Origin of the sequence: Cupriavidus laharis (assembly GCF_914271435.1) — a bacterium.
Taxonomy (GTDB): domain Bacteria; phylum Pseudomonadota; class Gammaproteobacteria; order Burkholderiales; family Burkholderiaceae; genus Cupriavidus; species Cupriavidus laharis.
This window is the reverse complement of record NZ_CAJZAI010000024.1, coordinates 1-52,678: the sequence shown is the minus strand read 5'-3', so window position 1 is coordinate 52,678 and position 52,678 is coordinate 1. Positions and strand designations below refer to the sequence as shown.

Below are 52,678 nucleotides of genomic sequence, written 5' to 3'. Positions count from 1 at the left end.
CCACTCGCCACCAGGCCGAAGCCCGTGCTGCCGTTCGACTTGCATGTGTAAGGCATGCCGCCAGCGTTCAATCTGAGCCAGGATCAAACTCTTCAGTTCAATACCTGTGTGGTGCCGAAGCACCTCGCTCTTTCGAGCGGTCGCTCACTCTCAGAAAACTGACTGACCAGATCCGAAAATCCAGTCACGTTTTGCTGTGCGAGCACTGATAACTTTTGAGCTAAAAGACCGAAGTCTTTCGCATCCGTTATCAAGCGCCCACACTTATCGGTTGTTTGGTTGTTAAAGAACTTGCCGCGGTTTGCTTTGCTTGCCGCGTCGCTGCGTCAGCAGCGGAGAAACGAGACTTTAAAGAACTTCCAGCGATTAATCAAGCGTTTCGAGAAATTTCTTTTTCCTGGCAGCTCTTATTACCGCCAGCTCATTCCTGCAAATGCCTTTTTCCCCCGCCGCTTTGCAGCGAAGGCTTCAGCAGAAGGGTGCGAATATTAATGCGTTACCTCCTGACTGGCAAGTCTTTTTCTAAAAATGGCAATAAGATGCCTTGGAAGCACAAATTGTGTCCCTCTGCCCTTCTGCCGGGATAGCGTGACTCAGATGCGAACGCCGTCAGGAATCGACGCCATCGCCAGCCAGGGCATCTGGCCCGCCCCCTTCAGGCAACGGCTCAACCACCGTGGTTTCAATGTGCTGGACCTTGCCCTCCTCTGACACGTCCTGGCGCATGACGATGGCTTCGGCCGGGCAATACCAGTCGGTGACGTGCATCCGCGTGGGCTTCGTCACGATCTGCTCGCCCGCAATGACCATTGGCCCCAGGGACGTCATTCGGACATACTTGATTGGCACGCATTCCGAGGGGCCCAGCGCGGTCCGGATGAACCGGCGCTTGCCGACACTGCGCGACGTCACCGAGACGGTCGCGTGCGGAGCGACGAGCTTGCCCACTTCTTCGCCGGAATCGCGGGAAAAGATGGTGAAGGACGCACTGGCATCCACGGTCTCACCGGGAAGCACGTCGCCCTCGCGCAGCGGCAGTCCGCGATACTGATAATCAAGCAACCCAATACCATCAATCGTGGTCGTGCCGTAAAGGCGCGCATAGCGCCCCCATGCATTCACGGTTGCGTGGCCCGAGATGCTGGCAGGCGACCCATTGGACGCGGGCCGCAGCAACACGCGTTGCTGCTGCTCTGTGATGACCGGCGGCCCCATCAACGCGGCCAGCGCGGTCTTGGAGTGAATCTCGATGTCGGCCTGGCAGCCTGCTTCCGTCGCCAATGGCGGCTTCAGTATGGTTCGGCGCGACAGCGGCATCGTACCGTCGGCTTCCATCTGTACGCGCGCTCCATGCGGAAACCATATGGCACGACAAGCGTTCGCGCTGCCTTCCGCGGCAGGCTCCTCCGCCCAGGCGGACTGAGCCGCTGCGGCAAGAACGCCTGTGAGCAGACAGGCCAGGCTGCGCCGAAGCCGAACCGAAGTATCCTGCGTCCGGCGATTCAGGAAGGATATGTGCACATTCCGCATGGCTACGATAGGTTACGCTGCCCTGTTGATAGCAGGCCTGAACACGTCAGGATTCAATCCGGTTGCGACCGCCCTTCTTCGCACGGTACAACGCCAGGTCACTGCGCGACAGAGGGGCCTCGGCATTCGTGTCGGCCGCGCTCATGAGCGCGACGCCGATACTGACGGTCATGTCGATCCGTTGCTCATGCTCCATCAGCGGGTACTCGGCAACGCGCTGCTGGATCCGCCGGGCCACGCCGATCGCGCCGCGCATGTCGGCGCCATCGAGCAAAATCCCGAATTCTTCGCCACCGAGGCGTCCGGCCATATCGCCGGGTCGCAAATGTGCACGCAGGATGTTGCCGAAGTGGCGCAGCGCGCTATCGCCGACGCCGTGCCCCCAGCGGTCATTGATGGACTTGAAATGGTCGAGATCGCACATCATGAGCGCCGTACCCGCGCTGCGGCCGCCCCGCAGGCTCGCCAGCCGCGCCTCGATCTGCGCCATGAAATGCCGCCGGTTCGGCAATCCGGTCAGGCTGTCGATCGTCGCGAGCTCCTGCAACTCGGCTTCGATACGCTTGCGCTCCGTCACATCCGTGATGAAGCCGTGCCACACGATGCTGCCATCCGGCAGGCGCTGCGGCCTGGCATCGCCCTGCCGCCAGCGCAGGCCCTGCATTGGCAATTGCACGCGGTACTCTAGATGCCAGGGCGAGAGCTCGGCCGCCGAAGCGCTAAACGAGGCTCGATAGGCGGCAAGATCGGCAGGATGAATCAGGGCTTCGATACACGACGCATCGGCTGCCACCTGGGCCGGAGTCAGCTCGTAGATCTCCCCGATGCCTGCGCTCGCGTAAGAGAAGAACGAACGCCCGCCGGGCAGCGCGCGATACTGGAACACCAGCCCGGGCACTTCGTTCGTCAGGTTCGTGATCAGGCTGACGGCCTCGCGCAGGCTCTCCGACATGGTGCGCAGCGACGTGATGTCCGTGGTCGTGCCGACCATGCGCAACGCCCGGCCCGAACTGTCCCGTTCCACGACCTTGCCCCGGCTGCAGATCCATTTGTAGCTGCCGTCCCGGCAACGGATCCGGTGTTCGACCTCGTAGGCGTCGCTCTTGCCGTCGAAGTGGGCTTGCATCGTCGCCTTGACGTACTCGAGATCGTCGGGATGAAGGCGCAGGTAGCTGTCCTCGATCCGGTTGGATACTTCCGAATCGGCATAGCCAAGCATGGCTTTCCAGCCGCTCGAATACTGGATTTCGCCTGTCGCGACGTTGCGGTCCCAGATGCCCGTGCCGCTGCCCGCAATCGCAAGCGCAAGCAGCCGCTCACGTTTGCGCAGCGTCTCGAGTTCGCCGCCGTCCAGCAGCCCGTCCGCGGCACGGCACGCCGCCGTGCCCACCATTGACCGCGATGCGGTCGGTACGTCTGCAGATGTCGGCGGTGCAAGCATACAGGCGTCAGGGATGGGGGCTGAGCGCCGAGTATACATGGGCCAATCGGGGGCCAATCCGCGACTTGCGTGGCGTTGCACGTTGGCGATGCGTCACGTGGCGAATCCATCGACTGTCTTACCGAGAATCCAGACCAGCGGTATACTGTGAGGTTGCCGCAGCGAGTCCCGAGGTATCGGGTGAGGCTGTATTCGGGGGCCGTCCGCGCTTCGGGGACCTGATTGGCGCCGCAATGACTGCCGGGCTCACCGCCCGTGTTGTTCATGCGGCCGGCGAATGGGGCGCAAACAGGTCGTGAACGATCGGGTTGCTGCCGGGCCACCGGGCTCGGCCCCGGGTGTCCACGCCCCGATATGCTGCGATGCAACAAATACTGTAGAATATGCGCCCCCTGCTCAACGGGCCAGATGGTCCGAATTCGGCTCATCGCCATACCCAATGCCAGTCCGATGCCTTGACAGCAGGCCAGAAAACGCACGCAATGAGCGCACGCTGCAATCAAAACGCGATTCACGAAGGAAACAGCAGTAGATGACGAGCGGTCCACAACGAACGGCTGCCAAAGGCCGCGAAGCAGGTACAGTCAAAGGCCTTGGCGGCTCGGCGGAATCCATGTCGCCGGACGAAGCCAACGCGCGCAGCCAGCAATTGCGTGCCCTGATCCAGCTGGGCAGGCAACGTGGGTATCTGACCCACGCGGATATCAGCGACCATCTGCAAGAGAACTTCACCGACACGGCGGCGATGGAAAGCATCGTCACCACGTTCGCCGAGATGGGCGTGAAGATCTTCGAACAGACGCCCGATGCCGAGACGCTTCTGCTCAGCGACAACGCAGTGGTGGCTTCCGACGACCAGGCCGATGAAGAAGCCGAGGTAGCGCTTGCGACCGTGGACTCCGAGTTCGGCCGGACCACCGATCCGGTGCGCATGTACATGCGCGAGATGAGCTCCGCCACGCTGCTCACGCGCAAGGAAGAAGTCGAGCTCGCCAAGCGGATCGAAGAAGGCCTGAACAATATGGTGCAGGCCATCTCGGCCTGCCCGTCCACGATTGCGACCATCCTCGAACTGTCCGGCCGCGTTGCCAGCAATGAGATGGGCATCGACGACCTGGTCGATGGCCTGACCGACGAAAGCGGCGCCGACGCCGCCGTGCCCGCAAGCGCTGACGACACCGCCGACGACAGCGCTGACACCGCGGATGAAGACGATGGCGACGCGGAAGACGACGATGCCGACGAAGGCTCGACGCAGCAGAGCGCCGAAGCCGACCTCGCCAAGCTGCGTGACGAATGCCTGAAGCGCTTTGCGCGCGTTGCCGAGCAGTTCGAGCGCATGCAGCAGGAGAATGCCGCCAACGGTGCCGGCTCGGAAGGATTCGCGACTGCCAGGGACACGGTGCGCGAGGAACTGCGCACGATCCGCTTCACCGCGAAAACCATCGAACGCCTGTGCGCCGACGTCCAGGCCATGGTCGACGATGTGCGCTCGGTCGAGCGCCAGGTGGTCCAGTTGCTGGTCGATCGTTGCGGGATGGAGCGCGAGGACGTCATCGCACGCTTCCCCGGCAATGAAACCAACCTGAACTGGGGCCGCGACCTTGCCGCCGAATCGCGCCCGTACAGCGCTGCCGTGTCGCGCGCACTGCCCGACCTGGAAGCCCATCAGCAGAAGCTGATCGACATCCAGGCCCGCGCAGTCCTGCCGCTGGCCGAGCTGAAGGCGGTGAACCGCAAGATGCTGGCCGCCGAGCGGCAGATGCGCCAGGCCAAGCACGAGATGACGCAGGCCAACCTGCGCCTGGTGATCTCGATCGCCAAGAAGTACACGAACCGCGGCCTGCAGTTCCTGGACCTGATCCAGGAAGGCAACATCGGCCTGATGAAGGCCGTGGACAAGTTCGAGTACCGCCGCGGGTGGAAATTCTCCACGTACGCCACCTGGTGGGTCCGCCAGGCCGTCACCCGTGCCATTGCCGACCAGGCCCGCACCATCCGCGTCCCGGTCCATATGATCGAGCAGATCAACAAGCTCAACCGCCTGTCGCGCGAGCTCATGCAGCAGACCGGCAAGGAACCCGATCCGGCCGTGCTTGCCGAGCGCATGGACATGCCTGAGGAAAAGATCCGCGCGATCATGAAGATCGCCCGGGAGCCGGTCTCGATGGAAACGCCGGTGGGCGAAGACGGCGACACCAGCCTCGGCGACATGATTGCCGATTCGGACACCGCGACGCCGGCCGACGCCGCGCTGCAGGCCAGCCTGCGCGAGGTCGTGCGTGAAATGCTCGACGAACTCACGCCGCGCGAGGCCAAGGTGCTGCGCATGCGCTTCGGCATCGATATGGCGACCGACTACACGCTGGAGGAAGTCGGCAAGCAGTTCGATGTGACGCGTGAGCGGATCCGCCAGATCGAAAGCAAGGCCATGCGCAAGCTGCGCCACCCGAGCCGGGCCGACCAGCTGATTACGTATCTGCGGGACGCGTGACCGGCACCCCGGCGGACGCCTTGCGGCCAGCGAGGTGCGCCCGCCCGGGATGACAAAGACTGCCGGCAGCCCTTGGGCTGCCGGTTTTCACATGTTCCGCCGCCATCGCTTGCACGCGCACGTGGCCAGTGCGCCGCGAAATGGCCTGCTGACATATTGGTTGGTGCAAAATTCCGGCTGGAATACCCGAAGAGCCATTCGTGGCGCATACGTCATATCGCAGAGCGACTTTCCGATGCACCGGTCTGCATGTCTCATCCGGTACTTGCCGCAGCCATAGGACAGCTCGTTCTTCAAACAGAGCACACAGGAGTTTTTCCCATGACTGACTCAAACATCTCTTTCCTCGGCAGGATCTCGCTTGCCGTGGGCACTTTCTTCGCCATCCTCGGTAACGGCGAACTCGCCGCCAACGTACGGCGCCTGCGCACTGGCGGATTCCCTGCCGCTGCCTCGGCGCCGGTGGCGACTCCCGTGCCGGCCCCGGCTCCGGCTGCGCCAGCACCGGCGTCCGCGCTGAAGGAAGCGAGTCCGGTGGCGGCGTTGCAGCTGCTGGGGCTGCTCCAGCGCGATGCGCGATTCATCGACTTCGTCGAGGAAGACATTGCCGGCTATACCGATACCGAGATCGGCGCAGCCGCGCGCCTGGTGCACGATGGCTGCCGTGCCGTCCTGCGTGAGCATTTCACGATCCGGCCGGTGCGCGACGAAGCCGAGGGCAGCCGCGTCACGCTGGCGGACGGCTTCGATGCCACTGCCGTTCGCCTGACGGGCAACGTGGTCGGCAGCGCACCGTTCCACGGCAGCCTCAGCCATCGCGGCTGGAAAGCCGAGGAAGTGCGGCTGCCGCGCCTGGCCGAACGCCATGACGCCACCGTCATCGCCCCTGCCGAGGTGGAGCTATGAGCGAAGCGCGCTATTCCATTGGCATCGACCTGGGCACCACGCACAGTGCCCTGTCCTACGTCGACCTGGCCGGCAGCGACGGCGAAAAGACCAGCCAGCGCGTCCTGGCCATCCCGCAGCTCACCGGCCCGGGCGCGACGGAAGCACGGGACCTCCTGCCCTCCTTCCTCTACCTGCCGCACGCGAGCGAACTGGCCCCGGGCGACCTGGCGCTGCCGTGGAACGCCACACGCGAATTCGCCGTGGGCGAACTGGCCCGCAGCCGCGGCGCCGGCACGCCGATCCGCCTGGTATCGAGCGCGAAAAGCTGGCTGTGCCACCCCGGCGTGGACCGCCGCGCCGCCATCCTGCCCAACGATGCGCCGCCCGAAGTGCCGCGCGTCTCTCCGCTCGAGGCTTCGGTGCGCTATCTCACGCACCTGCGCGAGGCGTGGGACCAGGCTCACCCCGACGCACCGTTCGCCGAACAGGATGTGACGGTGACCATTCCGGCTTCGTTCGACCCCGCCGCGCGCGAACTGACGGCAGAGGCCGCCGCCGCTGCGGGCTACGCGCGCATGACCCTGCTCGAAGAACCGCAGGCCGCACTTTATAGCTGGATCGAGAAGAGCGGCGGCCAGTGGCGCAAGCAGGTGAAGGTCGGCGACATCATCCTCGTCGTGGACGTTGGCGGCGGCACCACCGACCTGTCGCTGATCGCGGTGATCGAGCGCGACGGCAACCTGGAACTGCACCGCGTGGCCGTGGGCGAGCATATCCTGCTCGGCGGCGACAACATGGACCTGGCGCTGGCCCACGTGGTGGCGCGCAAGCTCGCGGCACAGGGTACACAGGCCGACCCGTGGCAACTGCGCGCACTGACCTATGCCTGCCGCGCGGCCAAGGAAACGCTGCTCACCGACCCGACGACCGATTCGGTGCCGCTGGTCGTGCCGAGCCGCGGTTCCAAGCTGATCGGCGGATCGATCCGCACGGACCTGACCCGCACCGAGCTGACCCAGATCATCCTGGAAGGCTTCTTCCCGCAGGTCGATGCGTCGGCCCGCCCGGTAAGCCGCGCGCGCGTCGGCCTGACGCAGCTCGGCCTGCCCTATGCGCAGGATGCCGCGGTCACGCGGCACCTGGCCGCCTTCCTGGGCCGCCAGGTCGGCGCGCTTGCCGATCTGGAAGGCCTCCAGGGTACGCAGCCTGAAGCCGCGACCTTCCTGCACCCGACCGCGGTTCTGTTCAATGGCGGCGTCTTCAAGTCCGGCCTGCTGGCGGACCGTATCCTGCAGACCCTGAACGGCTGGCTCGCCGCGGAAGGCGCGGCGCCGGCACGCCTGCTCGGCGGCGCCGAGCTCGACCTGGCGGTGGCCCGCGGCGCCGCATACTACGGCTATGTGCGGCGCGGCAAGGGCGTGCGCATCCGCGGCGGCACCGCGCGGTCGTATTACATCGCCGTGGAATCGTCGATGCCCGCCGTGCCGGGCTTCGAACCGCCGATCCAGGCGCTGTGCCTGGCGCCGTTCGGGATGGAAGAAGGCACCGAAACCGAACTGCCGCCGCAGGAACTCGGCCTGGTGGTCGGTGAGCCCGTGCATTTCCGCTTCTTCGGCTCGTCGGTGCGACGCCAGGACCAGGTCGGCACGCTGCTCGACTTCTGGGGCCCTGAGGAACTGCACGAACTCGAGGAAATCCAGGCCACCCTGCCGGCCGACGGACGCACGCCGGGCGAAGTCGTGCCGGTCAGGCTGCACGCACGCGTGACCGAAGCGGGCACGCTCGAACTCGAAGCCGTACCGCGTGGCAGCAACGAGCGATGGAAGGTCGAATTCGATGTGCGTGGCGGCGCGCAAGCCTGACCACCAGCCGCGAACAAGCAACGAAGCGATGAAGCGGTACACCGTCGGCATTGACCTCGGCACCAGCAATACAGTGGTCGCCTATGCGGAGACAGGATCGGACGACATCCGCGTCTTCGAAATCGACCAGCTCGTGGGCCTCGGCGAAGTCGCTGCGCGCCCCCTGCTGCCCTCGGTTCGCTACCACGCGGCGCCGGGCGAAATCAGCGGCGACGACCTGCAACTGCCGTGGCAATCGGCGGCAAGCGCCGCCGCGCGCCGCACCGTGTTCGGCCGCCTGGCGGCCACGCTCGGTGCGCAGGTGCCGGGCAGGCTCGTGGCCAGCGCCAAGAGCTGGCTGTCGCATACGGCAGTCGACCGCACTGCGCCCATCCTGCCCTGGGGCGCGGACGAGGAAGTCGGCAAGATCTCGCCGGTCGCCGCCAGCGCCAGCTACCTGGGCTACGTTGCCGCGGCGTGGAACCACCACTTTCCTGATGCAAGGCTCGAAGACCAAGACGTAGTGCTGACCGTGCCCGCGTCGTTCGACGAGGGCGCGCGCGCGTTGACGCTGGAGGCTGCGCGCATGGCCGGCCTGCCCGCGCTGCGCCTGCTCGAGGAACCGCAGGCCGCGCTCTACGACTGGCTGTTCCATCATCGCCAGACCCTGGACACGGACCTTGCGCAAACCCGGCTCGTGCTGATCTGCGACGTGGGCGGCGGCACCACCGACCTGACGCTGATCCGCGTGGACATGCAGGACGGGCAGCCGCAGCTGACGCGGATCGGCGTGGGCAACCACCTGATGCTCGGCGGCGACAACATGGATCTGGCCCTGGCGCACGTGGTCGAGGCGCGCCTTGGCCCCGCGCAGACGCGCTTGTCGGCATCGGGCCTGTCCCAGCTGGTCGCGCGCTGCCGTGCCGCCAAGGAACAGATGCTCGGCGCGCAGGCGCCGGACGCGGTCACGGTCACGTTGCTGGGCGCCGGCGCCCGGCTGATCGGCGGTGCGCGTTCGGTGGAAGTGACGCGGCAGGAAGTCGAACAGCTCGTCGTCGATGGCTTCTTCCCCAAGGTCTCATCAGACGAGCGTCCCGGACGCGCGCGGGGCGCCATCGTCGAATTCGGCCTGCCGTATGCGTCGGACCCGGCCGTCACCCGTCATGTCGCGGCCTTCCTGGGCCAGCACGCCGCACAGTCGCGCACGGCGCTGGACATTCCACAGGCACAGGACGATGCCTTGCCGATGCCCGACACGCTGCTGCTCAACGGCGGCGTGTTCCGGGCCGAGGCGCTGGCGGACCGCATCGCCGACACCCTGGGCACCTGGCGCGGATCGCCGCTGAACGTCCTGCACAACGCCGACCCCGATGTCGCCGTGGCGCGCGGAGCGGTGGCCTATGCGCGTGCGCGAACGGGACAGGCACCACGCATCGGCGGCGGTTCTGCGCGCAGCTACTTCCTCGTGCTCGATGACGCAGCGTCGGGGCAGCAAGGCATCTGCCTGCTGCCGCGCGGCACCGAGGAAGGGCAGGAAATCCACCTCAAGGACCGTACCTTCGCCTTGCGGCTGGGGCATCCGGTGCAGTTCCACCTAGTCTCGTCAGTGGCCGACACGGCCTACCAGCCCGGCGAGCTGGCCGATCTCGCGGGCGCGGACTTCGTTCGCCTGCCGCCGATCGCCACCGTCGTGCAGCCACGCGGTGCCAGCGGGCCCAAGGAAACGCCGGTACAGATCACGACGTCGCTGACCGAGGTCGGCACGCTGGAAGTGCACTGCCACGAGATTGCGGATGCCTCGCAACGCTGGCGGCTCGAATTCCAGCTCCGGGGCAATGAAGCGCCAGCCCCGGCGCCCACGACGGAAACGCTGCATCCGCGCCTGCCGCAAGCCATCGAGACGATCGACCGCACCTTCGGTGCGCGCGCGCAAGGCGTCGATCCCAAGGAGGTCAAGCGGCTGCGCGCGCAACTGGAACAATTGCTGGGGCCGCGCGAGCAGTGGGACAGCGCGCTGCTGCGCGAGCTGTTCGCTGCATTCTGGGAGCGTGCCAAGCGCCGCCGCCGCACGGCCGACCATGAACGCCTCTGGCTGAATCTGGCCGGCTACTGCGTGCGTCCGGGCTTCGGCTATCCGCTGGACGCATGGCGCGTCGAGCAGCTCTGGTCGCTGTATGACCAAGGCATCCAGTACGTCAACGAGAACCAGAACTGGTCCGAATGGTGGACGCTGTGGCGCCGCGCGGCCGGCGGCCTCGATGAAAGCGCGCAGTTGCGCCTGCTGGACGATATGGCGTTCTATCTCCAGCCTCCCGGCAGCGCCCACTACAAGAAGCCCGCTGGCCCCACGCGGTCCGGGTACGCCGACATGGTGCGGCTGGCCGGGTCGCTGGAAAACATCTCCGCCGAGCGAAAGATCGAGGTTGCCGAATGGTTGCTGAAGCGCCTGCGCAAACCCTCCGAGAACAACCAGAGCTGGTGGGCCGTGGGACGAATCGGCGCGCGCCGGCCGTTCTATGGCAGCGCGCACGGCGTCGTGCCGGCCGAGGTCGCCACGCCATGGGTGGACGCCATCCTTGCGCTCGACTGGAAGAAGGTCGAGCCGGCCGCCTTTGCCGCGACGCAGATCGCACGCATGACCGGCGACCGCACGCGTGACCTGCCTGACGAGGTGCGAGCGGCCGTTGTGCACCGGCTCGAAGCGGCCAACGCGCCGCAGAGCTGGATTGCCATGGTGCGCGAAGCTGTCGAGCTTGATGCAGCCGACGAGGGACGGGTCTTCGGGGAGGCACTGCCGGCCGGCCTGAAACTGATCGGGTGCGCTTTCTCTGACGCAGTGGACTCTTTGCCAGGGGCAGCAAGCATGTGTGTCAGCAGGCACGCACAGCCTGGCGGATAATGCGTGATCTTCGAACGCCACCGCATCACCCATGCACGCAAGCGCCACCGGCACCAGACGCCTGGACTGGACCACACTGTTCCTGCTCACCTTCCCGCCTCTGAGCTGGGCTGGAAACGCCATCGTCGGCCGCCTTGCCGCCGGAACGGTGCCCCCGGTCACACTGAATTTCGTGCGCTGGCTGCTGGCCGGCCTGCTGCTGGCGCCTTACGCCTGGCGCGGCGTCATCGAGCACCGCGCGACGCTGCGCCACCATGCGGGCGTGATTGTCGCGCTGGGCATGCTATCGATCGCCAGCTATAACGCACTGCAGTACCTGGCGCTGACCACGTCGACACCGATCAACGTGACGCTGATCGGCGCGTCCACCCCGCTGTTCCTGCTGGTGATCGGTGCCACCTGCTTCCACGAGAAGATGAAGCCGTGGCATGTCGCCGGCGCCCTGCTGTGCCTGGTGGGCGTGTCCTTCGTACTGGTGCGCGGCGACCTTGGCCGCCTTGCTCAACTCGATTTCGTCGCCGGCGACCTGTTCATGCTGGCCGCCACCATCGCCTGGAGCGCGTACACATGGCTGCTGCGCAAGCAGCGGCCCGAGTTACCGCTGCCAGTGCTGCTGTTCGCGCAGATCGTCACCGGCCTGGTGGTGAGCGTGCCCGTGACCGCCTGGGAGCTGATGACGCTGGACCAGCCCTTCCAATGGAGCGGCAAGGTGGTGGCCATCCTGCTCTATGTGGCCACCATCCCTTCCCTGCTCGCCTACTTTGCCTGGGACCGCGCCATCGCCCGTGCGGGCGCGCAGCTGCCGGTCTTCTTCATCACGCTGACGCCGGTGTTTGCGGCCTTGCTGTCCACGCTGTTGCTGGGCGACTGGCCGCGCTGGTATCACGCGGTCGGGCTGGTGGCCATCGGGGCCGGCATCTGGCTGGCGCAGCGGCGCTGAACTCCGGGCTCCACAACCTTGCCCTTCCTGATTCCAACGCCGCGGTACGCCCACTGCACCAGACAACAGCCGGCGTAGACTGAATGCAGTACCCGTTTAGGTACAGCAATGCGATGGGAGAAGATCGTGCATGGCTATCAAGTCACTTTATATACGGTCGAGAACCGCCGCTACCACGGCAAGCAGCTTTCCCACTGGCTCCTGCAGGTCATGCGGGACATGAACATCCGCGGGGTAACCCACCTTGTGGGCGCGGAAGGCATCGGGCACGACCACCACTTCCATAGCTGGCACTTTGTCGAACTCGCCGACCGCCCGGAAGAGATCACGATGATCGCGACCGAGGCGGAAGTGCAGGCGCTCTTCGATCGCCTTGCAGCCGAGGACGTGCATGTGTTCTACGCAAAGTTTCCGGTGGAGTTTGGCTTTCTTGGCAAGGCCGCGCCAGAATCGAGAGAGGCGCCAGGCTGAAGCCCCATGGGCAATTGATGCGGGAATGCATCAACAACCACCTCCTGCCTCCCTGTTGGAGACGACGTTGGAGACGACGATGAAGAAAGTGAGAAAAACAGCTCGCCAGATTCTGTCCGACAAACCGCGCGACGTCATCTCGGTCGGGCCGGATGACGCCGTGCTGGCAGCACTTCGGCTGATGGCGGACAAGGACATCAGCACCGTGCTGGTCATGCAGGGTGATCAACTGGCCGGCATCCTTTCCCAGCGCGACTATGCCCACAAGGTCGAACTGACCGGCCGCAATGCAGGCGATACCCGTGTCCGCGAGATCATGACAACCCAGGTGGTCTATGTCTCGCCCGACCACACGTGCGAACAATGTCTTGCGCTGATGCACACCAGACGGATCCGGCATCTGCCAGTCATCGAGTCCCAGAGGATCATCGGCGTACTGTCCAGCCATGACGTGCTGGAAGAACTTCTCCGGGAAGACGAGTCGCTGATCAAGGATCTCGAGCATGACATGCTCAACCTGACCATCGACACTGGCGGCTGTTACTAGCGCGCTATGCCACAGAAGCCACCACCCGGCATGCTGCAAGCGGGCGGCTCAGTGCGTCAGCAGTGATATGCCGACGTACAGGACACCTGCCAACAACAACGCCATCGCAAGTAGCGCGTAGTACCTGGCTCCGTGATGAGGCGGGTGAGAATGGAAATGGTGCACAACCGGCTTCATGATGCCCCCCTCTTGGCGATTTGATGTGGGGATGCTTCAACAATAGCCTCCCCTGTCTCGTTCGCCATGGAAGACAGCAAGTTGCGCGCCAGTTGGCCGGCTCGCCGCTGTGCAACCAGGATCCTGCCGTCCGGCGTTACGCCGACGGGTTCGGCATCCGCGGCAAGAAGCGGTTGTGCTCGATCTCGCCGCCGCGCGCCATGAGGATGGTGGCCTCGGGAATCTCTTCCCACACGCCCTGTACGTCGATCAGCGGCTCGGACAGCACCAGGAAGGCATCGTCGCCGGCGGCGATGATGCGCGGGTCGTCCGGGTACAGCGCACGCAATTGCCGGAACGAGGTACTGTGGAACAGCGAGCGCGATTCCGCCTCGCTCGAGTAGCGCACTGCCACGACCTGCTGGCCGTCGGTCACGCAGACCGTCATGTTGAGCGGGAACTCCACATCGTAGCGGTGGCCGACGTCCTCGATCAGCCCTGCCATCTGCTCCAGCGCGCCGCGCGGATCGCGCTCCAGGCCGAAAGTCAGGGCCAGGAAGAACATCACCTCGGAATCTGTGGACCCCTCGATCCAGCGGAACAGATGCGGCGCCACGGCCATCATCAGGTCACGCCGCAGGAGAGGAAACTCGCGGATGAGGCCATTGTGGACGAACAGCCAGCGGCCGAAGCGAAAAGGATGGCAGTTGGTTTCCTGTGTCGGCGTGCCGGTAGCCGCACGCACGTGGGCGAGGAACAGCGGCGCCCGCACTGCCCGCGCGGTCTCGCGCAGGTTGGTGTCGCTCCAGGCCGGATGGAGGCAACGGTAGCGGAATGGCACCTCCGCGTGGCGGCCGTACCAGCCTACGCCGAACCCGTCCCCATTGGTCGTGGTGTGACCCAGCCGCGAATTCAGGCTCTGGTCGATCAACGAATGTTCCGGCTGGAACAGCACCGCCTCCAGCGGAACCGATTTGCCCGAATAGGCCAGCCAGCGGCACATGATGCTCCTCCTCGATAAGCAGGGTCCGGTGCCTTCCGGCCCACACCTCAGTTGTAGGACGACAATCCGCGAACAGCAAAGCACACAGGATCCCGGCTTCACTGGGGTGCAAATAGGGCGCCCCGGATGGCAGGAGGTGCGCCGGCGCTGGACTCCACTGCTCGGCAATCGTTCACCTGCCCGGCCTTGCGGCGCCCGTGGCGGGCGGTGCGCTCCGGGTCCATTTCGCACAAAGCGTCCCACTCGCTGGCTTCGGCACGTTCCCGGGGCGGCGCACTTCCGGTGCCCGCTATCCGCGCTTCGATGAGGCGGGCCATGATTCGAACATTGATCTAAATCAGAGCGAACGGTGGACTAACGAATATTGTTCAAACATATGAGGCTTGAATTTGATGTGGCCTCGAAGGCGACCAAAATTAACTGAGGAGCGCGCCATGGCCACCCCATTTGCCACATGGCATGAAGATCATGTCCATTTCGCTCGGCTACTTGATCTTCTGGAAAACCAGGTAATCCTTTTCCAGCGGGGAGAGCGGCCGAATTACAACTTGATGAGCACGATTATCTATTACATGCGGAATTTCGGCGATCGCGTTCACCATCCCCGTGAGGATGTCGCCTATGCACGGCTCGTTGAGCGAGATCCCGACATGCAAATCATAGTCAGCCGGCTCCAGCAGGAGCATCGCGTCATTGCCACGGTCGGCGAGGCACTATTAGACCGCCTTAATGAGGCCGAGGGAGACATGATCAGTTCTCGCGCGGCACTGGAGGCAGCCGGAGCCATGTACCTTGTGTATTATCGAAACCATCTCTCGACCGAGGAGCGGCACGTAATGCCCCGCGCTGCGCAATTACTGACCGAGGAAGATTGGGAAGCCGTTGACGCCACGGTTCCGGCAAGTGCAGATCCACTCTTCGGCAGGGATGTCCAACAGCGCTTCGCGATCCTGCGCGCGCAGATCGAGAGTGAGGAGCGCGTGTTCAGCCAGGGCTAGACTGGCAGTTCCGGGGTGTGGCGCGTGGCGGATCGCTGGTGCTGGCAAATCCCGACGCGCCCGAGGCATAATCGTGAAACTGGTTTCACCAAGCCTCGAACCCTATGCCGCGCCCTGTGCCCCAACCTACGCCCGACCTGAAACCTGCAGAAAAACTCACCATCCAGGATGTTGCCGACTATGCGGGCGTCTCGAAGGCAACCGTATCGCGCTACCTGAACCGGGGCGGCGAGCAGTTGTCCGCAGATGTAGAGGCGCGCGTGGCCGCTGCCATACGTGCGCTCGGCTATAGCCCCAGCCCTATGGCGCAAGGGCTCAAGCGCGGCAAGTCGCGCCTGATCGGGCTGGTCGTGGCGGATGTTTCCAATTCGTTTTCGGTGGCCGTGCTGCGAGGCGTCGAGAAGGCCTGCCGCGACGCCGGCTATATGGTGATGCTGTTCAACCTCGGCAATGACGAGCAACTGGAACGCGAAGCGATTCGCTCGCTGTCGGCCTATCGGGTTGAAGGCTTTATCCTGCACACGCTAGGCCACGATGCCGGAGCCCTGGCCGACGCGGCGCAACTGGGCAAGCCAGTCGTACTGGTCGACCGCAAGGTCGGCGATGCCGAAGTCGACCTGGTAGCCCTGGACAACCTGACCGCCGTCCATGAGGCGGCCGGCCACCTGGTCGAGGCTGGCTATCGGCACCTGCTTTTCATCAGCGAGCCGATCAAGGCCATCAGCTCGCGCAATGAGCGGGCCCGCGCCTTCCAGAGCTTTGTCGCCGAACACGAGGGCACGGTCAGCGGAACCGCATTTGAAGCCCAGCGGGGTGACGACGATGCCCTGGATGAAGCGCTGCGCGACCTGCGCCGCCGTGCCGGCCAGGCGCCCATTGCCGTGCTGGCGGCCAACGCCGTGATCTCGCTGCGCGTGGCCGCATCTGCCGGCAGGCTGGGTTGGCAGCTCGGCACCGACCTTGGCCTGATTGGCTTCGACGATCCGGAATGGGCGGCATTGGTCGGTCCTGGCCTCAGTGCCATTTCCCAGCCCACCGATGATATCGGGCGTGTCGCCACCAACTGTCTGATCGAGCGCCTGCAAGGCGCGCAACTGCCACCGCGCCGGGTCCTGCTGCCCGGCACCCTGGTCGCGCGCGGGTCCACCCGCCGCGCCTGATCCCCTGCCCCTCCTGCGCCGGCGTCCGCCGAGCGCGTCCTGCCCCATGCCTGCGCCCGCGGCGCACTGCCAGCGGGTGCAGGGACGGACCTGTTTCCCCCTCGGCAACGACGCTGCCCTGCCCGTAAGGGTTTTCACTGCTGGACCTCTGAAACCGGTTTCCTATAATTCTGAAACCGGTTTCAAGACGGTATTTGCCAACCGCTGCGATGCCAGCGACACATTCCATAACCGTGCAGGAGACATTGATGAACGTCCAACGCTTGTTGCGCCGCGTAGCCGCGCCCGTGCTGACTCTGCTGGTCCTGACCAGCGCCGCTTTCACCGCCCAGGCGCAGACCGTGGCCGAGATCGTCAAGAAGGGCAAGGTCACCATCGGCGTGGTGACCGGCGCCCCGCCTTTCGGCACCACAGACGCCACCGGCAAGCCCGCCGGCTATGACGTCGATGTGGCCAACCTGCTGGGCAAGTACCTCGGTGTGCCGGTCGACATCGTCCCGCTCACCTCCCCCAGCCGGATTCCGGCGCTGGAATCCGGCAAGGTCGATTTCCTGGTGGCGACGCTGGCGCCGACGCCCGAGCGGGCACGGGCCATCATGTTCAGCGCCCCCTATAGCGCGTTCGAGCTGACCATCTTCGCGCCCGTCGCTGCCAAGTACGCCAAGCTGACGGAACTCGGGAAGAAAAAAGTAGGCGTGACGCGCGGCACCACGCAGGACACCGCGCTCACCCGGCTGGCGGTGCCCGGCATGAATATCGTCCGCTTCGAGGACGATGCCACCTGCGCACAGGCACTGATCAGCAACCAGGTCGACGCCATCGCCCTGCCCAATACCACCGGCAACGAGATCATGAAGGCGCGCGGCGCCGGCAAGTTCGACGCCAAGTTCGCGTTCTCGGTGCAACCGAATTCGATGGCCGTGCGCCGCGACGCCTTCGAACTGCGCCAGTGGCTCAACACCACCATCTCCTACGTCAAGCTCAATGGCGAACTCGATGCCATTGCGCAGAAGTGGACCGGCAAGGCGCTGCCCGCGCTGCAGTCGTTCTGAACCAGGCCGTCTGACGTTGCGCGCCGGTGTCAGCCGGCGCGCCAGGAGACCCGCATGCACTACCAATTCGAATGGACCCCGGTGTTGTCGCAGCTGGATCGTTTCGCGGAAGGCGCGGCGATGACGCTGGCGCTCAGCTTCGGCTCGATCCTGCTTGGCACCGTGGTCGGCACTGCCGGCGCCATTGCCGCCGCGTTTGGCGGTCCCTGGCTGCAGCGCGCCACCAGGGCCTACGTCGAGGCCATCCGCAACACGCCCTTCCTGGTCCAGCTTTTCATCATCTTCTTCGGCTTGCCGACCGTCGGCCTGCAGATCGATGCCGTCACCGCCGCGGTGATTGCGATGACGGTCAACCTCGGCGCCTACTCGACCGAAATCATCCGGGCCGGCCTGCAGGCGGTTCACCGCTCGCAGCTCGAAGCCGCGGCCGCGCTGGGCATGACACGCTGGCAACTGATCCGCCACGTCGCCCTGGTGCCGGCCTTCGAGAAGGTCTATCCGGCCCTGACCAGCCAGTTCACGCTGATGATGCTGACGTCGAGCGTGGTGTCGACGATCTCGGTGGAAGAGCTGACGGCGGTCGCGAGCCAGGTCGATTCGCAGACCTTCCGCACCTTCGAGAGCTACATCCTGGTCATGTTCGTCTATATCGGGCTGGCCCTGCTGCTGCGCGGCATCTTCGCGCTGATCGGCAACCTGGTGTTCAGGCGGCGCCGCGTGGTGGCGCGCGCACGGAAGCTGGCACGCACGGCGCCGGCCCTGCCGCTGGCACAGGCACAGGCGGAATTGACGGCAGCGGTCGCAGGGAGCGCGAAATGATCACCGAGTTCTCCTGGAATCATCTTGAAATCCTGCTCCTGGCGGCACGCTGGACGCTCTGGGTGACCTTGCTCGCCTTCGTCGGCGGCACGCTGGCCGGCTTCATGGTGGCGCTGGCGCGCACCTCCAGAAGTCCCCTGCTGCGCCTGGCCAGCACGGCCTACATCCAGGTCGTGCAGGGAACGCCGGTGCTGATCGTGCTATTCCTGAGCTACTACGGTCTCTCCGTGCTCGGGCTCAAGCTGTCGCCGATGGTCGCGGCCATGCTGGCGATGTCGATCTACGCCAGCGCCTACCTTGGCGAGATCTGGCGCGGCTGCATCGAGGCCGTGCCGCAAGGACAGTGGGAAGCCAGTGAAGCGCTCGCCCTCACCCGCTGGCAGCAACTGCGCTACGTGGTGCTGCCGCAGGCAGTCCGGCTGGCGCTGCCGCCCACAGTGGGGTTCTCGGTCCAGCTGGTCAAGAACACCTCGATCACTTCCATCATCGGCGTCATCGAACTGACCCGCGCCGGCCAGCTGATCAACAACGCGACCTTCCAGCCCTTCGCGGTCTTTGTCGTCGTCGCACTTATCTACTTCGCGCTTTGCTTCCCGCTGTCGTCGGCGGCCAGGCGCATGGAAAGGAGGCTCCATGTCAATCGTTGAAGCACAAGGCGTGCACAAGTCGTATGGCTGCGTCGAAGTCCTGAAGGGCGTTTCGTTCGCGATCGAGCCCGGGCAGGTGGTCGCCATCATCGGCCGCAGCGGCTCCGGCAAGAGCACCATGCTGCGTTGCCTGAACGGGCTGGAGACGATCAATGCCGGCAATATCACCGTCGCCGGGCACAAGCTGGACCACGACCGCAAGCGCTTGCTGGACCTGCGCCGCGACGTTGGCATGGTGTTCCAGAGCTACAACCTGTTCCCGCACCTGACCGTGGGCGAGAACATCGCGCTGGCGCCGGCCATCGTGAAGAAAATGGCCGCCGGCAAGATCGACGGCATCGTCGACCGGGTGCTGACCCAGGTCGGCCTGCTGGACAAGAAGGACTGCTATCCCGAGCAGCTGTCGGGTGGGCAGCAGCAGCGCGTGGCCATCGCCCGGTCGCTGGCGATGGAGCCCAAGGTGATGCTGTTCGACGAGGTCACCTCCGCGCTCGACCCCGAACTGACGGCGGAAGTGCTGCGGGTCATGGAAAACCTGGCTGCATCCGGCATGACCATGGTGCTGGTCACGCATGAAATGGAGTTCGCGCGCCGCATGGCGCATACCACCATCTTCATGCACCAGGGCAAGGTGCACGAGGCAGGTCCTTCGAAGGCGCTGTTCGCGCAGCCGCGGACGCCGGAACTGCAGCAATTCCTCAGCGCGGGAGCCCTGAAATGAGCCAGTGGCAAGCAACAGGTGCTTCACGCCCGCCGGTGCTGATCTCGCTGACGGCCTATGGCGCCGACCTCGCCCTGCGCGACGGGCAGGCGGCGCTGGCACGGATTGCCGCCGCCGCGGGCGCGGATGGCGTGGAATTCCGCGGCGAGCTTCAGCGCGGGGACAAGGACGAAGTCAGGGAACAGGGCGAGGTCGCCAAACAGTACGGACTGGGCGTGGTCTGGTCCAGCCCGGAAGGCCTCTGGAATGACGCAGGCAGCCTCGATGCCGCCGCGCTCGACCGTGCCTTCACCACCGCGCAGGCGCTCGGTGCGACCCGGGTCAAGATGTCGCTTGGCGGCTATCGGGAAGGCACGGCGCTGGAAGCCTTGCTGCCGTGGCTGCGGCACGATGGCATCGAGCTCGTCGTGGAAAACGACCAGACCGCCCGCGCCGGCACCGTGCCGCCGTTGCGCGACTTCTTCGCGCATACCACGGCACTCGGCGAGCGCGTGCCGATGACCTTCGACATGGGCAACTGGCACTGGACCGGCGAAGACCCGCTCGACGCCGCGCAGGCCCTTGGCGCCAACGTCGGCTACGTGCACTGCAAGGGCGTGCAGCGCACGCCCGCCAAATGGATCGCGGTGCCGCTTGACCAGTCGGCTGCGCCATGGCGCAGCATCTTGCGCCGCCTGCCTGCGCACGTTGCGCGTGCGATCGAATTCCCGCTGCAAGGCGAAGACTTGGTGCAGGTCACGCGCCATCATGTCGAACTGCTGCGTTCGGTGGAGGTTCCTGCATGAGCACCGATCTCGATGTGGTCACCCTGGGCGAGGCGATGCTGATGCTGGTCGCCGGCGAAGCCGGGCCGCTCGAAGGCGCGCAGACTTTCCACAAGCGCACCGCCGGTGCCGAGACCAACGTGGCGATCGGCCTGTCGCGCCTGGGCCTGAAGGTCGGCTGGGCCAGCCGGCTGGGCGACGACTCGATGGCACGCTACCTGCTCGGTGAAATGCAGCGCGAAGGCGTGGATTGCAGCCAGGTAGTGTGCGAACCCGGTGAGCGCACAGGCTTCCAGTTCAAGGGCCGGGTCGACGACGGCAGCGATCCGCCCGTCGAGTACCACCGCCGCGGCTCGGCGGCGAGCCGCATGAACCCCGCGCATCTGGACCACGGTTGGCTGCGGCGCTCGCGGCACCTGCACGTCACCGGCGTGTTCCCCGCGCTCGCCGAAGGCACGCAGGCCGCCACGCGCCAGGCCATTACCACCATGCGGGCTGCCGGCCGCACGATCTCGTTCGATCCCAACCTGCGGCCCACGCTGTGGGCCACGCCCGACCTGATGCGGGACACCCTGAACGACCTGGCGCACCAGTGCGACTGGGTGATGCCCGGCATCGAAGAAGGCCGCTTCCTTACCGGCCATGCCGAGCCGGAACGCATTGCCGCCTTCTATCGTGCCCGTGGCGCCAGCCTGGTGGTGGTGAAGCTGGGCGCCGACGGCGCCTACTTCGATGGCGAGGCCGGCACCGGCCATGTCGCGGCGTACCGCGTCGAGCGTGTCGTCGACACCGTAGGCGCCGGCGATGGCTTTGCCGTGGGCGTGATCAGCGCGCTGCTGGAAGGCCGGCCCGTGGGCGACGCCGTCCGGCGCGGCGCATGGATTGGTGCGCGGGCAGTGCAGGTCCGCGGCGATACCGAAGGCCTGCCGACCCACGCGCAGCTGGCGGTCGCCAGTCTGTAACGCCACAGCAAGGATTTCCCCATGCGCAAGAATGTCCTGGTGTTCCGCCCGATTCCCCATGACCTGCTCGCCAGGATCGAATCGGAACATGACGTGATCGTGGCCGACCCGCGCCAGCCGGCACAACGGCCGGCTTTCCGCGCCGCGCTGGCAGACGCCCATGGCCTGATCGGCTCCAGCGTGAAGCTTGGCGCGGCGGAACTGGCCGATGCCGGCCGGCTGGAGGTGATCTCCAGTATCTCGGTAGGAGTCGACAACTACGACCTGGCCTGCCTGCACCAGCGTGGCATCACCCTGTGCCATACGCCCGGGGTACTGACCGAGACCACTGCCGACACCGTCTTTGCGCTCATCATGGCCACGAGCCGCCGTCTGGTCGAGCTTGCGGCCCATGTGCGCGAAGGCCGCTGGACCGCCAATATCGGCGATAGCCTGTTCGGCTGGGACGTGCACGGCAAGACCCTGGCGATCCTGGGCTTCGGGCGCATCGGCCAGGCGGTGGCACGGCGCGCGGCACTCGGCTTCGGCATGGCGGTGCTCTACGTCAACGAGACCGCCGTGGAGCCGCCCGACCTGGCCGGACGCGCCACCCGGGTGGAACTCGACGATGCCCTGGCCAGGGCCGATATCGTCGCCGTCACACTGCCCCTGACCGACACCACGCGTGGCCTGATGGGCCGGCGCGAATTTGCGCTGATGAAACCGGGCGCCATCTTTGTCAACGGCGCGCGCGGCCAGATCGTGCAGGAAGACGCGCTGCTGGCGGCGCTCGACAGCGGCCACCTGCGCGCCGCCGGGCTGGACGTCTTCGCCACCGAGCCCCTGCCCCAGGATTCGCCGCTGCGCATCCATCCCAAGGTCACGGCCCTGCCCCATATCGGCTCGGCCACGCATGAGACCCGGCGCGCCATGGCCGAGCTCGCCACGCACAACCTGCTGGACGCGCTCGCCGGGCGGCCCCCCGCCGCGCGCTTCGACCTGGCGGCCCATCAGCAAAAGCTGATCGACATCCAGGCCCGGACAACCGCCTGATTTTCCCCGCAAGGACACCCCGCAATGCCCAGTTCCCCCCGTTCCATTCCCACGCTGTGCGGCTCGATCATGGGCGAGCCCTTCACCTTCAACGTGCGCATCCACAACGCCGCCTACCGCGCGCTCGGGGTCGACTACACCTTTGTGTGCTTCGGGGTGCAGGACGTGCCCGGCGCCGTGCAATCGATCCGCGCGCTCGGCGTGCGTGGCATGAATGTCTCGATGCCGCACAAGCAGGCCGTGATCCCGCACCTGGACCATCTCGACGAGACCGCTCGCGCCATCGGCGCGGTCAACACCATCAACAATCTCGATGGCGTGCTGACTGGCTACAACACCGATTGCATCGGCGCCGTGCGCGCCTTCCAGGAAGTGACCGAGGTGGCTGGCAAGCGCATCGCGCTGCTGGGCGCGGGCGGCGCGGCGCGGGCGATGGCCTACGGCCTGCGCGAGGCCGGCGCCAGCGTGACCGTGTTCAACCGCACCGCAGCACGCGGCGAGGAACTGGCCGCATCGCTTGGCCTGCGCTTCGGCGGCGGGCTGGCGGACTTCCGCGCGGCGGACTTCGACATGCTCGCCAACGCGACCGCCGCCGGCTTTCGCGCGCCGGATGTCAATCCGGTCGCCGGGCAGCTCGCCGCACACCTGATCGTCATGGATGCTGCCTTCATCCCCGTCAGGAGCAAGCTGATCCGCGATGCCGACGCGCTTGGCTGCCGCACCATCGACGGCACGCGCATGATGCTGCACCAGGCCTGCGCGCAGGTCGAGTTCTACACCGGGTGCGCACGCGCGCCGATCGAGGCGATGGAGACCGCGTTGCTCGAGGAAATTGCCCGCCTGTCTTGAGCCCCCTCCGCCCCCTCCGCCCCCTCCGCCCTGTGCCCTTTGCCACCCGACGCTCACACGCTCCCATGACCCACACCCCTACCCGCCCGCTTGCGGTCACATGCCGCGTTTTCGACGGAGCCTCCCAATGACCCTGCGACGCGAGCGACACACCAAGATCGTTGCCACGCTTGGCCCCGCCTCTTCCACGGCAGAGGTGATCCTCCAGCTCTTCAAGGCCGGCGCCGACACCTTCCGCCTGAACTTCAGCCATGGCACCCATGAGGACCACAAGGCCCGGCTCGCCCTGATCCGCGAGGCGGAATCGCTGACCGGCCGGCCTGTGGGCGTGCTGCTGGACCTGCAGGGCCCCAAGCTGCGGCTGGGCACCTTCCCCGGCGGCCCGGTCCGGCTCAGCGCCGCGCAGCCGTTCCGCCTGCAACTGGACGAGGTGAGCGGCAACCAGCACGTTGCCCACCTGCCGCACCGCGAGATCTTTGAAGCGCTGCGGCCGGGCCACGCTCTGCTGATCGACGATGGGCGCGTGCGATTGCGCGTGCGCGAAGCCGGCCCGGACTTCGCCGAAACCATCGTGGAGACCGGTGGCACGGTGTCCGACCGCAAAGGCGTCAACGTGCCGGACTGCGCACTGAACCTGTCGGCGCTGACGGAGAAGGAACATCGCGACCTGCGCTTCGGCATGACGCTCGGGGTCGACTGGGTGGCGCTCTCCTTCGTCCAGTCGGCACGCGATATCGAAGAGGTGCGCGCGATCGTCGGCAAAGACGTGGCGATCATGGCCAAGATCGAGAAGCCTGCCGCGCTGGCCGACATCGACGCCATCGTCGGCGCGGCGGACGGCATCATGGTGGCCCGCGGCGACCTGGGCGTGGAAATGCCGCCCGAGGAAGTGCCGGCGATCCAGAAACGCCTTACCCGCCTCTGCCGCGAGGCCGGCAAGCCGCTGGTCGTGGCCACGCAGATGCTGGAGTCCATGATCAGCGCCCCCGCGCCAACACGCGCCGAAGCGTCGGACGTCGCCACCGCCGTGTATGACGGGGTGGACGCGGTCATGCTGTCGGCCGAATCCGCGTCGGGCGAGTATCCGGTCGAAGCAGTGCAGATAATGGCCCGCATCATCCGCAATACCGAGCGGGACAAGCTGCAGCGCGACACCATGCACGCCATTGCCACCCGGCGCGATGCCGTGTCCGCGGACGCCATCGGCGCGGCGATCCGCACCGTCGCCGACATCCTGCCGCTGACCGCCTGCGTGACCTACACCGTGTCCGGCGCCAGTGCCCTGCGCGTGGCGCGCGAGCGCCCGAATGTGCCGATCGTGGGCATGACGCCCCATGCGCAAACCGCGCGGCGGCTGGCCCTGGTCTGGGGCGTCCACCCGGTCCACACCCATGACGCGCACAGCGTCGAAGAGATGGTTGTGCACGCCACCGAAGTGGCCAAGCGCGAAGGCTTTGCTTCGGACCAGCAACCGTTCGCCATCGTCGCCGGCATGCCATTCGGCACCCCGGGTTCCACCAACCTGCTGCGTCTGGTTTCTCCTGCCTGACCGTCCACCGCCCTGGCCTACTGACCGATCATGTCCTCCATACAGTCCCAAGCCGACCTGGCCCGCCTTTTCCCCCGCCTTGCCGACATTCCGGCAGAGCAGCGCCTGGACGCCCCCCTGCACCAGCGCGGCATCCTCATCGACGGAGAGATCCGATCCTGGGATGGCCCTTGCCGTACCGTCCTGTCGCCGGTACACGTACGCGACGACCAGGGCAAGCTGAGCGCCGTGGAAGTCGGCAGCTTCCCCGTCACCACCGTCAAGGAAAGCCTGCAGGCACTCGACGCCGCAGTTGCCGCCTACGCTTCGGGCACGGGGCAGTGGCCCACCATGGCCGTCGAAGCTCGCATTGCGCATGTGCAGGATTTCACCCGGCGCCTGCTGGAGCAGCGCGCGCTGATCGTCAAGCTGATCATGTGGGAGATCGGCAAGTCCGCAGCGGATTCGGCCAAGGAATTCGATCGCACCATCGCCTATATCCGCCAGACCATCGATGCGCTGAAGGAACTCGACAACAACAACTCGCGTTTCCAGGTGGTCGAGGAAACCATCGCACAGGTTCGCCGTGCGCCGCTGGGCGTGGTGTTGTGCATGGGGCCGTACAACTACCCGCTGAATGAAACCTTCACCACCCTGATCCCGGCACTGATCATGGGCAACGTGGTGCTGTTCAAGCCGCCGAAGTTCGGCACGCTGCTGTTCGCGCCGATCCTGGAGGCGTTCCGCGCAGCCTTTCCGCCTGGCGTTGTCAATACCGTCTATGGCCGCGGCGAAGAGGTGGTCCCGCCGCTGATGGCTTCCGGCAAGGTCAACGTGCTTGCGCTGATCGGCTCCTCGCGCGTGGCGGACCAGCTCAAGAAGCTGCATCCCAAGACAAACCGCCTGCGTGCCGTGCTCGGCCTGGACGCAAAGAACGCGGCCATCGTGCTGCCCGACGCGGACCTCGACCTCGCCGTCAAGGAGTGCGTACTGGGATCGCTTTCGTTCAACGGCCAGCGCTGCACGGCCTTGAAGACACTATTGGTGCACCGGTCGGTGGCAGGACCATTCCTCGACAAGCTCACCGAAGCGATAGGCCAGCTCGGCATCGGCATGCCGTGGGAAGCCGGGATATCCATCACCCCGCTGCCGGATGTCAACAAGCCGCGTTATATCGCCGAATGCATTGCTGACGCGGAGTCAAAGGGCGCCGAGGTACTGAATCCCGGCGGCGGCCTTGCCTGTGCCTCGCTGGTCGTACCGGCGGTTGTCTACCCGGTCGACGCGCGCATGCGCTTGTACCGCGAAGAACAGTTTGGCCCGGTGATTCCGGTGGTGCCATTCGATGATGTCGGCACGGCACTGGATTACGTCGAGTCTTCCGACTATGGGCAGCAGGTGAGCATCTTCGGGACCGATCCCGAGCAGATCGCGCGGCTGGTGGATCCGCTGGTGAACCAGGTTTGCCGCGTGAACATCAACTGCCAATGCCAGCGGGGACCGGATGTGTTTCCGTTTACGGGCAGGAAGGACTCGGCCGAGGGGACCCTGTCGGTCAGCGATGCGCTGCGCGCCTTCTCGATCCGTACCATGATTGCCGCCAAGGCGACCAGCGCGTCGAAAGCGCTGCTCGATGAGATCGTGCTCGGACACAAGTCGACGTTCATCAACACGCGCTTCATCTTCTGAGCCTTGGGGCCGGGGCCAGCCCGCGCGCGGCTTCACTTGCGGAGGTTGATCCTGGCGGCCAGTGCCTTCATCCGCGCGTTGTCTGCCGCGATCATTGCCTGGAAGGTAGCGGCGTCGGCATAGGCAATCCCCAGGTTCTGCCGGCGCAGCGCCGCCACGAAGACAGGGTCTGCCACCGCTTTGCGGCTGGCAGCCGCGAGCACTTCGAGCACCTCGGGTGGCGTGCCTTTCGGCGCTGCCAGGCCGCGCCAGGTGCCGATCGAAAGGTCGATACCGCGCTCGCGCAGCGTCGGAACGTTCTCGAAACCCCGGACACGCTGATCGGCCATCACTGCGAGCGTCCTGACCTTGCCCGCGGCCACATAGGCCGATACCTCGGCGGGACTGACGGCCACCGCATCGACATGCCCGCCCATCAACGCCACCAGAGCTGGCGCCGCACCGGAGAACGGCACGTGATTGAACCTGACGTGCGCCTTGTCCTCCAGCGCCGTCGCCGCCAGGTGCCAGATCGAGCCCGGGCCGGAATTCCCGACCAGCACCTCCCCCGGGTGCGCCCTGGCAAATGCCAGGAACGCCTCGATGGTGTTCCAGCGCGAGTCCGCCTTGACGGTGATGGCGGACGGATCGGCATTCAGGCGTGCGATCGGCACCAGCTCGGCCGCGTCGAGCGTGGTCGGCCCGAGGTGCGGGACGATCACGGCTTCCGCGATGATGATGCCGAGCTTGTAGCCGTCCGGCTTCGCGCGGGCCACTTCCGTCATGCCGATTGCGCCGCTGGCACCTGGCTTGTTTACCACGACCAGCGGCTGCGGCAGAGTCTTCCGCATGGCTTCGCTGAACGCTCGCGCAACCGTGTCGGTACCACCGCCCGCCGCGCTTGGCACCACGAGTTCGACAGGATGGTCCGGGTAGGGAGCCGCAGGCGCCTGGCCAGTGGCAGCAAGTGAGGCCAGCAGTGCGGCCATGGAAAACAGCTTGCGGGCTAAGCGCATCAATGACTCACATTCAAGCCTGGTCGGCCAGGTTGATTCCACCGGGGAACCCCGGGATATATAACGTGAAAGCCACTCCGGGTCTGTCCGTTGTCCGGGCTTACGCAACCCCAGACATTGAACGCTATCCTCGGTCGCGGCCCATTACCAAATGGTAAACCCTAGCGCGGGATGGCTTGGCGCCAAGGAGACGTCACGATATGCTGACGACACCAGCAACTGCCCACAGCCAAGCTCGCTGTAGCCCGGCGGCCTGGCAGCGTTTGCAACCTTGCAGGCTTATTGATTTTGAGGATGAGATGGCGACAGGAATTGTGAAGTGGTTCAACAGCGAAAAGGGTTACGGCTTCATCACGCCGGATGACGGTGGCAAAGACCTCTTCGCGCATCACTCGGAAATCCAGGGTACCGGATACAAGTCATTGGACGAAGGCGCGAAAGTCGAGTTCGAAGTCACGCAAGGCCAGAAAGGCCTCCAGGCCTCAAAGATTCGAAAGCTCTAGTCGCTCATCGCGAAGCATTGCAAAAGCAGAGGCCCTTCACAGATTGTGAAGGGCCTTTTTGCCAAGGGCCTGGTTGTCCTTAGCCATTCCAGTGCCTGACGGTCGCTTTTTTACCTGCCACAAGGCTTTGCATTTTCAGCGGCCACCGCGATTCCCACAATCGCTCCTACTCTTCAGTTTCAGGCGGATAAGTTACATGTACGTCGTGCACGGTCCCGTTGAAAGCAAACGGGGCCCGCTCCAGGTAATCAAACGACACCGGAGAGCCTAGATCGACGCCGACGTTGAATGTCTCCGTGGCAGTGAACGCCAATGGCAAGGTGTAAGGCACAGATGCCCGCGCCACTTCCTCGCCATCGATGTGCAGGCCAAGCGAGGCCGCGGCACCGGGCTGGGAAGAGGTCAGCATGGTCTTCACCTCAATGCGGCGCCGCCCCCGTGAAATCGGTTCTGTTGCACGCAATACAGTCCGCTCCAACAACAGGGCGTTGTACTCGTAGGTCAGATAGCCACTATCGATGTACAAAGTCACGCCACCGCCAGCGCCACCCAACGCGTACAGCACCCCCTGTGCGTTCTCTGGAACGTCAACGTCTACCGTAACGATGCTGTTACGCGAGCGCAGATTTGGCCCCATAAATTCGGGGATACGACGTGTTTTTGACCCATAGCTCACGTCACCGTCACGTGGACCGACACGGTCAGAGGGTTGGAGAAATGGCCATAGCCCGGCTCCCAATGGGTACACTTTATTGGCTTGGGCTTCGCGATCAAACAAGGTTTTCATGGCCTCCAGGCGAGCCGGTTCCTGGGCAGCCAGGTCTTGGGATTGAGAAAAATCCTCGTCGAGGTTATATAGCGCCCAGACGTCTTTCTCTGGGTTCCAGCCATGGAACTGCTTCATATCCGCAATCCAGGGGGTGCGGGGCCCCCAGACGGAAGCCATCCAGCCCTGGTGGAAAATGCCACGGCTGCCAAGGACCTCGAAGTACTGTGTAAGCTTCTGGTTCGCCGTCTGCCCGCTCGAAAAGGTGTAGCTCATGCCCACGCCATCCAGCGGATCTTGCTCATGCCCGTCTACGACACGCGGCGGTGTGATGCCGATGGCCTCGTAAATAGTGGGGGCGATGTCGTTCACATGATGAAACTGCGGCCGTACCTGACTGTCAGGCCGGATTCTTTGGGGCCAGGAGATCGCGAGCGGCACCCGCGTACCACCAAAGTAGCCGGCCACCAGCTTGGTGCCCTGGAATGGCGACATGCCAGCCCAGGCCCAGGCAGCGTGGTACATATTGTCCACGCGGGCACTTCCGAGCATGTCCAATCCGCCCAGTTGCTCCAGGACTTCCATGTGCCTGGATACTGGAGTTGTGATGCCATTGTGTGCATTGAGCTCGGCAATAGAACCGGCCATGCCCTCGGCCGATGCGCCGTTGTCAGAAAATACATAAAAGATCAGTGTATTCTCACGTAAGCCTTGCCGCTCGATCTCGTCCACGATCTTGCCGACTTGCACGTCCACATGCTCCAGAAAGCCGGCAAAGACCTCCATCAGGCGCGCCTGGAATTTTCTCTCGTCTGCGCCAAGGCTGTCCCACCCAGGCAGGCTGGATGGGCGTGGAGTCAGGACCGCATCCGGAGGGATAAATCCCAGTCGTTTCTGCCGTTCAAAGGCTTGCTCGCGGCAGATATCCCAACCCGCATCGAATTTGCCTTTGTACTTGTCAGCCCACTCTTTGAAGACGTGATGTGGGCCATGTACGGCTCCGGGCGCCCAGTACATGAAGAATGGGTCTTCCGGCGTACTGATTGAGCGATCCTTCAGCCACTGCACTGCTTTCTCAGCAAGATCTTCGCTGAGGTGGTAATCAGTTCGACGGGGGGGCTCAATGGGTGTGGTCCCTTGATACAGACGTGGCTCGTACTGTGAGGTTTCTCCGCCGATAAAGCCATAGAAATGATCAAAGCCATGTCCCGTTGGCCACCGGTCAAACGGCCCCATGGACGTAGTGTGCCTGACCGGCGTGTTGTGCCACTTACCGAACGCCGCTGTACGGTAGCCGTAGTGCTTGAGCACTTCGGGAATAGTTGCCGCCGACTTCGGTATTTCTGCCGTGTAGCCATCCCAGTCGGAAGCCAATTCGGATATCACGCCGTTGCCTACCTTGTGGTGATTACGCCCCGTCAGCAATGACGCCCGGGTGGCGGAGCAAATGGCCGTGGTATGAAAGGCGTTGTATGTCAGGCCACTATTGGCAATGCGTGAGAAGGTTGGCGTATGGATAGGCCCTCCCACGGTGTCGGCCTGCGCGAAACCGGCGTCATCGAGCAGCACGATCAACACGTTGGGGGCGCCATCAACCTTCAGCGGCGTGCTGACACGCCACTGGTGCCTGGACTCGGCAAGGGTTTTGCCTGCCACACTGGCGGACGCGACCAGCGGCGGAAGCACGGCACCGGTTGCATCTTGTGCTTGCGTGAATGTCTTATTCACCATGATCTGAATCCTTATCGACAGCAGTTAAATTGCTTGGCGGCTGCGCAGATGCGCAACGCCCGCCCATGCAAATGTCGCTGCGGCGAGAAATGCGAAAGCCGCCGCAATGGACAAAGCCCTTTCGAGCCCCAGCGTGTCCGATAACGCGCCTGTTGTGAAAGGCCCCAACGATTGACCAAAAAGATTTTGCGCCATGGCCACCAATGCCAATGAAGTAGCCCGCAAACCTGGTTCGGCATTCTCCATCACCACGGCCGGAACGGCACCAATAGAACAGGTCATGCAGAATCCGCCCAGCATAAGGCAAAGCCATTGCGACTGGCCGACCGGTAACAGGCCAAAGGCTGCCATCAGAAACCCACCAGAAAGCAGAGAGCCGATGGCGACCACCCGTAGGCGCCGACCGGAATTACCCTGCCCAAAGCGATCAACCGCATAGCCCCATGCCACGGTGCCTAGCGCACCCAGCAAGATGACAATGGCAGCTTGTGCGCCGGCCTTCTCAGGAGAAACACCGTAGGAACGGTGAATAAAGCTTGGCAACCAGGAATACAAGGACAGCACCGTAAATAACTGCAATGCACCGCCGACACAAGCCCACATAACGATTGGCTTCTTGAAGAGGATCAATCCATTTTTGAGTGCCGTCCAAAACGAATAGGCGGGCGTTAGCGTGCGGGCGGGCGTTGCCTGCGCTGGGTCACGCACCCACATGTAGCACAACGCCAGCACCAGACCCGGTACACCAACGATACCGAAGGCAGCCTTCCACCCCCAACGAGTAGCCAGCCAGCCGCCGAGCCAGACTCCAAGGATGGTACCCACAGCCCCGGCCCCCTGGAACGCACCGAAGATGGCACTGTGGAGTCGCCTGGGGAAGATGCCTGCCAGAATCGCCGCCCCTGCCGGGGCATAGCCAGCCTCTCCCAAGCCGACCGCACCGCGAGCCACCAGCATGGTGGTGTAGTTGCCAGCCGCGCCACATGCCATGGTCGCGCCACTCCAGGTGAGCGCCATCGTCACGATGATGCGCACGCGCCCCCAGCGATCCGCCAGAAGTGCCACGGGAATCGTGCCCAGCGCCACCGTCAGCGATACAGCAGAAATGAGCGCACCCAGCTGCTTGTCGGACAGTTGCCAATCTGCCTTGAGATACGGAAACATGGAGGTCACGATCTGCCGGTCAATAAAGTCCAGCAGCATGAGAGCGAATGTCAGTGCAAATACCATCCATGCTTTGGCGGTTACACGGATATTTTCCTCGGAAGAGATGACACTGGTCGGCTGGTATGCGTGCATGGGGAACGTTTCCTGATGTAATTAAATCCAGCCCATCTTCCGGGAGCTGGCAATCAAGATGGTGTAAAGCAACTTGCGGGAAATTCGGCGCAGGTGGTAGATCAGCGCGGCATATGGGCCTACCAGTACAGCCCGCGACCGCTACGAACAGCTTTCACCACCGCCTCGCCGACCACACTGGGATGGGCTCCATTTTTTCGGTAATACTCGCCCAGCTTTGTGACCTGGTCAGGCCGGATGTTGGAGCCCACGCCTGAAGGCGACACTTGTGTAATAGGGGTATTAATGATGCCCGGACATACGACGCTCACCGATATCCTGGTTCCCATCAGCTCCAGGCTTAAGCTGTCGCTCATGCCCATGACTGCATGCTTGGATGCGGAATAGGCACTCATATTCAAGGTGGGCGCCAAGCCGGCGGCAGAAGCCACATTCACGATGTGACGCGCTCCGCCAGCCTCAAGCATGTAAGGCAGGAAGAATTGGCAGCCATGCACGGCGCCCATCACGTTAATATTCAGCGTGCGATGCCACTGCTGTATTGGCGTGCACTGGAATGACCCCAGGAAGGCGACGCCGGCGTTGTTGACGAGCACATCCAGAGGTCCATGCTCCACCTGTACGCGCTCCGCCAGCTCCTTCATGATAATGGGATCCGAAACGTCCGCCACATAGGTATGGCATTGCCCCCCCAGCTTGCGCAGTTCCTGCTGGGCATTTTCCAGGGCACCTGCATTGATATCGATGATGATCAGTTGTGCTGCCCTTCTTGCGAAGGACAGCGCTATTTCCAGTCCAATGCCAGAGGCGGCCCCTGTAACCAGGACGCGTTTCGATTTGAGATTCTTAATAGCCATGAATGTTTCGATACGCTCCGGCAAACAATGTACAGAAATGCGCCTAGAGAAGAGCGTGAGTTACGTGTAGCGAAAAACTCACGCCTTCGCGGCAACAAACGACGAGCCTTTCGCTCGCCGGATCCGACGTCAGTGCGAAGCTTGAGATCAAACAGAAAAGCTGGTCACATCCACCGGCTTGATATTGGCGCTGGCGCAGTGGTCGAGGTAGCGCTTGACCACAGTTTTCCAGTTCTCGATTGCTAACACCTGGCCTTCGGGGCCAATCAGGCTCCAGTCACCTTGCACTATGTTGAGGGTAATGACCTCGCCCTTGCTGTCGCCTGCAGGGGTGTGCTGCGTGCCGGCAGTCTCGTACACAAAGCTGCCGGGGCCGGCCACCCAGTCGTGCTCCAGGTAGCGCCACTGGCCACTAATGGTGTAGACCATCACGGTGCCAGAATGATGGTGCTTGGGTAGTTTCACGTCCGCCGGGGCCTTAAGCAGAGTGATCCATTCGCCACGTACCGGATCCACCTTCAGTACCTTGATGAATACATCGGTGGCATAGGGCAGAAACGGATGCCAAGGCAATGCCTCGGCGTCGATCAGAGCGGTATCGATGTTTTCATAATGCATGGACATGGTGGTCTCCTTAAAGAGGAAAACATGCTTGAATAATCAACCAAAGCGATTCAAGAACGTGCTGGCTCTGCGCCCCTGTTGCTGAGTAGCTATTCACAAAGGACTTCATTACACTGGAGCTGAATGCTTCATAGTGATGGAAGGATAATCCTTGGTGTTGCCGGCCGGGGCCATGTCACTTCCTGACAAGTGCTTGTCAAAGATCGTCAGCCAAGTGGTTACCCTAACAGCATGCCTTGCAAGAAGAGATCAGCGAAAGATGCTTACTCAGCCCCGACGTGTCCCGGTTCGCTATTTTTTGTTACTTCGAGACCTCTTGCGAAGCACCGGAGTGGATACCGCTCGTATACTGGAAACGGCGGGAATAGACCCATCGCTCTTCGAGCGCCGCGACAGCATGCTGACTTCGGCAGAGGTCGATGCTTTCATTTTGGCAGCGTCCAAATTAACCGGCCGCGATGATTTGGGGTTTGAACTAGGCCGTCGGATTAAAATGAATTCCCATGAATTGTTGGGCTATGGTTTGATAAGCTGCCCAAATTTGGACGCGTTCTTGCGCATGTCCTCGCGTCATTACCACCTTATGGTGGAAACCTGGAACATGCGTTACATCCGCAAGGGCAGCTCCGGGGAATGTATCTATACGCCCACCGTGGCACTACCAGTACACAGTATGCGGTTCTACCTGGAGGCTTTGGCGGTTGCTCATCAAAACCAGTTGCAACTCGTAATTGGCCCGGACCTGCCAGCTTTTGACATTTACATATCCATGCCGGAGCCAGACCACCTTCAACGTTATCTGGCCTTGTCCCCAGCCCGCTTCTATTTTGATGAAGCAACCATACCCGGCGTCCGTGCCGTCATGCCTGCAGAACTGCTCGACATCCCACTGGCCTTGGGTGATGTGGAAGTGATGCACGAAATCGACAAACGTTGCGCTGCCACAAGCCTAAGACCGTCACGGTCGAATTTAGGTTGGGGTGAATATGTAATGATGGTGTTACGCGAAGCGCGCGGTGGTTTGGTGACACTGGAAGACATTGCCAAGCGAGCCAATGTTTCCGCTCGAACCATCGATCGGCATCTGCAAAAAGAAGGCATCCGATTTCGGGAGCTCGCGGACAAGGTGCGGTTTGAGCGGGCTTGCGAGATGCTTTGCGCGACAAATTCCTCCATCATGGAGGTCGCTTCGCAGTTGGGCTTTAGTGACACCGCGAATTTCACTCGGTCATTTCGCAGGGTAGTTGGCGTTAATCCCGGTGAATACCGGCGTCAATTCCTTTCTTCAAATTGAATATTGCTTTACCCACGCCCAATGAGCAATCCAGCGCTGCCGCCCGTGCCTCCAGCCGGGCCCGGGTCTCGGCGTGGGCCACGACGGCTTCACGCGCTTCATTGCGAGCCTGCGCCAGTTCGGCGCGCAGTTCTTCGGCCAGCCGTTCGCTCTTCTGGCGCGCGGTACGCTCCTGGTCCAGTTCGCGCAACGCGCGCCGCTCGCCGGCCTCCGCCCGTTCCTGGGCGATCTGCACCTGCTCGCGCGCTCGCTCCAGCTCCGTCGAGAACTGCGTGCGAAGCTCCGCCAGCTGACGGCCTGCCGCCTCCAGTTCTGCGCGCCCGGCCTCAAGCCCGGCCTGCGTCGCGGCGTGCGCCTGGCGCTCCGAGGCAAGGTCCGCCTGCACGGCTTCATGCGCCTGCCGCGCCTCGCCCAGTTGGGCCGAGAGTGCCAGCGCGTCCTCGCGAGCTGCCGCTGTCTCGGCGCGCGCAGCATCCCGTTCCGACTCGGCCATGTGCGCGGCATGCCTGGCCTCGGCGCGCAGCGCGGACAACTCGCTGCTGGCGGCTTCGTTTGCGGCCTGCCAGATCGTCTTGACCGCCTCGGCAGCGATTTCCTTCAGCGCATCAGGCAGATCCGGATGGTCGATGGTGACGCGCGTGCGCCCGCGCAGTTCCTGCCAGAACTGCTGCAATACCTCGGCCGGCGTGCCCATGCTGCCCTTGCGCACCAGGCTGTAGAGCTTGTTTGCCGTGGGCGTCACCCCGTAGCAGAAGAACAGCAGCCCGCACACCTCGCGATACAGCGCACGCGTCTCGGGGAAGCGCGTGCGCAGCTCGGCCAGATCAGCGTGCAATGCGGTGTCGCTGAGGTTCAGGTCGGAAGTTGGCATGAATCGCAAAGCGGCGAGTGGCTAATTCATATATTACTACGTAATACGTAGTAAATAAAATTTCTCAGCTCATACTTTAGACATAAGTTTTCTTATGTCTATAATTGTGCTCAAATTGCGTTTTCGTCTCACGCCTCATATGGATTCCTCTTCGGATATCAGCCATCCGGCTGTCCGCGCCCTGCCCGCCACGTCGCCGACCCCGCTGGAGCGCCTGCACCTGCCTGAAGGGCTTTCCGGCGCCCAGGGCAAGAATCGAGCCCCGGCTCGCGGCGCACAGATCGCGGCATCGGATGACCTCTCGGCCGTCGCCGCCTGGCTCGCACGCTACGCAAACAGTCCGGCCACGCTGCAGGCATACCGGCGAGAGATCGAGCGGCTCGTGCTCTGGGCCACGCTGCAGCGTGGAAAACCGATGTCTTCACTGACCCACGAGGACCTGCTGGCTTATGAGCACTTTCTTTCCGACCCGCAGCCCGCCGCGCGCTGGGTCCTGGCCGCAGGCAAGAAGCTCGCGCGCAGCCACCCTGACTGGCGCCCCTTTGCCGGCCCGCTGTCGCCGGCCAGCACGCGCCAGGCCATGGTGATCCTGAACGCCTGCTTTGCATGGCTCACCGAGGCTGGCTACCTGGCCGGCAACCCCTTGTCGCTTGCGCGCCGCCGCCGCGGCCCGGCCAAGGCGCGCATCACGCGCTACCTCAGCCATGCCCTTTGGGACGCTGTAAAGGAGGCTGTCGAGGCCATGCCAGCCGAGACCGACCGCGAGCGCCTGCACGCCGCACGCTGCCGCTGGCTATGCACGGTGCTCTATCTGGGTGGCCTGCGGGCGGCGGAAGTCGCAGGCACCACCATGGGGGCATTCTTCTGCCGGCGCGATGCACAGGGGACCGAGCGCTGGTGGCTGGAGGTTACCGGCAAGGGCAACAAGCCCCGGCTGGTGCCCGCGACTGACGAACTGATCGCCGAACTCGCCCGTTACCGGCGCGCGCATGGGCTGCCGCCGGCTCCGCAGCCCGGAGAAGCGCGCCCGTTGGTGCTGCCGGTCATTGGCCGTGAAAAGGCCTTGTCGCGCGGCGCGCTGCACCTGGTCATCAAGGAAGTATTCGGCATGGCGGCGGAACGGCTGCGTGCACGCGGGCCGGAATGGGAAGCACAGGCCGAGCTGCTCGCCAGCGCGTCGGCCCACTGGCTGCGGCATACGGCCGGGTCGCACATGAGCGACCGGCAAGTGGACCTGCGCCATGTGCGCGACAATTTTGGCCACGCCTCCATCGCGACCACCAGCATCTACCTGCACACCGAGGACGACGCGCGGCACCAGGCCACGCAGGAACGGCACCGCATCAAGTGGGCAAAGTGAATGCATGGGCAGAGCGCCGCTGACCAACGCCTGCTACGTGTCGGCCGCCGGGTCATAGGGCACGACCTCTTCTCGCTCATCCGCGTTATCACGCGCCACGATCGCGCGGGCCGGCTCCGTCGCGCTGAGGTTGAACGGCTGGTGCGGTACGCCTGGCGGAATGAACAGGAAGTCGCCGGCTTCGGTCACGACCGACTGGCGCAGGCCGGGTCCATAGCGGGTTTCCACCCGCCCCTCGAGCACGTAGATGCCGGTCTCGTAGCCACGATGCATGTGCGGCTCGGCATGGCCGCCGGGCGGCACGACCACAATGGACATCGACAGGGCCCTGGCACCAGCCGTTTGCCGGGAAATGCCGACGAAGTAAGGCAGCTTCTGCATCGTGGAAATCTCGCGGTCCGGGTGCACCACGACCACGGTCTGTGGCGTGTCATGGGAATCGTCTGACATAGGCACCTCCATCGATACCGTTCGATAACGCCGTATACGGCGCAGGCTGCCGCACCCGGCTGCCACTGCAGCATAGGGCAGGCTGCGCGCGATGACGAAAGCGGCGTGGCCGGCGGCTGGACCGGGACTGCTAAAATCTCTCCAAATTTCTCAATTGGCAGGACACGATGGGTTTCGAACAACTCGCAGCACTGAAAGCACAACTGGCAAAGCAGGCAAAAGAGGCAAAGGAAGCCCGCCCGGCAAAGCAGGCAAAGGACGCACGGCCGGCCAAGCCCGCGCGCGCGCGTCCTGCCGCCGCGGCCGCTCCGGCCAAGCCTGTCGATCCGGTGATCCAGGCAATCGGCAAGCTGCAGAAGCGCTTCCCGCTGGCTTTCCCCAAGAACCCCGCGCCGAAGGTGCCGCTGAAGGTCGGCATCTTCGAGGATCTGCTCCAGCATGCCGGCACCCTGGCACTGGACGAAGCCATGCTGCGCGAAGCCGTGCGGACCTGGTGCCGTGGTACGCGCTACTGGACGTGCATGGTGGAAGGCGTCGAGCGCGTCGACCTGGCGGGCCAGCCGGCCGGGCAGGTCACGCTGGCGGATGCAAAGCGCGCGCAGCAGCAACGCTCCCAGCAGCATCGCGCGAGCCGCGCGCAGAAGGCGAAGCAGCAACCTGCAGCGGAACCTGCGGTCGAAGCGGCCAAGATTGAATCCGCGAAAGACGAACAACCGGCTGCGAACGAATCCGCCAAGCCGGAATAACGAAGCAGCCCGCGCAATGCGGGAAGCATCATGGCGGGTTGCTTTCGCTTCCCGCCATGCCTCCAGCTGGCGTTTAGTTCACTGGGCTCATATCAAGGGCCTTCAGTATGACCAGCCGCGCCAGAAGGATGACCTGGAACAGCATGTTCCATAGTTGATAGTTCCCGTTGCTCCCCCGCCGGCACGCGCTGGCTCCCTGTCGGCGCCAGTGCATCACCCTCGGTTCGCGACGGCAATCCCCGCTCCATCACCTCGCTTCGCCCTGGCGTCAGGCCTGCACGGCTGGACCCATTGAAAGCGCGTGACTGGCACTAACCGTGCATAGCGGCCTTCCCTACCATGGCGCTCACATGCCGCACCAAGCGTCATGTGCCGGGGCTTCCCGACCGATGCAGGAAGCCCATCAAACAGAGGGTGCATAGACACCCCAGCCAAAGGAGACTGGCATGCCTCTTGCTCAACTTCTTCTCCTCCTCGTTTAGGCACCACACGCGGGCACCGCGCCGGTGCCGACCCACCGTGCCGCCTCTGCGGTCGGCATGCAAGCAGTCTCAATCTTCGAGGAGTCTCATCATGCATTGGTTCAAGCAACTGGCAGCAGGCGTCACACTGGCGGCCGTACTGGCCCCGGCCGCTCACGCGCAGACCAAGGAAGTCGTCATCGCCTATCAGGACATGGTGGTGCCGTGGCGCTATGCGCAGGACATGAAAGAGGTGGAGAAACAGACCGGCTACAAGGTCTCGTTCCGCCAGTTCACCGGCGGCGGCGACGTGATCCGCGCGATGGCCTCCGGCCAGATCGCCATCGGCGAGGCGGGCTCGTCGCCGATCGCCTCGGCCCTGTCGCAGGGGCTGGACGTCGAACTGTTCTGGATCCTGGACGACATCAACGCCGCCGAAGCGTTCGTGGCCCGCAATGGCTCGCAAGTCACCAGCATTGCCGACCTCAAGGGCAAGCGCGTGGGCGTGCCGTTCGTCTCGACGACGCACTACCACACGCTGGTCGCGCTGGAGCAGGCCAAGATCAATCCGAAGGACGTCAAGATCATGAACATGCGTCCGCCGGAAGTCGCCGCCGCATGGGAGCGCGGCGACATCGACGCGACCTTCATCTGGGATCCGGTGCTGGCCAAGGTCAAGCGCTCCGGCAAGGTGCTGACCACTTCGGGGCAGATTGCCGCGCAAACGGGCAAGGCGACCTTCGACGGCATGATCGCCAACAAGAAGTTCGCGCGCGAGAACCCTGACTTCATGGTCAAGTTCGTGCGCGTGCTGGCCGCCGCGGACGACAACTACCGCAACAACAAGGCTGCCTGGACCCCCGACTCGCCGAACATCAAGGCGGTCGCCAGGCTGACCGGCGCCAAGGCCGAGGAAGTGCCGGCCAGCATGGCGCTGTACAGCTTCCCCACGCTGCAGGAGCAAGCCTCGCCGCGCTGGCTCGGCGGTGGTGCTGCCAGCGCATTGCGCTCGGCGGCGCTCTTCCTGAAGGAACAGGGCACGATCCAGGCCGTGCTGCCCGACTATAGCGGCGGCGTCAACGCCGAGTGGGTCCGGCGCGCCGCGCAGTAACCACACAGCCTCTTAAAGCGCCACGCGGCGGTGCCAGCCCGGCCCCGCTGCCGTACCTGCCCTCGCCCGCCCGTGCAGCCGGCGATGCGGCAAGCCACACCCCAAACCTTCAGGAGGACTGTCATGTCCCGGCTGGAAATCGACAAGGTCAGCGTCAACTACGGCGGCCGCGGCGGCGCGCAGACGCTGGCCCTGTCCCAAGTGAACCTGACCATGGAACGCGGCGACTTCGTCGTCGCCCTCGGCGCATCAGGCTGCGGCAAGACCACGCTGCTGTCCTGCATCGCCGGCTTCATGCAGCCGTCGGAAGGCGAGATCCGCCTCGACGGCAAGCCCGTGCTGGGCCCCGGCGCCGAACGCGGCGTGGTGTTCCAGAAGCACGCGCTGATGCCCTGGCTCAACGTGGTCGACAACGTCGCGCTTGGGCTTCGCCTGCGCGGCGTAAGCCGTGCCGAGCGCCTGCGCATCGCCCACGAAAAGCTCGCACAGGTAGGGCTGGAGAAAGTTGCCAGCAAACCTGTCTACCAACTCTCCGGCGGCATGCAGCAGCGCGTGGGCATTGCGCGCGCGCTGGCCAACGACCCGGAAGTGATGCTGATGGACGAACCGCTCGGCGCGCTCGACGCGCTGACGCGCGAATCGATCCAGGCGCTGATCCTGCGGCTGTGGGCGCGCGAGCAGAAGATCGTCTTCTTCATCACGCACAGCGTGGAAGAGGCGCTGTTCCTGGCCACGCGGCTGATCGTGATGACGCCCTCGCCCGGCCGCATCGCGCACAGCTATGACTTGCCGTTCGCGCGACGCTACATCGAATGCGGCGATGCCCGCGCTGTCAAGTCCGACCCCGAGTTCATCCGCTACCGCGAAGAAATCGTCGACCTGATCCATGCCACGCCCTGAGGACAAAGCCATGACCGTACCCGCCCAACAGGTCGACGCCGCCGCCATGGCGGCCACCGCAGCCCCGGCCCGGAACCCGAATCCGACTGGCCAGCCGGCAGCCCCGCGCCGCCCCATGCGCACCGTCTCGGGCTACCGCATGCCCGGCGAAGGCTCCAGTTCGCGCATCGCCACCGTCACCGTGGTAACACTCCTGGCCCTGTGGTGGACCGCCAGCCACCTCCAGTGGGTGCCGCCGCTGTTCCTGCCCACGCCCGAGGCCATCATCAAGGCCTTTATCGATGCCTGGAACGGCAACGTGCAAGGTGGCCTGCCGTTGCTGGAACACTTCCACGCCAGCCTGGTGCGGGTGTTCGGCGCCTTCGCGCTGGCCGTGCTCACCGCCGTGCCGATCGGTGTGCTGATGGGCGTGTCGCGCATTGCGCGCGGCGTATTCGACCCGCCCATCGAGTTCTACCGCCCGCTGCCGCCGCTGGCCTACCTGCCGCTGATCGTGATCTGGTTCGGCATCGACGAGACCTCGAAGATCCTGCTGATCTACCTGGCCTGCTTCGCGCCGCTGGCCATGTCGGCACGCGCCGGGGTGCGCTCGGTCACGATCGAGCAGATCAACGCCGCCTACTCGATGGGTGCCACACCGTGGCAGGTGATCCGGCACGTGGTGCTGCCCGCCGCGCTGCCCGATATCCTGACCGGCATGCGCATCGCCATCGGCTTCGGCTGGACCACGCTGGTGGCTGCCGAGATGGTGGCGGCTACCGCCGGCCTGGGCCAGATGGTGCTCAATGCGTCCAACTTCCTGCGCACCGACGTGGTCATCATGGGCATCCTGCTGATCGGGCTGATTGCCTTCCTGTTCGACCTGCTGATGCGCAAGTCTGAGACCTGGCTGGTGCCGTGGAAGGGTCGCATGTAAGAGGAATGCCGTTCAGTTAAAGCATCAAGACCTAACCGTCATTCCCGCGCAGGCGGGAACGACGGTGGTTAACTGAACGGCATCAGCATGTAAGAGGCAGTTTCCGGGCAATCTGGAACCGCCTGCCTGCCATCAGCCGGCAATGCCGGCCCAGCGTAAGTGAGCAGCCCAGTCGGCCGGGCTGATCACGCCGGATACGCCGCGCCGCTCGCCATCGGCCCGATAGAAATACGTACGCGGCGTTTCCCCCATCCAGTCCGGATCGAGCGCGTAGCGCAGGCGCTCCGGCATCTCGCTGCCGAACATCCAGGCGTTGCGCGACAGGCGGGTGCGCTGGAGGTGCTGCTGCACCTGCTGTTGCGCGGCGGGAACGTCCATCGACAGCGTGACCACGCGCAGCGCCGGGTTGCGCGCCTGCAGCTTGCCGATGGCTTCGAAATTGCGCCGGCAATAGACGCAGTCAAGCGACCAGACCACCAGGACGAAGGGCTTGCCCTGCTGGCTGGCGACCAGTCGCGGCACGCTGGCCGAATCGAACCAGTTCACCGGCGCGGCCTCAGCGGCCTTCGCGGAGCCGGCGTTGACCGGGCCCGCGGCGAGCAGCATGCAGGCCATGGCAGCCAGCAGCCGGCGGCGGGAATGCTTCATGCGCCCTCCTTCGTGATGGCAAAGAGCTGGATGCCCTCCGCTTCCGTGCGCCACAGCACATAGGCATGCCCGGCGTATTGCAGCAGGTGCGGCTGGTCGGAGTCCTGCGCGGTGCCTGCCAGCTCGCGCGTCTGCCAACTGACGCCGCCGTCCTCCGATACCATGGCCCGCAGGCGGGTCTGCTGTCCGTCGAACGATTTCCACGCCACCACGACACGCTTCGCATCAAGCGCCACGATATCGGCATGCTGGGCGCGCGGATCATCGAGCGGACGCTGGGCCAGCAGCCTGCCGTCTTTCCAGCGTCCCACCGAGACGGTCGGCTTGCCGTCGCGCACCCCGAACCACACCATGTGCAGCGTGCCATCCGGTGCCACCGAGGCGCCGGGACCATGATGCGGGCAGGCGTCAATGCGCCAGTCGTCGAAGGTGGCGCGCTGGTAGCGTGTGGCAGTGCCGTCGGCGCCAAGCACGGCTACCGCATGGTCGCGCGCGTTGGGCGGGAACACATGGCGCCACAGCGCCAGCACCTTGCCGTCCGGGGTGGCCGACATGGCAATGCGGCAGCACTCGCAAGACTGGTCCGCCACCTTGTAGTCGCCCTGAAAGGTGGCGCCATTGTCCCGGGACACCGCGTAGTAGATCGCGGCACCGGCATATGGCTGCTTGCGCGCCTGCGCGGCGATGACATCACGCTTGTCGATCCAGCTCACAAACACGCGGCCGGCCCCATCGACCGCGATGGCGTCGAAGCGGTGCGTGATCTGGTCGCGGTTGGCGTGCACCGTCAACGGCGCGGAAAACGACTTGCCGCCGTCGGCAGAGCGGGCAAAGCGGATGAAGCCCGTATAGGGCTTGGCCAGCGGCTGGGTCCACGTGACGAATATCTCGCCGTTGGGCCCGGTGGCCACCTTGGGCCGGCTCTCATGGTCGGCCGCCACCTGCTCAGGGGCACTGTTGACACGCTGCACCGGACCGAAGCTGCGGCCGAAGTCCGCCGAAGACTGCAGCGCCACGTAGGGGCCATCCTTGTAGGCCACCCACAGGCGCCCGTCGCGGTCGAACGCGGCGCCGGTGCCGAGTTCGCTCATCGCACCCTGGTGCATGTGGGCCTGGCCCATGGCCGAGGTCATGGCCAAGGTCATGGAAAGGGCCAGCAGGCCGGCGAGGAAGAGGCGGATGCCTTTCATCAAAGTATTCCGAGCTTAGTAGGAGACCTTGGCCTCGGCGTAGAACGTCCTGCCGGGATAAGGGTGGTAGACGTAATAGCGCTGGTCGGTCAGGTTGTCGATGCCCAGCGCCAGCCGCACATTCCTGGCGGGCCGGTAGTTCAGCTTGACGTCGAAAGTCAGGAAGCTGCTGGTGCCGCCAAACGTGTCCGGATTGACATCCGAATTGTCGAGCGTATTGTACTGCCGCCCCGAATAGGTCATGGCCAGCGTGCCCGACCACGCGGGCGTGATGCGGTAGGTGCCAACCAGGTTGGCCCGCCACTGCGGAATGCGGTAGAAGTACTTGCCGACGGAGGCCGGATTCTTTGCGTTTTCCAGCGTCTTCGAATGGTTGTAGGCACCGCTCGCGGACAGGTCGAAGCCATTGATGAACAAGTCCTGCGCCTCGTAGGCCAGCTCGATGCCGCGCGTGCGCACGCGGTCGACGTTCTGGAAGCTGGTGACGGCAGGGAACACCGTGGTGTCGGTCTGGTTGACCAGCGCATCGCGGATGTCGTCCTCGTACAGCGAGACGCGGAAACGCGACGCCTCCAGCGTGCGCTCGAAGGTCAGGTCCTTGGAGAAGGAGCGCTCCGGCTTCAGGTTGGGATCATTGTTGACCAGCGAGGTGCCGGTGATCCGGCCCTGGAAGAGCTCGCTGACGGTCGGGTAGCGATACGCCTGCCCCAGCGAAAGCCGGCCCAGCCAGTCCTGGCCAATCGCCTTTTCCAGCGCCAGCTTGGGCGACCAGTTGGATTCACTGCGCGTGGCGTAGCCGAGCGCCACGCCCGGCACGCTGCGGCTGCCGTCGTAGGCGCGCCAGTGTTCGAAGCGCAGGCCCGGTATCAGCTTCCAGTCCTGCGCAAAATACCAGGCGTCCTGCGCATAGAGTGCCTGAGTCTCGGTCTTGCCGGCAAAGGCGCTGTTGAAGCCCGTAACGGCCGCAGCCTCCCAGTCCGAGGTGTTGTAGGTCGTGTTGCTCAGCTTGTAGTTGTCGTAGTGATAGCCGAACGTGACCCAATGCCCGCCCTGCAGCCGTTGCGGACGGTAGTCGGCCTTCAGGTCCAGCGTGCGCCAGCCTGTGCCGTCGCCGAAGGTCACCGTGCCCGGGCCGCTGCCCGCCGTGCTGGCCGTGCGGCTGATGTCCTTGCTGACATTGAACAGCGACGCCACGCCGGAGAAGTTCCAGCCGGTCTCGTTGCGCGTGCGCAATGACAGGCCATAGAGCCAGCGCGCGTCCTCGCCATTGCCTGGCGCGAACGCGTTGGCGGGAATCACGTAGCGATACCCGCCGATGTTCACGTTGCCGTTTGAAACGACATTGCCGGCGGCATCACGCAGATAGCTGCCAGTGGCGCTGGACCGGTCCTGCTGCCAGTAGGCCGCGGTGAACTGGGCCTGCAGCGTGTTGGTAATGTCATAGCCGAGCTTGACCTTGAGCTGATCCTGGACGGTGTGGGTGATGCCCTCGCCGTTCACACCCATGACCACGCGGTCGGCGCCGGTCTGGTCGCGGTCGAAGAATGCGCCGGTCACCGGCTTGTCGGCCGAAGTGGCACGGGTGGTCGAACGCGCCGCGGTGTAGAAGCTCAGCGGCTGGCTCTTGCTGTCCTCCCGGTCCACGCTGACGAGATAGGAAAAAGCACCGATCTTGTCGCCCACGTAGGCATTGGCGTGGAAACCGTTGAAGCTGTCGTGGGTGCCGTACTGGCTGAAGCGCTGCGTGAAGAACTGGATGCCGGCGTCGCCCTCGAACCGCTCCGGCGTATGCGTGGAAATCAGCACCGTCGCGCCGAGCGAGTTGCCCGGGTACAGCGCGGAATACGGCCCGTACAGGACATCGACGCGTTCGATCTCCGCGGCATTGACCAGCGACCAGCGCGGCGGGAACGAATAGTCCGAACCCAGCAGGTTGGACAGCAATAGCCCGTCCGCATAGACCAGCCCGTGCGCCGACTGGCGCGAATTCGTGCTGCGCACCGAGATGATGGAATTGATGTCGCCGATGAAGCGCTTGCGTACCGCCAGGTTGGGCGCGTACTTGAGCGCGTCCTCGGGATTCACCACGTTGAAATCCGCCATCCGGGCATTGCTGATGCCGTAGTCCGGCGATGGCGTGTTGGGTGCGATGGCGGTCGTTTCACCCTGGCCGGACTTCGCCGATACCACCACCTCCTGCAGGGTTTCGGCAGCCGCCATCTGCGCGCTGGCGCAGGCGGGGCCCATCAGCACGGCGGATACGGCCAGTGCGATGCGATTCTTCTTCACGGAATTACCTTCTTGTCGTCTGTGCGGCTCGCGCTCCGGGCGCCGGAGCAGTCCGGCCTGGAGCCCAGCGATTCTAAGCGCGCCATGCTGCACTGCGGGTGCGGCATAGCGCCGCGGCGGCAAGTGCGATCCCTGCCGGTATCGCTGGCCAGGGCACAGGACGGGCAGGCAGAAGTTGGGCTCGGACCAACGCCATTCGGCCGGATGTCGGCGTTATACCACCACTATCGGGCAAACCAGCGCTGCAACCGGCACCTGGCGGCCCTGCACGTGCGTGGCATGGCATGTGCGTAGGAAGGGCAAATGCCGGCAGCAAGGGCCGGCATGGTAGCCCAGCCGTGAAGGAGCAGCCATGAATGCCAGACTCGCCTACCTGATTGCCGTGCTCGCCGCCGCGCTGGCCACCTTCTTCCTCGCCGGCGAGCCCGACGCGCTCAGGGAAGATCTCGGAAGCGGATTTCCCGGCATGTTCCAGGCCGTGCGGTAGGCCCGGGTTCGGCGCTCAGTCCTGCTGCGGCTCACCCTGCCGGACACGCGCCAGCGCGGCGCCGACCTCGCCGTAGAACTGCTTGAGCGCGACAGCTTCGAGATCCGGCGGCTGCAGCGCCGGCCATAGCAGCGCGATCAGGTCGCTGGCGGTCCGGTCGATGTCTACTGGACGGCCGCTGACCACCGCATCCCACAGGATGTGCTCCATTGGCCCGAGAATAGCCGAGCGCAACAGGCGCAACGACAAGTCGGTCCGTATCTCCTTGCGCGCTTGCGCGCGCGCCAGCAGGTCCATCAGCGGTGCCGTATAACGCCTCTGCAGCGGCACGAACACTTCATCCAGGCCCTGCCCCTTGGCACGGCCTTCCGAGAGTACCAGCGCGCACAGCCCCGTACCCTGGATCAGGAACAGGCGCAGGTGCGTGCGCACGAAGAACTCCAACTGGACCCTGGTGCTCTGCTCGCGCGGCAGGCCGTTCTCGATCGCGGCAATGATCTCGTCGTACCAGTCCTGGATCACGCGGACACAGAGATCCCGCTTGCTGTGGAAGTAGGTGAAGACGGTGCCTTCAGAGATACCTAACCGCTGCGCAATCTCCGTCGTAGTCGCTCGCTCGTAGCCGAGCTCGGCAAACACTTCCCGGCCGACGCGCAGGATGTCGCGCATGCGCTGCTCGGCCTTGGCGCGCGCCGGCACCCGGCGCTGTCCCGCAATCTGCTGCATCGACGTGTCCTTGCGAAGTGATATCTGCGACGGGCGCATTATAAGTGCCGACTCCCTCTCTTGGCCGCCCGTCTGGGCGCGCCGCCTCACCCACTTTATACGATAGTTGAACAACACTCAATTTTTGTTGATTTTTTCTGAGCCTGGGTATAACTTTACCGGACAGCAAGAAAAAAGCAGCGCCAAACCGCCCGAGAACTTTCCGCAGATTTTTTGAGTGAAGCTCAAAATATGGGAAGAACGACACTGAACGCCGCACTCTGGAGACGAGCATGACGATGCAGCCTGGGACACCCCGGCCCGTGCCCGAAACGACCTTGCCTGCCAACGGGCTGTCCTATGTAAAGGGCGACACCACCTCCCCGCTCAGCGAACTGACGATCCCGGCCCTCCTGGCTGACACGGTCTCGCGCTTTGGCCAGCGTCCGGCGGTGGTGTTCCGCGAGCAGGGCATCCGCTGGACCTGGCAGGAATTCGCCGCCGCCGTCGACGCCATGGCGGCCGGCCTTCACGCGCTGGGCCTGCGCCGCGGCGACCGCGTCGGCATCTGGTCACCGAACCGCGCAGAATGGCTGCTGACCCAGTTCGCCACGGCACGGGTCGGCATCGTCATGGTCAACATCAACCCGGCCTATCGCCTGTCCGAGGTGGAATATGCGCTGAACAAGGTCGGCTGCAAGGCGGTCATCGCGCCGGAGTCGTTCAAGACGTCGCGCTACCTGGACATGCTGCAGACCCTGGCCCCCGAGTTGCAGCAATGCGAGCCGGGCGCCCTGCAGGCGGTGCGCCTGCCTGCCCTGCGCTGGGTCATCCGCATGGAAGACAAGCCTACGCCGGGCATGCTGACCTGGAAGGAACTGCTTGCGCGCGGCGCCGGCGTGCCGGCTTCCGAGCTCGACGCGATCACGGCCCAGCTCGACCGCAACGACCCCGTCAACGTCCAGTTCACCAGCGGCACCACGGGCGCGCCCAAGGGTGCCACGCTGACGCACCGGAACATCGTCAACAACGCGCGCTATATCGCCGCGGCCATGCGCTTTACCGAGCAGGACAAGCTGTGCATTCCGGTACCGCTGTACCACTGCTTCGGCATGGTTCTCGCCGTGCTCGCATGCGTTTCCACCGGCGCCTGCATGGTATTCCCGGGCGAAGCGTTTGAACCGGTCGCCACCATGTCGGCCGTCAGCGAGGAACACTGCACTGCCCTGCATGGCGTGCCCACCATGTTTATCGCGCAGCTCGACCACCCCGATTTCAGCCGCTTCGATTTCTCGACACTGCGCACCGGCATCATGGCCGGCTCCCCGTGCCCGATCGAAGTCATGAAGCGCGTTGTCGCCGACATGCACATGGCGGAGGTCACGATTGCCTACGGCATGACGGAGACCAGCCCGGTATCGTTCCAGAGCTCGACCGACGACCCGCTCGCCAAGCGCGTCTCCACGGTCGGCCGCGTACAGCCGCACCTCGAATGCAAGGTCGTCGACGCCACGGGCCAGATCGTGCCGGTCGGAGAAACGGGCGAGCTGTGCACGCGCGGCTACTCCGTCATGCTCGGCTATTGGGACGACGAAGCGCGTACGCAGGAAGCGATTCGCGACGGCTGGATGCACACCGGCGACCTGGCCACCATCGACGCCGAGGGCTATTGCAATATCGTTGGCCGCGTCAAGGACATGCTGATCCGCGGCGGCGAGAACGTCTATCCGCGCGAGATCGAGGAATTCCTGTTCCGCCACCCGAAGGTGCAGGCCGTGCAGGTATTCGGCGTGCCCGACCAGAAGTATGGCGAGGAGATCTGCGCGTGGATCGTGCTCAGGCCGGGCCAGAGCGCCACGGAAGACGAGATCCGCGCATTCTGCCGCGACCAGATCGCCCACTACAAGATCCCGCGCTATATCCGCTTCGTCGACGAAATGCCGATGACCATCACGGGCAAGGTGCAGAAATTCGTCATGCGCGAAAGCATGACGAAGGAACTCAACCTCACCGAAAGCAAGACCGCCTGATCCACGGCGCTCCACACACATCTACGGAAGAACACGATCATGACCCAACTCCCTGGCCTGAGATTCGACCTGGGCGAAGACATCGAGATGCTGCGCAGCGCCGTGCGCGACTGGGCCCAGGCGGAACTGGCCCCGCGCGCGGGCGAGATTGACCGCACCGACCAGTTCCCCATGGACGCCTGGAAGAAGATGGGCGACCTTGGCGTACTCGGCATTACCGTGGCGGAAGAATACGGCGGCGCCAACATGGGCTACCTCGCGCACATGGTGGCGATGGAGGAAATCAGCCGCGCCTCCGCTTCGGTCGGCCTGTCCTATGGCGCGCACTCGAACCTGTGCGTGAACCAGATCCACCGCAACGGCAGCGCCGCGCAGAAGGCCAAGTATCTGCCCAAGCTTGTATCTGGCGAATGGATCGGTGCGCTCGCGATGAGCGAGCCCAACGCCGGCTCCGACGTCGTCAGCATGAAACTGCGCGCCGAGCTCAAGGGCGACCGCTACGTGCTTAACGGTACCAAGATGTGGATCACCAACGGCCCGGACTGCGACGTGCTGGTGGTGTACGCCAAGACCGAGCCGGACCTGGGCGCGCGCGGCATGACGGCGTTCATCGTCGAGAAAGGCATGAAGGGCTTCTCGGTTGCGCAGAAGCTGGACAAGCTCGGCATGCGCGGCTCGCACACCGGCGAACTGGTGTTCGAGGACGTGGAAGTGCCGGTCGAGAACATCCTCGGCGCCGAGAATGGCGGCGCCAAGGTGCTGATGAGCGGCCTGGACTACGAACGCGCCGTGCTGTCGGGCGGCCCGGTCGGCATCATGCAGGCGTGCATGGACGTGGTCACGCCGTATATCCACGACCGCAAGCAGTTCGGCCAGAGCATCGGCGAGTTCCAGCTGATCCAGGGCAAGGTGGCCGACATGTACACCACGCTGCAGGCAGCGCGCAGCTACCTGTACACGGTCGGCAAGAACCTCGATTCGCTTGGCGCCGAGCATGTCCGGCAGGTGCGCAAGGATTGCGCGGCGGTGATCCTGTACACGGCCGAGAAGGCCACCTGGATGGCGGGCGAGACAGTGCAGATCCTGGGCGGCAACGGCTACATCAACGAATACCCTGCCGGGCGGCTGTGGCGCGACGCCAAGCTGTACGAGATCGGTGCCGGCACCTCGGAAATCCGCCGCATGCTGATCGGCCGCGAGCTGTTTGCCGAAACGGCCTGATCCGCACCCGACGCCCCACTGCCCGCCCCGCCGCGGCCTGACCAGAACAAGACCTGCCCAAGATCGTATGCCGACCTTAGAAACCAAACTCAACGCGCGCGCCGAAGCGTTCAAGGCCAACGCCGAAGCCATGCAGGCATTGGTGGCCGACCTCAAGGCCAAGGTGGCGAAGCTGGCCGAAGGCGGCGGCGATGCCGCCCGCGACAAGCACCTGTCGCGCGGCAAGCTGCTGCCGCGTGACCGCGTGCAGCAGCTGCTGGACCCGGGCACGCCGTTCCTGGAACTGTCGCAGCTGGCCGCGTATGACATGTACGACAACGCCGCGCCGGGCGCCGGCATCATCACGGGCATCGGCCGCGTGGCCGGGCAGGAATGCGTGATCGTCTGTAACGACGCGACCGTCAAGGGCGGCACCTATTACCCGATGACGGTCAAGAAGCACGTGCGCGCGCAGGAAATCGCCGAGCAGAACAACCTGCCGTGCATCTACCTGGTCGATTCGGGCGGCGCCAACCTGCCGAACCAGGACGACGTCTTCCCCGACCGCGACCACTTCGGCCGCATCTTCTACAACCAGGCCAACCTGTCCAAGCAGGGCATTCCGCAGATCGCGGTGGTGATGGGCTCTTGCACGGCCGGTGGCGCCTACGTGCCGGCGATGAGCGACGAGTCGATCATCGTCAAGAACCAGGGCACCATCTTCCTGGGTGGCCCGCCGCTGGTGAAGGCCGCCACCGGCGAAGAAGTCACTGCCGAAGACCTCGGCGGTGCCGACGTGCATACGCGCTTGTCGGGCGTGGCCGACTACTTCGCGCAGAACGATCATCACGCGCTGTCGCTGGCGCGGAACATCGTGCAGCACCTGAACCGGCGCAAGCCCGACCAGATCCGCCTGCACGAGCCGGCCGATCCGCTGTACCCGGTGGAAGAGCTGTATGGCGTGATCCCGACCGATACGCGCAAACCGTTCGATGTGCGCGAGGTGATTTCGCGCATCGTCGACGGCTCCGAGTTCGACGAGTTCAAGGCGCGCTACGGCACCACGCTGGTATGCGGCTTCGCGCGCATCTGGGGCTACCCGGTGGGCATCATCGCCAACAACGGCATCCTGTTCTCGGAGTCGGCGCTCAAGGGCGCGCACTTCATCGAGCTGTGCTGCCAGCGCAAGATCCCGCTGGTGTTCCTGCAGAACATCACCGGCTTCATGGTGGGACGCAAGTACGAGAACGAAGGCATCGCGCGCAACGGCGCCAAGATGGTGACGGCGGTCGCCACGGCGCAGGTGCCGAAGTTCACGGTGATCATCGGCGGCTCGTTCGGCGCGGGCAACTATGGCATGTGCGGGCGCGCGTATTCGCCGCGTTTCCTGTGGATGTGGCCGAACGCGCGCATCTCGGTAATGGGCGGCGAGCAGGCGGCGAGCGTGCTGGCCACGGTGCGCCGCGACGGCATCGAGGCCAGGGGCGGCAAGTGGAGCGCGGAAGAGGAAGAGGCCTTCAAGCAGCCGATCCGCGACCAGTACGAGCACCAGGGCCACCCGTACTACGCGAGCGCGCGGCTGTGGGACGACGGCGTAATCGACCCGGCGCAGACGCGCACGGTGCTGGGGCTGGGCCTGTCGGCGAGCCTGAATGCGCCGATCGACGATATGAAGTTCGGTGTGTTCCGCATGTAAGCCAGCCGCAGACCAACGCTCATTCAAGCCAGACAGCCATGGAATTCACCACGCTTACCGTCACCATCGCCCGACATGTGGCGACCGTCACGCTGAACCGTCCGGACGTGCGCAATGCCTTCAACGAGACCGTCATCGCCGAACTGACCGAGGCCTTCCGCGTACTCGGCAGCAACGACGAAGTGCGCGCCATTGTCCTTGCCGGCAATGGCCCCGCGTTCTGCGCCGGCGCCGACCTGAACTGGATGAAGAAGATGGCCGGCTACTCGAACGACGAGAACCGTGCCGACGCGCTGGCGCTCGCGCAAATGCTGCACACCATCTGGTCGTGCCCGCGGCCGGTCATTGCGCGCATCCAGGGCGACACCTATGCCGGCGGCGTCGGCCTTGCCGCCGCGTGCGACATCGCGGTGGCCGCAGACCACGCGCACTTCTGCCTGTCGGAAGCCCGCCTGGGCCTGCTGCCCGCCACGATCAGCCCGTACGTGATCCGCGCCATGGGCGAGCAGGCATCGCGCCGCTACTTCATCACTGCCGAGCGCTTCGACGCCACCGAAGCACTGCGCCTGGGCTTCGTGCACGCCGTAGTATCGGCCGACGCACTGGATGCCAAGGTAGAGGAAATCGCCACGGCGCTGGTCGGCAACAGCCCCAACGCCGTGCGCGAAAGCAAGCGACTGGTACAGGAAGTGGCGGGCCGCGTGATCGACAATGATCTGCTCGCCGACACGGCGGACCGCATCGCCGCCATCCGCGCCTCGGAGGAAGGCCGGGAAGGTGTGCGTGCCTTCCTGGAAAAGCGCTCGCCAGCCTGGAAGCCGGCTTAAGTCGCACCTGACAGTCGTACCCGACACCCACATCAAAAGAACCCCGGCAGCATGCCGAGGCAGCGCCTGCCCGCTGCCGGCATGCGGCAGCGGTCGCGGCCGACACCGCCCGCCCCCTCCCCAGGAGAAACCATGTTCAACAAGATCCTGATCGCGAACCGAGGTGAAATCGCCTGCCGTGTCGCCGCCACCTGCCGCCGGCTGGGCATCCGCACCGTCGCGGTGTACTCGGACGCCGACGCCGATGCCCGCCACGTCGCCTTCTGCGACGAAGCCGTGCATATCGGCGGC

Annotated in this window: 45 protein-coding genes, 1 rRNA gene and 1 pseudogene; 32 read left to right on the top strand and 15 right to left on the bottom strand. The window is 64.6% G+C overall.

The window, feature by feature from the left end; translation table 11 throughout:
* The 3 genes from LDO29_RS26390 to LDO29_RS26380 all read right to left on the bottom strand — a co-directional run.
* A 16S ribosomal RNA gene (locus LDO29_RS26390) occupies window positions 1-99 on the bottom strand; the annotation flags it as partial.
* Between the two features lie 510 nt (window positions 100-609).
* Window positions 610-1,335, bottom strand: a complete 726-nt coding sequence (locus LDO29_RS26385; RefSeq protein WP_224082686.1) for a hypothetical protein — start codon at window positions 1,333-1,335, stop codon at window positions 610-612.
* Window positions 1,336-1,576: 241 nt separating this feature from the next.
* Window positions 1,577-2,923, bottom strand: coding sequence for a sensor domain-containing diguanylate cyclase (locus LDO29_RS26380; protein ID WP_318035532.1), 1,347 nt, complete (start codon window positions 2,921-2,923; stop codon window positions 1,577-1,579).
* A 580-nt stretch (window positions 2,924-3,503) separates the two neighbouring features.
* Here LDO29_RS26380 and rpoD point away from each other — a divergent pair.
* The 7 genes from rpoD (at window position 3,504) to LDO29_RS26345 (ending at window position 13,051) form a co-directional block, all read left to right on the top strand.
* Window positions 3,504-5,465: an RNA polymerase sigma factor RpoD gene (rpoD, locus tag LDO29_RS26375; protein WP_224082684.1), complete on the top strand. Its 1,962-nt coding sequence runs from the start codon at window positions 3,504-3,506 to the stop codon at window positions 5,463-5,465.
* A 321-nt stretch (window positions 5,466-5,786) separates the two neighbouring features.
* Window positions 5,787-6,371, top strand: a complete 585-nt coding sequence (locus LDO29_RS26370) for a DUF2760 domain-containing protein (protein WP_224082683.1) — start codon at window positions 5,787-5,789, stop codon at window positions 6,369-6,371.
* Window positions 6,368-8,215, top strand: a complete 1,848-nt coding sequence (locus tag LDO29_RS26365; RefSeq protein WP_224082682.1) for an Hsp70 family protein — start codon at window positions 6,368-6,370, stop codon at window positions 8,213-8,215. Before LDO29_RS26370 ends, LDO29_RS26365 begins: the two co-directional genes overlap by 4 nt.
* Before the next feature lie 28 nt (window positions 8,216-8,243).
* Window positions 8,244-11,093, top strand: coding sequence for an Hsp70 family protein (locus LDO29_RS26360; RefSeq protein ID WP_224082681.1), 2,850 nt, complete (start codon window positions 8,244-8,246; stop codon window positions 11,091-11,093).
* Window positions 11,094-11,124: 31 nt separating this feature from the next.
* Window positions 11,125-12,033 carry a DMT family transporter gene (locus tag LDO29_RS26355; protein WP_224082680.1) on the top strand — a complete coding sequence of 303 codons (909 nt, stop codon included), beginning with the start codon at window positions 11,125-11,127 and terminating at the stop codon, window positions 12,031-12,033.
* Window positions 12,034-12,159: 126 nt separating this feature from the next.
* The gene (locus tag LDO29_RS26350; RefSeq protein ID WP_224082679.1) at window positions 12,160-12,504 is read left to right on the top strand and encodes a DUF190 domain-containing protein; all 345 of its coding nucleotides are present in this window, start codon (window positions 12,160-12,162) and stop codon (window positions 12,502-12,504) included.
* A 79-nt stretch (window positions 12,505-12,583) separates the two neighbouring features.
* A complete protein-coding gene (locus LDO29_RS26345) occupies window positions 12,584-13,051 on the top strand; it encodes a CBS domain-containing protein (RefSeq protein ID WP_224082678.1) in 468 nt (155 codons plus the stop codon).
* 313 nt (window positions 13,052-13,364) lie between these two features.
* Here LDO29_RS26345 and LDO29_RS26340 read toward each other — a convergent pair whose 3' ends face one another.
* Window positions 13,365-14,210, bottom strand: coding sequence for a class II glutamine amidotransferase (locus LDO29_RS26340; protein ID WP_224082677.1), 846 nt, complete (start codon window positions 14,208-14,210; stop codon window positions 13,365-13,367).
* A gap of 434 nt (window positions 14,211-14,644) precedes the next feature.
* Between LDO29_RS26340 and LDO29_RS26335 the strand changes: the two genes are divergently transcribed.
* The 12 genes from LDO29_RS26335 (at window position 14,645) to LDO29_RS26280 (ending at window position 26,431) form a co-directional block, all read left to right on the top strand.
* On the top strand, window positions 14,645-15,208 hold the full coding sequence (locus LDO29_RS26335; RefSeq protein WP_224082676.1) for a hemerythrin domain-containing protein: 564 nt from the start codon (window positions 14,645-14,647) through the stop codon (window positions 15,206-15,208).
* Window positions 15,209-15,312: 104 nt separating this feature from the next.
* Window positions 15,313-16,368: a LacI family DNA-binding transcriptional regulator gene (locus tag LDO29_RS26330; protein WP_224082675.1), complete on the top strand. Its 1,056-nt coding sequence runs from the start codon at window positions 15,313-15,315 to the stop codon at window positions 16,366-16,368.
* Between the two features lie 248 nt (window positions 16,369-16,616).
* Window positions 16,617-17,420: a transporter substrate-binding domain-containing protein gene (locus LDO29_RS26325; RefSeq protein ID WP_224082674.1), complete on the top strand. Its 804-nt coding sequence runs from the start codon at window positions 16,617-16,619 to the stop codon at window positions 17,418-17,420.
* Between the two features lie 54 nt (window positions 17,421-17,474).
* Window positions 17,475-18,239, top strand: coding sequence for an amino acid ABC transporter permease (locus tag LDO29_RS26320; RefSeq protein ID WP_224082673.1), 765 nt, complete (start codon window positions 17,475-17,477; stop codon window positions 18,237-18,239).
* Window positions 18,236-18,886: an amino acid ABC transporter permease gene (locus LDO29_RS26315; protein ID WP_224082672.1), complete on the top strand. Its 651-nt coding sequence runs from the start codon at window positions 18,236-18,238 to the stop codon at window positions 18,884-18,886. Before LDO29_RS26320 ends, LDO29_RS26315 begins: the two co-directional genes overlap by 4 nt.
* Entirely contained in the window at window positions 18,873-19,607 is a 735-nt protein-coding gene (locus tag LDO29_RS26310) for an amino acid ABC transporter ATP-binding protein (RefSeq protein ID WP_224082671.1), read from the top strand. Before LDO29_RS26315 ends, LDO29_RS26310 begins: the two co-directional genes overlap by 14 nt.
* Window positions 19,604-20,392: a sugar phosphate isomerase/epimerase family protein gene (locus tag LDO29_RS26305; RefSeq protein WP_224082670.1), complete on the top strand. Its 789-nt coding sequence runs from the start codon at window positions 19,604-19,606 to the stop codon at window positions 20,390-20,392. The genes LDO29_RS26310 and LDO29_RS26305 overlap by 4 nt, the downstream gene beginning before the upstream one ends.
* A complete protein-coding gene (locus LDO29_RS26300; protein ID WP_224082669.1) occupies window positions 20,389-21,333 on the top strand; it encodes a sugar kinase in 945 nt (314 codons plus the stop codon). The genes LDO29_RS26305 and LDO29_RS26300 overlap by 4 nt, the downstream gene beginning before the upstream one ends.
* Before the next feature lie 21 nt (window positions 21,334-21,354).
* A complete protein-coding gene (locus LDO29_RS26295) occupies window positions 21,355-22,365 on the top strand; it encodes a 2-hydroxyacid dehydrogenase (protein ID WP_224082668.1) in 1,011 nt (336 codons plus the stop codon).
* A 24-nt stretch (window positions 22,366-22,389) separates the two neighbouring features.
* Entirely contained in the window at window positions 22,390-23,214 is an 825-nt protein-coding gene (locus LDO29_RS26290) for a shikimate dehydrogenase family protein (protein ID WP_224082667.1), read from the top strand.
* 133 nt (window positions 23,215-23,347) lie between these two features.
* Window positions 23,348-24,763: a pyruvate kinase gene (gene pyk / locus LDO29_RS26285; RefSeq protein ID WP_224082693.1), complete on the top strand. Its 1,416-nt coding sequence runs from the start codon at window positions 23,348-23,350 to the stop codon at window positions 24,761-24,763.
* 30 nt (window positions 24,764-24,793) lie between these two features.
* Window positions 24,794-26,431: an NADP-dependent glyceraldehyde-3-phosphate dehydrogenase gene (locus LDO29_RS26280; protein WP_396022718.1), complete on the top strand. Its 1,638-nt coding sequence runs from the start codon at window positions 24,794-24,796 to the stop codon at window positions 26,429-26,431.
* 32 nt (window positions 26,432-26,463) lie between these two features.
* On the opposite strand, the gene LDO29_RS26275 is transcribed toward LDO29_RS26280, so the two are convergent.
* The gene (locus LDO29_RS26275; RefSeq protein WP_224082666.1) at window positions 26,464-27,426 is read right to left on the bottom strand and encodes a tripartite tricarboxylate transporter substrate binding protein; all 963 of its coding nucleotides are present in this window, start codon (window positions 27,424-27,426) and stop codon (window positions 26,464-26,466) included.
* 299 nt (window positions 27,427-27,725) lie between these two features.
* Between LDO29_RS26275 and LDO29_RS26270 the strand changes: the two genes are divergently transcribed.
* Window positions 27,726-27,929, top strand: coding sequence for a cold-shock protein (locus tag LDO29_RS26270; RefSeq protein WP_224082691.1), 204 nt, complete (start codon window positions 27,726-27,728; stop codon window positions 27,927-27,929).
* 166 nt (window positions 27,930-28,095) lie between these two features.
* Here the strand turns inward: LDO29_RS26270 and LDO29_RS26265 are convergent, their stop codons facing one another.
* From LDO29_RS26265 to LDO29_RS26250, 4 genes are all read right to left on the bottom strand, one after another.
* Window positions 28,096-30,426, bottom strand: a complete 2,331-nt coding sequence (locus tag LDO29_RS26265; protein ID WP_224082665.1) for an arylsulfatase — start codon at window positions 30,424-30,426, stop codon at window positions 28,096-28,098.
* Between the two features lie 24 nt (window positions 30,427-30,450).
* The gene (locus LDO29_RS26260; protein WP_224082664.1) at window positions 30,451-31,725 is read right to left on the bottom strand and encodes an MFS transporter; all 1,275 of its coding nucleotides are present in this window, start codon (window positions 31,723-31,725) and stop codon (window positions 30,451-30,453) included.
* 119 nt (window positions 31,726-31,844) lie between these two features.
* Window positions 31,845-32,582: an SDR family NAD(P)-dependent oxidoreductase gene (locus LDO29_RS26255; protein ID WP_224082663.1), complete on the bottom strand. Its 738-nt coding sequence runs from the start codon at window positions 32,580-32,582 to the stop codon at window positions 31,845-31,847.
* Window positions 32,583-32,729: 147 nt separating this feature from the next.
* Window positions 32,730-33,200 (bottom strand): 2,4'-dihydroxyacetophenone dioxygenase family protein, encoded by a 471-nt coding sequence (locus LDO29_RS26250; protein ID WP_224082690.1) that lies wholly within the window; start codon window positions 33,198-33,200, stop codon window positions 32,730-32,732.
* Window positions 33,201-33,537: 337 nt separating this feature from the next.
* On the opposite strand from LDO29_RS26250, the gene LDO29_RS26245 reads away from it, so the two are divergent.
* On the top strand, window positions 33,538-34,500 hold the full coding sequence (locus LDO29_RS26245) for a helix-turn-helix domain-containing protein (protein WP_253074149.1): 963 nt from the start codon (window positions 33,538-33,540) through the stop codon (window positions 34,498-34,500).
* A 31-nt stretch (window positions 34,501-34,531) separates the two neighbouring features.
* Here LDO29_RS26245 and LDO29_RS26240 read toward each other — a convergent pair.
* A pseudogene (locus LDO29_RS26240) lies at window positions 34,532-35,371 on the bottom strand (DNA-binding protein); the annotation flags it as partial.
* A gap of 139 nt (window positions 35,372-35,510) precedes the next feature.
* Between LDO29_RS26240 and LDO29_RS26235 the strand changes: the two are divergent.
* Entirely contained in the window at window positions 35,511-36,731 is a 1,221-nt protein-coding gene (locus tag LDO29_RS26235) for a tyrosine-type recombinase/integrase (protein ID WP_224082662.1), read from the top strand.
* Window positions 36,732-36,764: 33 nt separating this feature from the next.
* Here LDO29_RS26235 and LDO29_RS26230 read toward each other — a convergent pair whose 3' ends face one another.
* Complete coding sequence (locus LDO29_RS26230; RefSeq protein ID WP_224082661.1) at window positions 36,765-37,181, bottom strand: cupin domain-containing protein; 417 nt, start codon at window positions 37,179-37,181, stop codon at window positions 36,765-36,767.
* A gap of 167 nt (window positions 37,182-37,348) precedes the next feature.
* Between LDO29_RS26230 and LDO29_RS26225 the strand changes: the two genes are divergently transcribed.
* From LDO29_RS26225 to LDO29_RS26210, 4 genes are all read left to right on the top strand, one after another.
* Window positions 37,349-37,927, top strand: coding sequence for a ProQ/FinO family protein (locus LDO29_RS26225; protein ID WP_224082660.1), 579 nt, complete (start codon window positions 37,349-37,351; stop codon window positions 37,925-37,927).
* Window positions 37,928-38,500: 573 nt separating this feature from the next.
* Window positions 38,501-39,499 (top strand): taurine ABC transporter substrate-binding protein, encoded by a 999-nt coding sequence (gene tauA / locus LDO29_RS26220; protein WP_224082659.1) that lies wholly within the window; start codon window positions 38,501-38,503, stop codon window positions 39,497-39,499.
* Window positions 39,500-39,622: 123 nt separating this feature from the next.
* On the top strand, window positions 39,623-40,399 hold the full coding sequence (locus tag LDO29_RS26215; RefSeq protein ID WP_211957262.1) for a taurine ABC transporter ATP-binding protein: 777 nt from the start codon (window positions 39,623-39,625) through the stop codon (window positions 40,397-40,399).
* Window positions 40,400-40,445: 46 nt separating this feature from the next.
* Entirely contained in the window at window positions 40,446-41,315 is an 870-nt protein-coding gene (locus LDO29_RS26210) for an ABC transporter permease subunit (protein ID WP_396022719.1), read from the top strand.
* 132 nt (window positions 41,316-41,447) lie between these two features.
* Here the strand turns inward: LDO29_RS26210 and LDO29_RS26205 are convergent, their stop codons facing one another.
* The 3 genes from LDO29_RS26205 to LDO29_RS26195 are packed head-to-tail and all read right to left on the bottom strand — an operon-like array spanning window position 41,448 to window position 45,442.
* A complete protein-coding gene (locus tag LDO29_RS26205; RefSeq protein ID WP_224082658.1) occupies window positions 41,448-41,963 on the bottom strand; it encodes a TlpA family protein disulfide reductase in 516 nt (171 codons plus the stop codon).
* A complete protein-coding gene (locus tag LDO29_RS26200; RefSeq protein ID WP_224082657.1) occupies window positions 41,960-43,153 on the bottom strand; it encodes a sialidase family protein in 1,194 nt (397 codons plus the stop codon). Before LDO29_RS26200 ends, LDO29_RS26205 begins: the two co-directional genes overlap by 4 nt.
* Before the next feature lie 15 nt (window positions 43,154-43,168).
* Window positions 43,169-45,442: a TonB-dependent receptor gene (locus tag LDO29_RS26195; RefSeq protein ID WP_224082656.1), complete on the bottom strand. Its 2,274-nt coding sequence runs from the start codon at window positions 45,440-45,442 to the stop codon at window positions 43,169-43,171.
* A gap of 352 nt (window positions 45,443-45,794) precedes the next feature.
* Between LDO29_RS26195 and LDO29_RS28255 the strand changes: the two genes are divergently transcribed.
* Window positions 45,795-45,929 carry a hypothetical protein gene (locus LDO29_RS28255; protein WP_290369623.1) on the top strand — a complete coding sequence of 45 codons (135 nt, stop codon included), beginning with the start codon at window positions 45,795-45,797 and terminating at the stop codon, window positions 45,927-45,929.
* A gap of 15 nt (window positions 45,930-45,944) precedes the next feature.
* Here LDO29_RS28255 and LDO29_RS26190 read toward each other — a convergent pair whose 3' ends face one another.
* Complete coding sequence (locus tag LDO29_RS26190; protein ID WP_224082655.1) at window positions 45,945-46,655, bottom strand: TetR/AcrR family transcriptional regulator; 711 nt, start codon at window positions 46,653-46,655, stop codon at window positions 45,945-45,947.
* A 272-nt stretch (window positions 46,656-46,927) separates the two neighbouring features.
* On the opposite strand from LDO29_RS26190, the gene LDO29_RS26185 reads away from it, so the two are divergent.
* From LDO29_RS26185 to LDO29_RS26165, 5 genes are all read left to right on the top strand, one after another.
* Window positions 46,928-48,664, top strand: a complete 1,737-nt coding sequence (locus LDO29_RS26185; protein ID WP_224082654.1) for an AMP-binding protein — start codon at window positions 46,928-46,930, stop codon at window positions 48,662-48,664.
* Between the two features lie 39 nt (window positions 48,665-48,703).
* On the top strand, window positions 48,704-49,885 hold the full coding sequence (locus LDO29_RS26180) for an isovaleryl-CoA dehydrogenase (RefSeq protein WP_224082653.1): 1,182 nt from the start codon (window positions 48,704-48,706) through the stop codon (window positions 49,883-49,885).
* A 67-nt stretch (window positions 49,886-49,952) separates the two neighbouring features.
* Entirely contained in the window at window positions 49,953-51,560 is a 1,608-nt protein-coding gene (locus LDO29_RS26175; protein ID WP_224082652.1) for a carboxyl transferase domain-containing protein, read from the top strand.
* A 38-nt stretch (window positions 51,561-51,598) separates the two neighbouring features.
* Window positions 51,599-52,387, top strand: coding sequence for an enoyl-CoA hydratase/isomerase family protein (locus LDO29_RS26170; protein ID WP_224082651.1), 789 nt, complete (start codon window positions 51,599-51,601; stop codon window positions 52,385-52,387).
* 132 nt (window positions 52,388-52,519) lie between these two features.
* Window positions 52,520-52,678 (top strand): biotin carboxylase N-terminal domain-containing protein (locus LDO29_RS26165; RefSeq protein WP_224082687.1); only part of this gene is annotated, 159 nt, incomplete at its 3' end.

What these genes read in the sequence shown, in the direction of transcription:
- LDO29_RS26385 (WP_224082686.1), bottom strand. Translation starts at nt 1,335, where the DNA reads ATGGAAGCCGACGGTACGATGCCGCTGTCGCGCCGAACCATACTGAAG.
- LDO29_RS26380 (WP_318035532.1), bottom strand. Translation starts at nt 2,923, where the DNA reads ATGGTGGGCACGGCGGCGTGCCGTGCCGCGGACGGGCTGCTGGACGGC.
- rpoD (WP_224082684.1), top strand. Translation starts at nt 3,504, where the DNA reads ATGACGAGCGGTCCACAACGAACGGCTGCCAAAGGCCGCGAAGCAGGT.
- LDO29_RS26370 (WP_224082683.1), top strand. Translation starts at nt 5,787, where the DNA reads ATGACTGACTCAAACATCTCTTTCCTCGGCAGGATCTCGCTTGCCGTG.
- LDO29_RS26365 (WP_224082682.1), top strand. Translation starts at nt 6,368, where the DNA reads ATGAGCGAAGCGCGCTATTCCATTGGCATCGACCTGGGCACCACGCAC.
- LDO29_RS26360 (WP_224082681.1), top strand. Translation starts at nt 8,244, where the DNA reads ATGAAGCGGTACACCGTCGGCATTGACCTCGGCACCAGCAATACAGTG.
- LDO29_RS26355 (WP_224082680.1), top strand. Translation starts at nt 11,125, where the DNA reads ATGCACGCAAGCGCCACCGGCACCAGACGCCTGGACTGGACCACACTG.
- LDO29_RS26345 (WP_224082678.1), top strand. Translation starts at nt 12,584, where the DNA reads ATGAAGAAAGTGAGAAAAACAGCTCGCCAGATTCTGTCCGACAAACCG.
- LDO29_RS26340 (WP_224082677.1), bottom strand. Translation starts at nt 14,210, where the DNA reads ATGTGCCGCTGGCTGGCCTATTCGGGCAAATCGGTTCCGCTGGAGGCG.
- LDO29_RS26335 (WP_224082676.1), top strand. Translation starts at nt 14,645, where the DNA reads ATGGCCACCCCATTTGCCACATGGCATGAAGATCATGTCCATTTCGCT.
- LDO29_RS26330 (WP_224082675.1), top strand. Translation starts at nt 15,313, where the DNA reads ATGCCGCGCCCTGTGCCCCAACCTACGCCCGACCTGAAACCTGCAGAA.
- LDO29_RS26325 (WP_224082674.1), top strand. Translation starts at nt 16,617, where the DNA reads ATGAACGTCCAACGCTTGTTGCGCCGCGTAGCCGCGCCCGTGCTGACT.
- LDO29_RS26320 (WP_224082673.1), top strand. Translation starts at nt 17,475, where the DNA reads ATGCACTACCAATTCGAATGGACCCCGGTGTTGTCGCAGCTGGATCGT.
- LDO29_RS26315 (WP_224082672.1), top strand. Translation starts at nt 18,236, where the DNA reads ATGATCACCGAGTTCTCCTGGAATCATCTTGAAATCCTGCTCCTGGCG.
- LDO29_RS26310 (WP_224082671.1), top strand. Translation starts at nt 18,873, where the DNA reads ATGTCAATCGTTGAAGCACAAGGCGTGCACAAGTCGTATGGCTGCGTC.
- LDO29_RS26305 (WP_224082670.1), top strand. Translation starts at nt 19,604, where the DNA reads ATGAGCCAGTGGCAAGCAACAGGTGCTTCACGCCCGCCGGTGCTGATC.
- LDO29_RS26300 (WP_224082669.1), top strand. Translation starts at nt 20,389, where the DNA reads ATGAGCACCGATCTCGATGTGGTCACCCTGGGCGAGGCGATGCTGATG.
- LDO29_RS26295 (WP_224082668.1), top strand. Translation starts at nt 21,355, where the DNA reads ATGCGCAAGAATGTCCTGGTGTTCCGCCCGATTCCCCATGACCTGCTC.
- LDO29_RS26290 (WP_224082667.1), top strand. Translation starts at nt 22,390, where the DNA reads ATGCCCAGTTCCCCCCGTTCCATTCCCACGCTGTGCGGCTCGATCATG.
- LDO29_RS26280 (WP_396022718.1), top strand. Translation starts at nt 24,794, where the DNA reads ATGTCCTCCATACAGTCCCAAGCCGACCTGGCCCGCCTTTTCCCCCGC.
- LDO29_RS26275 (WP_224082666.1), bottom strand. Translation starts at nt 27,426, where the DNA reads ATGCGCTTAGCCCGCAAGCTGTTTTCCATGGCCGCACTGCTGGCCTCA.
- LDO29_RS26270 (WP_224082691.1), top strand. Translation starts at nt 27,726, where the DNA reads ATGGCGACAGGAATTGTGAAGTGGTTCAACAGCGAAAAGGGTTACGGC.
- LDO29_RS26265 (WP_224082665.1), bottom strand. Translation starts at nt 30,426, where the DNA reads ATGGTGAATAAGACATTCACGCAAGCACAAGATGCAACCGGTGCCGTG.
- LDO29_RS26260 (WP_224082664.1), bottom strand. Translation starts at nt 31,725, where the DNA reads ATGCACGCATACCAGCCGACCAGTGTCATCTCTTCCGAGGAAAATATC.
- LDO29_RS26255 (WP_224082663.1), bottom strand. Translation starts at nt 32,582, where the DNA reads ATGGCTATTAAGAATCTCAAATCGAAACGCGTCCTGGTTACAGGGGCC.
- LDO29_RS26250 (WP_224082690.1), bottom strand. Translation starts at nt 33,200, where the DNA reads ATGCATTATGAAAACATCGATACCGCTCTGATCGACGCCGAGGCATTG.
- LDO29_RS26235 (WP_224082662.1), top strand. Translation starts at nt 35,511, where the DNA reads ATGGATTCCTCTTCGGATATCAGCCATCCGGCTGTCCGCGCCCTGCCC.
- LDO29_RS26230 (WP_224082661.1), bottom strand. Translation starts at nt 37,181, where the DNA reads ATGTCAGACGATTCCCATGACACGCCACAGACCGTGGTCGTGGTGCAC.
- LDO29_RS26225 (WP_224082660.1), top strand. Translation starts at nt 37,349, where the DNA reads ATGGGTTTCGAACAACTCGCAGCACTGAAAGCACAACTGGCAAAGCAG.
- tauA (WP_224082659.1), top strand. Translation starts at nt 38,501, where the DNA reads ATGCATTGGTTCAAGCAACTGGCAGCAGGCGTCACACTGGCGGCCGTA.
- LDO29_RS26215 (WP_211957262.1), top strand. Translation starts at nt 39,623, where the DNA reads ATGTCCCGGCTGGAAATCGACAAGGTCAGCGTCAACTACGGCGGCCGC.
- LDO29_RS26210 (WP_396022719.1), top strand. Translation starts at nt 40,446, where the DNA reads ATGGCGGCCACCGCAGCCCCGGCCCGGAACCCGAATCCGACTGGCCAG.
- LDO29_RS26205 (WP_224082658.1), bottom strand. Translation starts at nt 41,963, where the DNA reads ATGAAGCATTCCCGCCGCCGGCTGCTGGCTGCCATGGCCTGCATGCTG.
- LDO29_RS26200 (WP_224082657.1), bottom strand. Translation starts at nt 43,153, where the DNA reads ATGAAAGGCATCCGCCTCTTCCTCGCCGGCCTGCTGGCCCTTTCCATG.
- LDO29_RS28255 (WP_290369623.1), top strand. Translation starts at nt 45,795, where the DNA reads ATGAATGCCAGACTCGCCTACCTGATTGCCGTGCTCGCCGCCGCGCTG.
- LDO29_RS26190 (WP_224082655.1), bottom strand. Translation starts at nt 46,655, where the DNA reads ATGCAGCAGATTGCGGGACAGCGCCGGGTGCCGGCGCGCGCCAAGGCC.
- LDO29_RS26185 (WP_224082654.1), top strand. Translation starts at nt 46,928, where the DNA reads ATGACGATGCAGCCTGGGACACCCCGGCCCGTGCCCGAAACGACCTTG.
- LDO29_RS26180 (WP_224082653.1), top strand. Translation starts at nt 48,704, where the DNA reads ATGACCCAACTCCCTGGCCTGAGATTCGACCTGGGCGAAGACATCGAG.
- LDO29_RS26175 (WP_224082652.1), top strand. Translation starts at nt 49,953, where the DNA reads ATGCCGACCTTAGAAACCAAACTCAACGCGCGCGCCGAAGCGTTCAAG.
- LDO29_RS26170 (WP_224082651.1), top strand. Translation starts at nt 51,599, where the DNA reads ATGGAATTCACCACGCTTACCGTCACCATCGCCCGACATGTGGCGACC.